Annotated in this window: 41 protein-coding genes (1 of these 41 running past the window's edge); 26 read left to right on the forward strand and 15 right to left on the reverse strand. The window is 72.7% G+C overall.

Translation table 11 applies throughout. The annotated features are described in order from the left end of the window. From ACFYXS_RS13195 to ACFYXS_RS13210, 4 genes are all read left to right on the forward strand, one after another. A protein-coding gene (locus ACFYXS_RS13195; protein WP_389247178.1) for an amino acid transporter crosses the window boundary here: on the forward strand, positions 1–1178 show its 3' portion. The gene continues 760 nt to the left of window position 1, outside the view; only the last 1178 of its 1938 coding nucleotides appear in the window; its start codon lies off the left edge, out of view; its stop codon occupies positions 1176–1178. A 120-nt stretch (positions 1179–1298) separates the two neighbouring features. Further along, the gene (locus ACFYXS_RS13200; protein WP_389247180.1) at positions 1299–1811 is read left to right on the forward strand and encodes a hypothetical protein; all 513 of its coding nucleotides are present in this window, start codon (positions 1299–1301) and stop codon (positions 1809–1811) included. A 628-nt stretch (positions 1812–2439) separates the two neighbouring features. Then, positions 2440–3249: an SDR family NAD(P)-dependent oxidoreductase gene (locus ACFYXS_RS13205; protein ID WP_389247182.1), complete on the forward strand. Its 810-nt coding sequence runs from the start codon at positions 2440–2442 to the stop codon at positions 3247–3249. A gap of 30 nt (positions 3250–3279) precedes the next feature. Then, the gene (locus ACFYXS_RS13210) at positions 3280–3357 is read left to right on the forward strand and encodes a 50S ribosomal protein bL37 (protein ID WP_389247962.1); all 78 of its coding nucleotides are present in this window, start codon (positions 3280–3282) and stop codon (positions 3355–3357) included. 79 nt (positions 3358–3436) lie between these two features. On the opposite strand, the gene ACFYXS_RS13215 is transcribed toward ACFYXS_RS13210, so the two are convergent. From ACFYXS_RS13215 to kdpF, 6 genes are all read right to left on the reverse strand, one after another. Next, a complete protein-coding gene (locus ACFYXS_RS13215) occupies positions 3437–4120 on the reverse strand; it encodes a response regulator (protein WP_389247184.1) in 684 nt (227 codons plus the stop codon). Then, a complete protein-coding gene (locus ACFYXS_RS13220) occupies positions 4117–6720 on the reverse strand; it encodes an ATP-binding protein (protein ID WP_389247186.1) in 2604 nt (867 codons plus the stop codon). The genes ACFYXS_RS13215 and ACFYXS_RS13220 overlap by 4 nt, the downstream gene beginning before the upstream one ends. A 97-nt stretch (positions 6721–6817) precedes the next feature. After that, positions 6818–7441: a potassium-transporting ATPase subunit KdpC gene (kdpC, locus tag ACFYXS_RS13225; RefSeq protein ID WP_389247189.1), complete on the reverse strand. Its 624-nt coding sequence runs from the start codon at positions 7439–7441 to the stop codon at positions 6818–6820. A 19-nt stretch (positions 7442–7460) separates the two neighbouring features. After that, positions 7461–9578: a potassium-transporting ATPase subunit KdpB gene (gene kdpB / locus ACFYXS_RS13230; protein ID WP_389247191.1), complete on the reverse strand. Its 2118-nt coding sequence runs from the start codon at positions 9576–9578 to the stop codon at positions 7461–7463. Beyond that, positions 9578–11242 (reverse strand): potassium-transporting ATPase subunit KdpA, encoded by a 1665-nt coding sequence (gene kdpA, locus ACFYXS_RS13235; protein WP_389247193.1) that lies wholly within the window; start codon positions 11240–11242, stop codon positions 9578–9580. Before kdpA ends, kdpB begins: the two co-directional genes overlap by 1 nt. Then, positions 11242–11331: a K(+)-transporting ATPase subunit F gene (gene kdpF, locus ACFYXS_RS13240; protein WP_360909391.1), complete on the reverse strand. Its 90-nt coding sequence runs from the start codon at positions 11329–11331 to the stop codon at positions 11242–11244. The genes kdpA and kdpF overlap by 1 nt, the downstream gene beginning before the upstream one ends. An 813-nt stretch (positions 11332–12144) precedes the next feature. Between kdpF and ACFYXS_RS13245 the strand changes: the two genes are divergently transcribed. Further along, positions 12145–13089: a MerR family transcriptional regulator gene (locus ACFYXS_RS13245; protein ID WP_389247197.1), complete on the forward strand. Its 945-nt coding sequence runs from the start codon at positions 12145–12147 to the stop codon at positions 13087–13089. On the opposite strand, the gene ACFYXS_RS13250 is transcribed toward ACFYXS_RS13245, so the two are convergent. Both ACFYXS_RS13250 and ACFYXS_RS13255 read right to left on the reverse strand, forming a co-directional pair. Beyond that, on the reverse strand, positions 13064–14026 hold the full coding sequence (locus tag ACFYXS_RS13250; protein ID WP_389247199.1) for an NAD-dependent epimerase/dehydratase family protein: 963 nt from the start codon (positions 14024–14026) through the stop codon (positions 13064–13066). The genes ACFYXS_RS13245 and ACFYXS_RS13250 overlap by 26 nt on opposite strands. Positions 14027–14207: 181 nt before the next feature. After that, on the reverse strand, positions 14208–15167 hold the full coding sequence (locus ACFYXS_RS13255; RefSeq protein ID WP_389247201.1) for a lytic polysaccharide monooxygenase: 960 nt from the start codon (positions 15165–15167) through the stop codon (positions 14208–14210). Positions 15168–15345: 178 nt separating this feature from the next. On the opposite strand from ACFYXS_RS13255, the gene ACFYXS_RS13260 reads away from it, so the two are divergent. The 11 genes from ACFYXS_RS13260 (at position 15346) to ACFYXS_RS13310 (ending at position 32970) form a co-directional block, all read left to right on the forward strand. Continuing rightward, positions 15346–16995 (forward strand): protein kinase, encoded by a 1650-nt coding sequence (locus ACFYXS_RS13260; protein WP_389247203.1) that lies wholly within the window; start codon positions 15346–15348, stop codon positions 16993–16995. Beyond that, positions 16992–17816 carry a hypothetical protein gene (locus tag ACFYXS_RS13265; RefSeq protein ID WP_389247205.1) on the forward strand — a complete coding sequence of 275 codons (825 nt, stop codon included), beginning with the start codon at positions 16992–16994 and terminating at the stop codon, positions 17814–17816. The genes ACFYXS_RS13260 and ACFYXS_RS13265 overlap by 4 nt, the downstream gene beginning before the upstream one ends. Positions 17817–18216: 400 nt before the next feature. Next, positions 18217–20835: a Pls/PosA family non-ribosomal peptide synthetase gene (locus ACFYXS_RS13270; RefSeq protein WP_389247964.1), complete on the forward strand. Its 2619-nt coding sequence runs from the start codon at positions 18217–18219 to the stop codon at positions 20833–20835. A 33-nt stretch (positions 20836–20868) separates the two neighbouring features. Beyond that, positions 20869–24141: an amino acid adenylation domain-containing protein gene (locus tag ACFYXS_RS13275; protein ID WP_389247207.1), complete on the forward strand. Its 3273-nt coding sequence runs from the start codon at positions 20869–20871 to the stop codon at positions 24139–24141. Next, complete coding sequence (locus ACFYXS_RS13280; RefSeq protein ID WP_389247209.1) at positions 24138–25172, forward strand: TauD/TfdA family dioxygenase; 1035 nt, start codon at positions 24138–24140, stop codon at positions 25170–25172. The genes ACFYXS_RS13275 and ACFYXS_RS13280 overlap by 4 nt, the downstream gene beginning before the upstream one ends. Beyond that, positions 25169–26248 carry a 2,3-diaminopropionate biosynthesis protein SbnB gene (gene sbnB / locus ACFYXS_RS13285; RefSeq protein WP_389247211.1) on the forward strand — a complete coding sequence of 360 codons (1080 nt, stop codon included), beginning with the start codon at positions 25169–25171 and terminating at the stop codon, positions 26246–26248. The genes ACFYXS_RS13280 and sbnB overlap by 4 nt, the downstream gene beginning before the upstream one ends. 74 nt (positions 26249–26322) lie before the next feature. After that, positions 26323–27420: a 2,3-diaminopropionate biosynthesis protein SbnA gene (gene sbnA, locus ACFYXS_RS13290; protein ID WP_389247213.1), complete on the forward strand. Its 1098-nt coding sequence runs from the start codon at positions 26323–26325 to the stop codon at positions 27418–27420. Positions 27421–28212: 792 nt separating this feature from the next. Further along, positions 28213–29538, forward strand: coding sequence for a PI-PLC domain-containing protein (locus tag ACFYXS_RS13295; RefSeq protein ID WP_389247215.1), 1326 nt, complete (start codon positions 28213–28215; stop codon positions 29536–29538). Positions 29539–29540: 2 nt separating this feature from the next. Then, positions 29541–31481 (forward strand): glycoside hydrolase family 5 protein, encoded by a 1941-nt coding sequence (locus ACFYXS_RS13300; RefSeq protein ID WP_389247217.1) that lies wholly within the window; start codon positions 29541–29543, stop codon positions 31479–31481. A 139-nt stretch (positions 31482–31620) separates the two neighbouring features. Then, complete coding sequence (locus tag ACFYXS_RS13305) at positions 31621–32235, forward strand: DUF4328 domain-containing protein (protein ID WP_389247219.1); 615 nt, start codon at positions 31621–31623, stop codon at positions 32233–32235. Between the two features lie 3 nt (positions 32236–32238). Further along, positions 32239–32970: a PhzF family phenazine biosynthesis protein gene (locus tag ACFYXS_RS13310; protein WP_389247221.1), complete on the forward strand. Its 732-nt coding sequence runs from the start codon at positions 32239–32241 to the stop codon at positions 32968–32970. Positions 32971–33010: 40 nt separating this feature from the next. On the opposite strand, the gene ACFYXS_RS13315 is transcribed toward ACFYXS_RS13310, so the two are convergent. Continuing rightward, positions 33011–33370 (reverse strand): nuclear transport factor 2 family protein, encoded by a 360-nt coding sequence (locus ACFYXS_RS13315; protein WP_389247223.1) that lies wholly within the window; start codon positions 33368–33370, stop codon positions 33011–33013. Positions 33371–33447: 77 nt separating this feature from the next. Next, positions 33448–35058: a M4 family metallopeptidase gene (locus ACFYXS_RS13320; RefSeq protein ID WP_389247225.1), complete on the reverse strand. Its 1611-nt coding sequence runs from the start codon at positions 35056–35058 to the stop codon at positions 33448–33450. Positions 35059–35366: 308 nt separating this feature from the next. Between ACFYXS_RS13320 and ACFYXS_RS13325 the strand changes: the two genes are divergently transcribed. Then, on the forward strand, positions 35367–35645 hold the full coding sequence (locus tag ACFYXS_RS13325; RefSeq protein WP_389247227.1) for a GNAT family N-acetyltransferase: 279 nt from the start codon (positions 35367–35369) through the stop codon (positions 35643–35645). Here ACFYXS_RS13325 and ACFYXS_RS13330 read toward each other — a convergent pair. From ACFYXS_RS13330 to ACFYXS_RS13345, 4 genes are all read right to left on the reverse strand, one after another. Then, a complete protein-coding gene (locus ACFYXS_RS13330; RefSeq protein WP_389247229.1) occupies positions 35632–36423 on the reverse strand; it encodes a crotonase/enoyl-CoA hydratase family protein in 792 nt (263 codons plus the stop codon). The two genes, ACFYXS_RS13325 and ACFYXS_RS13330, sit on opposite strands and share 14 nt — an antisense overlap. Before the next feature lie 46 nt (positions 36424–36469). Next, a complete protein-coding gene (locus ACFYXS_RS13335) occupies positions 36470–37666 on the reverse strand; it encodes an alginate lyase family protein (protein ID WP_389247231.1) in 1197 nt (398 codons plus the stop codon). 324 nt (positions 37667–37990) lie between these two features. Further along, complete coding sequence (locus ACFYXS_RS13340; protein ID WP_389247234.1) at positions 37991–38428, reverse strand: subtilase-type protease inhibitor; 438 nt, start codon at positions 38426–38428, stop codon at positions 37991–37993. Positions 38429–38750: 322 nt separating this feature from the next. Then, positions 38751–40322, reverse strand: coding sequence for a cellulose binding domain-containing protein (locus tag ACFYXS_RS13345; RefSeq protein WP_389247236.1), 1572 nt, complete (start codon positions 40320–40322; stop codon positions 38751–38753). 215 nt (positions 40323–40537) lie between these two features. Here ACFYXS_RS13345 and ACFYXS_RS13350 point away from each other — a divergent pair, with 215 nt between their 5' ends. After that, complete coding sequence (locus ACFYXS_RS13350) at positions 40538–42196, forward strand: hydrogenase maturation protein (protein WP_389247238.1); 1659 nt, start codon at positions 40538–40540, stop codon at positions 42194–42196. A 103-nt stretch (positions 42197–42299) separates the two neighbouring features. Here the strand turns inward: ACFYXS_RS13350 and ACFYXS_RS13355 are convergent, their stop codons facing one another. After that, entirely contained in the window at positions 42300–42569 is a 270-nt protein-coding gene (locus ACFYXS_RS13355) for a hypothetical protein (protein ID WP_389247240.1), read from the reverse strand. Positions 42570–43282: 713 nt separating this feature from the next. Between ACFYXS_RS13355 and ACFYXS_RS13360 the strand changes: the two genes are divergently transcribed. The 8 genes from ACFYXS_RS13360 (at position 43283) to ACFYXS_RS13395 (ending at position 50132) form a co-directional block, all read left to right on the forward strand. Beyond that, on the forward strand, positions 43283–44362 hold the full coding sequence (locus ACFYXS_RS13360; protein WP_389247242.1) for a hydrogenase expression protein HypE: 1080 nt from the start codon (positions 43283–43285) through the stop codon (positions 44360–44362). 90 nt (positions 44363–44452) lie between these two features. Continuing rightward, the gene (locus ACFYXS_RS13365) at positions 44453–46237 is read left to right on the forward strand and encodes a nickel-dependent hydrogenase large subunit (protein ID WP_389247244.1); all 1785 of its coding nucleotides are present in this window, start codon (positions 44453–44455) and stop codon (positions 46235–46237) included. After that, the gene (locus ACFYXS_RS13370) at positions 46234–46755 is read left to right on the forward strand and encodes a hypothetical protein (RefSeq protein WP_389247246.1); all 522 of its coding nucleotides are present in this window, start codon (positions 46234–46236) and stop codon (positions 46753–46755) included. The genes ACFYXS_RS13365 and ACFYXS_RS13370 overlap by 4 nt, the downstream gene beginning before the upstream one ends. Beyond that, on the forward strand, positions 46752–47393 hold the full coding sequence (locus ACFYXS_RS13375; RefSeq protein ID WP_389247248.1) for a DUF5947 family protein: 642 nt from the start codon (positions 46752–46754) through the stop codon (positions 47391–47393). Before ACFYXS_RS13370 ends, ACFYXS_RS13375 begins: the two co-directional genes overlap by 4 nt. Continuing rightward, positions 47390–48019 (forward strand): DUF6084 family protein, encoded by a 630-nt coding sequence (locus ACFYXS_RS13380; RefSeq protein WP_389247250.1) that lies wholly within the window; start codon positions 47390–47392, stop codon positions 48017–48019. Before ACFYXS_RS13375 ends, ACFYXS_RS13380 begins: the two co-directional genes overlap by 4 nt. Then, on the forward strand, positions 48016–49413 hold the full coding sequence (locus ACFYXS_RS13385) for a hypothetical protein (RefSeq protein ID WP_389247253.1): 1398 nt from the start codon (positions 48016–48018) through the stop codon (positions 49411–49413). The genes ACFYXS_RS13380 and ACFYXS_RS13385 overlap by 4 nt, the downstream gene beginning before the upstream one ends. Next, the gene (locus ACFYXS_RS13390) at positions 49410–49955 is read left to right on the forward strand and encodes a hydrogenase maturation protease (RefSeq protein WP_389247255.1); all 546 of its coding nucleotides are present in this window, start codon (positions 49410–49412) and stop codon (positions 49953–49955) included. The genes ACFYXS_RS13385 and ACFYXS_RS13390 overlap by 4 nt, the downstream gene beginning before the upstream one ends. Before the next feature lie 72 nt (positions 49956–50027). After that, the gene (locus ACFYXS_RS13395) at positions 50028–50132 is read left to right on the forward strand and encodes a DUF6893 family small protein (protein WP_384276552.1); all 105 of its coding nucleotides are present in this window, start codon (positions 50028–50030) and stop codon (positions 50130–50132) included. Positions 50133–50276 lie beyond the last annotated feature (144 nt).

Genomic DNA, 50276 nt, shown 5'->3' on the forward strand with positions numbered 1-50276 from the left:
TGATGCCCCATGTACAGGGCGACGCCAGCGACACCGAGGAGAACCCCGCCGGCCGGATCCGCGGGACGAAGAAGCTGCTCACCACGGCCGCGGTCATCATGAGCTGCTTCCTCATCGCCACCAGCTTCATCACCACGCTCCTCATCCCCGCCCAGGAGTTCGAGTCCGGCGGCCAGGCCAACGGCCGCGCCCTGGCCTACTTGGCGCACGAGTACCTGGGCAACGCCTTCGGCACCGTCTACGACGTGTCGACCATCTGCATCCTGTGGTTCGCCGGCGCCTCGGCCATGGCGGGTCTGCTCAACCTGATGCCGCGCTACCTGCCCCGCTACGGCATGGCCCCGCACTGGGCGCGCGCGGTGCGGCCGATGGTGCTGGTCTTCACGCTGGTGGCGTTCCTGGTCACCTGGATCTTCGACGCCGACGTCGACGCCCAGGGCGGCGCGTACGCCACCGGTGTGCTGGTGCTGATCAGCTCCGCGGCGATCGCCGTGACCATCGCCGCCCGCAAGGCCCGGCAGCGCGGCTGGACCGTGGGGTTCGCCGTGATCTCGGCGGTCTTCCTCTACACGACCGTCGTGAACGTCTTCGAGCGCCCGGACGGTGTGAAGATCGGTGCCTGCTTCATCGCCGGCATCATCCTGATCTCCCTGCTGTCCCGGCTGGCCCGCGCCTTCGAACTCCGGGTCACCAGCGTGACGCTGGACGACATGGCCCAGCGCTTCGTCCGCGACATGTCCCACCGCAGGATCCGCTTCATCGCCAACGAGCCGGACCGCCGGGACATCGCGGAGTACCGCGACAAGATCCAGCAGATCCGCGCCGACAACGACATCCCCGCCGAGGACGACTTCGTCTTCGTCGAGGTCACGGTCCTGGACCCCTCGGAGTTCGAGTCCGGCCTCACCGTGCGCGGTGCGGTGCTGCACGAGCGCTACCGGGTCCTGACGCTGGAGTCGTCCTCGATCCCCAACGCGCTGGCCGCCCTGCTCCTGCACGTGCGCGACGCCAGCGGGCAGCGGCCGCACATCTACTTCGAGTGGACCGAGGGCACCCCCTTCGCGAACTTCCTGCGCTTCTTCCTCTTCGGGCAGGGCGAGGTGGCTCCCGTCACCCGCGAGGTCCTGCGCGAGGCCGAGCCGGACCGCAACCGCCGCCCCCGCGTGCACGTCGGCTGATCCGGCCACCGGTCCAGCGGCCGGCCGGGTCGTCAGGGCCGCGGCAGGATCCCGCGGCCGGCCGTCAGGAGCGCGTCAACCCGGTCCACGCGGGCGGCGCACGCTCCTACCGTCGGCCGCATGAAGCGGACCACCACCGGGTACGCCGACCGCCGCTGGGCCGGGGACGCACGCTCCGCGGTGGGCTGGACGCTGGGCTTCCTGACCCTCGCCCTGGCCCTCGACGCGGCGGCGGGCACGCTCGACGCCGCGCGCGCCGGACTCTGGACGGGACTCGCGGCGCTGGTCCTGGCGGTGCTGCTGCCGCCGCGCGTGACGGCGGACGAGGGCACGCTCTCGGTACACGGTCTGCCGCGGACCCGCACGGTGCGCACGGACGCCCTGGTCGCGGTGCGCCGGCACCAGGGCCCCGGAGGGCACCTGCTGCTGTACGACGCCTTCGGCCGGCGCGTGGAGGTCGATCCGCGGACGCTGATCGCCAACCCCCTGCTGTGGCACCTGCTGGAGGCCGGCGCCCACCGCTCCCGCGAGCTCGGGGTCCTGCGCCACGGCTTCGAGGAGCTGGCGCACCTCGGCGAGCGCGTCGACGGCCCGCGGGCCCTGGCGGTGTTCCGCGTGTCGGGGTTGGCGTAGGACGCCGCAGGCCAGTCAGCCGAGGCCCGGCACGAACTGCCGCGCGGGTCGAGCTTGCGCAGTGCCTCCGGGAAGGCGGTCCACAGCTGCCGGGGGTCGAGCAGTCCCGCGGACACCTCGCGACGGCTGCCGGGCCTGCGCCGCAAGGGGGCGGGCGGGTGCGGGGCGGTGCGACCCGTCTCGGGGGCGGGGGCCAGGGGCTGCATGGAGGGGGCCTTCTGAGGGGTACGGGGGCGCAGATGCACAAGAGGTACGAAGGCCAGCAGACCGCGGCGGCGGGTGCCCGGCGGCCTTCCCTGACAGGACCCTTGCGCCCGTGGGCCGCCTTTCTGACGGCGCCTTGACACCCCGCCGGCCGCACCGTCAGGGCGGCGTCAGGAACGGGCGGCGGATCTTGCCGTCCGCTGCGGCGGGCGGTGGGATGGGGGTGTGAACAGCGGTCCGCGCCATGACGACCGGCCACCCCATCGGGTGCCGCCGGTTCCGCGCGCTGTTCTCCTGCCGGCTCCCTGACGCGCCGGTTTCCCGCGGCCTCGTCTGACGGCCGCACTCCTTCACGCACGGCGCGCGCCCCCACGACCTGTGGCCGGGGCGCGCGCCGGCGTGTCGTCCCCCGGAGGGATCACCCATGTCCGCATCCGCCCAGCCCGCCGTCCCCCCGAGGACCGCCCTCGTCACAGGGGCGACCTCCGGCATCGGGTGGGAGACCGCCCGTCTGCTCGCCGAACAGGGGCACACGGTCATCGTCCACGGCCCCGACACCGAGTCCGCCCACCACGCCGTGGAGCGGCTGGTGGCGGCCGGCGCCGACCGGGCCCGGCTGCGCCTGGCCGTCGCGGACTTCCGCCGGCTGGCGCAGGTCAAGTCGATGGCGGCGGAGCTGTCGGCCGCGCATCCCACCCTGGACGTGCTGGTCAACAACGCGGCCGTCGCGGCCCCGGAACAGCACACGCTCACCGAGGACGGCAACGAGGTCTCCCTCCAGGTCAACTTCCTGGCGGCGTACCTGCTCACCCGCGAGCTGACGGGCCCGCTGTCGGCACGGCCGGGCAGCCGGGTCGTCAACGTCTCGTCCACCACCCACCGGACGGCGTCCCTGGCCTGGACCGACCTCAACCGGGCGCGCCGTTACTCCCGGTTCGCCGCCTACGCGCAGTCGCAGCTGGCCCTGACCGTGTTCGCCGGGGCGACCGCGCCCGCCGGCTGCACGGTGGTCAGCGTCGACCCGGGCGTCTGCACGACCGCCCTGCTGTCGCCGTACGCGCACGAGGGCGAGCCGCCGGCCGAGGGCGCCGCCCGCGTGGTGCGGCTCTGCGACCCGCGGACCCCGCTGGTCCCCGGCGCGCACTACGACGCCGACGGCCCCTCCACCGACGGCCACGGGGAGCGCACCGCGCGCCGTCTGTGCAAGGCCGCCGATCTGCTCGTCGCCGTCTGACCATCCGTCACCACCGAGAGGAGAACAGCGATGTCCAAGCGCGCCCGCAAGAAGAGGGCCCGTCGCAAGAAGGGGTCCAACCACGGCGGAAAGCCCAACCAGGGCTGAACCCCTGACGTCCCGCGACGGTGCGGACCACCCGGAGGATCGGGTGGTCCGCACCGTCGTACCGCGTCACAGACCTTGCTCAGGGCTCGAAGCGGTAGCCCATTCCGGGAACGGTGATCAGGTGGCGGGGGTGGGCGGGGTCCGGCTCCAGCTTGTGCCGGAGGGTGGCCAGGTAGACGCGCAGGTAGTTGGTGCGCTTCTCGTTGCCCGGTCCCCATACCTCGCGCAGCAGTTGACGCCCGGTGACCAGCCGGCCCGGATTGCGCAGCAGCGGCATGAGCAGCCGCCACTCGGTGGGGGTCAGGTGCGGTGCCTCGCCCCGGCCGCGGCGGGTGCCGACGGTGAACGCGGCCAGGTCCAGGCGGTATCCGCCGAAGTCGACCGTCTGCGGCTCCTCCACGGCCGCGGGACGGCGGAACACGGCACGCAGCCGGGCCGCGAGTTCGTCCATCGAGAACGGCTTGGTGAGGTAGTCGTCGGCGCCCGCGTCCAGCGCCGGTACCTTGTCTGCCGGGTCCGAACGCCCGGACACCACGATGATCGGCAGCGGGCTCCACGCCCGGACGCCGAGGATGACGTCGATGCCCGCCATGTCCGGCAGCCCGAGGTCCAGGACGATCGCGTCGGGCGGGCTCAGCGAGACCAGCGTCAGCGCGGTGGCCCCGTCAGGTGCCGTGGACACGGTGTAGTGACGGGCGGTGAGGTCGATGTCGAGGGCCTTGCGGAAGCCCGACTCGTCGTCGACGACCAGAACGCGCCTCATGCCAGGGCCTCCTCGTCCCCCGGGGCGGGGGTGGCGACACCCTCGGAGGTGTCCGCCACGGGCAGCGACAGCACCATGGTCAGTCCGCCGCCGGGCGTGTCCTCGGGTGTGAGGGTGCCGCCCATGGCCTCGGTCAGACCGCGGGAGAGCGCGAGCCCCAGGCCGAGCCCGGTGGTGTTGTCGGTGTCGCCGAGCCGCTGGAACGGTGCGAAGACCCGTTCCCGGTCTGCGGGCGGCAGCCCGGGCCCCCGGTCGGCGACGCGCAGTTCGACGCGCCCGCCGAGCGCACTCGCACCGATCAGGATCTTGGTGCCCTCCGGGGCGTGCCGCTGCGCGTTCGTCACCAGGTTGGCGACGACCCGCTCGACCAGGGGTGGGTCGGCCAGCGCGAGCGGTGCCTCCTCCAGCCCCTGGGTCACCACCGGTGCGGTGGCGTCGCCGACGCTGTCCAGGGCCAGCGGCACCACCTCGGCGAACGCCGTCGGCCGCAGGGTCAGTCGGAGCGCGCCCGCCTGCAGCCTGCTCATGTCCAGCAGGTTGTCCACGAGGCGGCTGAGCCGGGCCAGCGACTCCTCCGCCGTCATGAGCAGTTCGTCGCGGTCCTCGGCCGAGAAGTCCACCTCGCGGCTGCGCAGGGAGCTGACCGCCGCCCAGGCGCCGGCCAGCGGCGTGCGCAGGTCGTGGCCGACCGCGGCCAGCAGTGCGGTGCGCATGCGGTCCGCGGCCTTGACGGGCTCCACTTCGGCTGCCGCCTCGGCGAGCCGGGCCCGTTCCAGCGCGGACGCGACGTGGCCCGCGAAGGCGACGAGGACCCGCCGCTCGGAGGCGGCCAGGCGGCGCCCGCGCAGGACGAGGGTGTCCTGCGGCCCGACGGCGACCGCGACGGTGTCGCCCGTCTCGCCGTCCCGCCCGGTGACCGCAGCGCGGCCGTGGTCGGGCGGCCCGTGCACGAGTTCCGCGGACTCCAGCCCGAAGGCCTCCCGCGTCCGTTGCAGCAGTACCTCCACGGCCTGGTCGCCGCGGAGGATGTTGCCGGCCAGTGAGGAGAGCGTCTCGGCCTCCGCCGTCGCTCCGGCCGCGCGCCGGGACAGCCGCACGGAGCGGTCCACGACCGTGGCGACCGTGACGGCGACGACCGCGAAGACGGCCAGGGCGAGCACGTTGTTGGTCTCGCCGATGGTGAACCGGCCGATGGGCGGGATGAAGTACCAGTTGAGCAGCAGCGAGGCCGTGACCGACGCGAGCAGCGCGGACACCACCCCGCCGATGCACGCCACGCCGACCACGGTGAGCAGGAAGAGCAGGGCCTCGCTGGTGAGGTTGAGGTGCCCGCGGGTGTTCGCGAGCACGACGGTCAGCAGCGCAGGCAGCACGAATCCCGCCACCGGACCCGAGACCTTGCGCACGAAGGGCAGGTCGCTGCTGGGGGCGGGCAGCAGCCGTCCGCGGCCCGCGCGTTCGTGGCTCACCATGTGGACGTCGATGTCCCCTGAGCGTTCCACGATGGTTTCGCCGACCCCGCGCCCGGTGACGAAGCGCGCCGTCCGGCCGCGGCGGCTGGTGCCGACCACCAGCTGGGTGGCGTTCTCGGCCCGGGCGAACTCCAGGAGCGCGGTGGGGACATGGTCGCCGACGACGGAGTGGAAGCTGCCGCCCAGGCTCTCCACCAGGGTGCGCTGCCGGGACAGGGCGGCGGGCGAGGCGTCCGCCAGGCCGTCGCTGCGGGCGATGTGGACGGCCAGCAGGTCGCGTGTGCCGCCCGCGCCGGACGCGCCTCCGCCGGAGGAGCGCTCGGCGATGCGCGCCGCCCGGCGGATGAGCGTCTCGCCCTCCGGGCCGCCGGTGAGCGCCACCACGACGCGCTCGCGGGTCTCCCAGACCCGTCCTATGCCGTGTTCGGTGCGGTACTTCTGCAGGGCCTCGTCGACCCGGCCGGCCACCCAGAGCAGGGCCAGTTCGCGCAGCGCGGTGAGGTTGCCGACCCGGAAGTAGTTCGACAGTGCGGCGTCGACCTTCTCCGGGGCGTAGACGTTGCCGTGCGCCATGCGCCGGCGCAGCGCCTCGGCGGGCATGTCCACGAGTTCGATCTCGTCGGCGCGGCGGACGACCTCGTCGGGCAGGGTCTCGCGCTGGGGCACGCCCGTGATCTTCTCGACGACGTCGTTGAGCGACTCCAGGTGCTGGATGTTGACGGCGGTGAGCACGTCGATCCCGGCGTCGAGCAGCACCTCGATGTCCTGCCAGCGCTTGGCGTGCGCCCCGCCGGGGATGTTGGTGTGGGCCATCTCGTCGACGAGGGCGACCTGCGGGGCGCGGGCGAGCACCGCGTCGAGGTCCATCTCGGTGAAATCGGCGCCGCGGTAGCTGCGTTCGGCGCGCGGGACGATCTCCAGGCCGTCGAGCTGGGCCTCGGTGCGCGGCCGCTTGTGGCACTCGACGTAGCCCACGACGACGTCCGTCCCGCGGGCGGCCCGCCGGCGGCCCTCGTCCAGCATCCGGTAGGTCTTGCCCACTCCGGGTGCGGCTCCGAGGAAGACCTTCAGTTTGCCGGGCCGCCCGTGGCGGGTGCCGGTCCCGGCTGTGACGACTGGCTGCGTCACCGGAGTTCCTTCCTTGCGGGATGTCACGCCGCCCGGCGTCGCAGGATACCTGCGGCGCCGGGCGGCGTGGACCGTGCGATACGGCGGGAACGCGACGTCACCCGAGCTGGGCGAGTGCGAGGTTGAGCTCGACCACGTTGACGCGCTCCGCGCCGAGGAAGCCGACGACGCGGCTCTGCACGTGGCCGTCGACGAGCTTGCGCACCTCGGCCGTGTCCAGGCCGCGGGCCTGGGCGACACGGTCGGCCTGCTCGTAGGCGTAGGCCGGCGAGATGTGCGGGTCGAGGCCGGAGCCGGACGCCGTGATGGCGTCGACCGGGACGTCACCGGGGGCCACGCCGTCGAACTCGGCCACGGCCGCGCGGCGCTCCTTGATCGTCTTGATCAGGTCCTCGTTGTTGGGGCCGAGGTTGGAGGCGCCGGTGGCGAGCGGGTCGTACCCGCCGGGCCGCGGCTGGAACCACTTCGGGTCCGGCTGGGCGACCTCGTCGGCGTCGTCCGGGTTCTTCTTCGGGAGGTTGAAGCTCTGGCCGATGAGGCTGGAGCCGACGGTCTTGCCGTCCTGGGTGACCTTGGAGCCGTTGGCCTGGTCGGAGAAGACCACCTGCGCCACACCGGTGACGGCCAGCGGGTACACGATGCCGGCGACGACCGTGAACACCAGCAGCATGCGCAGGGCGGCCAGATGGTTCCGGACCACGGCGGGAAGGGAGCTGAACATGTCGGATTGCCTTCTTCTGTCAGCTGAGTCCGGGGATGAACTGGATGATCAGGTCGATCACCTTGATGCCGGCGAACGGCAGCACCAGCCCTCCCAGACCGTAGATCCAGATGTTGCGGGTCAGCAGGGCGGACGCCGAGGACGGCCGGTAGCGCACGCCGCGCAGGGCCAGCGGGATCAGCACCACGATGATGAGGGCGTTGAAGATGATCGCCGAGACGATCGCCGACTGCGGGCTGTGCAGCTGCATGATGTTGAGCTTGTCCAGGCCCGGGTAGGCGATCGCGAACATCGCGGGGATGATCGCGAAGTACTTCGCCACGTCGTTGGCGATGGAGAAGGTCGTCAGCGCGCCCCGGGTGATCAGCAACTGCTTGCCGATCTCCACGATCTCGATCAGCTTGGTCGGGTTGGAGTCCAGGTCCACCATGTTCCCGGCCTCCTTGGCGGCCGAGGTACCGGTGTTCATGGCCACGCCGACATCGGCCTGCGCCAGCGCCGGGGCGTCGTTGGTGCCGTCACCGGTCATCGCGACGAGCTTGCCGCCCGCCTGCTCCCGCTTGATCAGCGCCATCTTGTCCTCGGGCGTCGCCTCCGCCAGGAAGTCGTCGACACCCGCCTCATCGGCGATCGCCTTCGCGGTCAACGGGTTGTCACCCGTGATCATCACCGTGCGGATACCCATCCGCCGCAACTCGTCGAACCGCTCCCGCATGCCCTCCTTGACGACATCCTTCAGGTGGATGACGCCCAGGACCCGGGCCGCGCCGCCGTCCTTGACCGCGACGACGAGCGGCGTACCGCCGGACTGCGAGATGCTGTCGACCCGCGACTGCACCTCCTCGCCGGCCTGGCCGCCGTTCTCGGCGACCCACGCGGTGACCGCGGACGCGGCGCCCTTACGGATCTGGCGGCCGTCGACGTCGACGCCGGACATGCGGGTCTGGGCGGTGAAGGGCACGAACTCGGCGTGACCGAGCTCGCCCTCGTGCCGGGCCCGCAGGCCGTACTTCTCCTTCGCCAGGATCACGACGGAGCGGCCCTCGGGCGTCTCGTCGGCGAGCGACGACAGCTGCGCGGCGTCCGCCAGTTCCTCGGCGGTGACAGTGCCGACCGGCAGGAACTCGGCGGCCTGGCGGTTGCCGAGGGTGATGGTGCCGGTCTTGTCCAGCAGCAGGGTGTTGACGTCACCGGCGGCCTCGACGGCACGACCGGACATGGCCAGCACATTGCGCTGCACCAGACGGTCCATGCCCGCGATGCCGATCGCCGACAGCAGGCCGCCGATCGTCGTCGGGATGAGCGCGACGACCAGGGCCACGAGGATGACGATGCTCTGCTCGGCGCCCGCGTAGATCGCGAACGGCTGCAGGGTGACGACCGCCAGCAGGAAGACGAGCGTCAGCGACGCCAGCAGGATGTTGAGCGCGATCTCGTTCGGCGTCTTCTGCCGGGAGGCGCCCTCGACCAGGGCGATCATCCGGTCGATGAAGGTCTCCCCCGGCTTGGACGTGATGCGGACGACGATGCGGTCCGACAGCACCTTGGTGCCGCCGGTGACCGCGGAGCGGTCGCCGCCGGACTCCCGGATGACCGGGGCCGACTCACCGGTGATCGCCGACTCGTCCACCGAGGCCACGCCCTCGACGACGTCACCGTCACCGGGGATGATCTGCCCGGCCTCGACGACCACGTGGTCGCCGAGCCGCAGCGCGGAGGCGGCCACCTCCTCCTCACGGAGTCCGGTGGCGCCCGGGCGCCAGTCGGCCACGCGGCGCGCGACCGTGTCGGTCTTGGTGCGCCGCAGGGTCTCGGCCTGCGCCTTGCCCCGGCCCTCGGCGACGGCCTCGGACAGGTTGGCGAAGACGACGGTCAGCCACAGCCAGACGGTGATGACCCAGGCGAAGATGCTCGGGTCCTTGATCGCCGACAGGGTGGTCAGCACGGCGCCGACCTCGACCACGAACATGACCGGGTTCTTGACCATCACCCGGGGGTCGAGCTTCTTCAGCGCGTCGGGAAGCGAGGTGAGCATCTGCTTCGGGTCCAGCATGCCGCCGGAGACGCGGTGCGGTTGCTGGGGCCCGGGCGATGCGGCCCCCGGCGCGGTCGGGGGTTCGAGGGTGGTCAGGGACATCAGGACAGACCTTCCGCGAGCGGACCCAGCGCGAGGGCGGGGAAGTAGGTGAGGCCGACGACGATGAGGATCACTGCCGTCAGCAGGCCGACGAACTGCGGCCGGTGGGTGGGTAGCGTGCCCGCCGTGGCCGGGACCGGCTGCTGCTGGGCCAGGGAGCCGGCCAGCGCGAGGACGAACACCATCGGCAGGAAGCGGCCCAGGAGCATGGCCAGACCGAGCGCGGTGTTGTACCAGTCGGTGTTGACCGTGATGCCGGCGAACGCGGAGCCGTTGTTGTTGGCGGCCGAGGTGAAGGCGTACAGCACCTCGGAGAAGCCGTGCGCACCGCTGTTCAGCATGCCCGCCCGCTCACCCGGCAGCGCCATGGCGAGGCCGGCGCCGATCAGGACGATCGCCGGGGTGGTGAGGATGTAGAGCGAGGCGAACTTCATCTCGCGGCCACCGAGCTTCTTGCCCAGGTACTCCGGGGTGCGGCCGACCATCAGGCCGGCGATGAAGACGGTGATGATCGCGAGGATGAGGATGCCGTAGAGGCCGGATCCGGTACCACCGGGGGCGATCTCGCCGAGCATCATGTTGAAGATCGTCATGCCGCCGCCGATGGGCGAGAACGAGTCGTGGAAGGAGTTGACCGCGCCCGTGGAGGTGAGCGTGGTGGACGCCGCGAAGAGCGCCGAACCCCACACCCCGAACCGCTGCTCCTTGCCCTCCATCATGCCGCCCGCCAAGTGACCGGCCTGGCTGCTCACGCTGTGCAGCTCGTTCACGGTGATGATGGCGACCGAGGCGGCCCAGATCACGCCCATGACGGCGATGATCGCGTAGCCCTGGCGGTTGTCGCCGACCATGCGGCCGAAGGTGCGCGGCAGAGAGGTGGCGATCATCAGCAGGAGGTAGATCTCCAGCCAGTTGGTGAAGGCGTTGGGGCTCTCGAAGGGGTGCGCGGAGTTGGCGTTGTAGAAGCCACCTCCGTTGGTCCCGAGCTCCTTGATGACTTCCTGGGAGGCGACCGGACCGCCGGTCAGGCTCTGGTGGTCCCCGACGAGCGTGGAGATCGACTCGACACCGTGGAAGTTCTGCACGACGCCGGCGGCGACCAGCACGATCGCGAAGACGAACGCGATCGGCACCAGCACGCGGACGGTGATGCGGGTGAGGTCCACCCAGAAGTTGCCGACGCGGTCGGTCTTCCGGCGCGTGAAGCCCCGGATCAGGGCCGCGACGATGGCGATGCCGACGGCCGCGGACACGAAGTTCTGCACCGCGAGGCCGGACATCTGCACCAGGTGGCCCATAGCGGACTCACCCGAGTACGCCTGCCAGTTGGTGTTGGAGACGAAGGACGCGGCCGTGTTGAAGGACAGCGCCGGCGGCACGGCGGGCATGTCCAGGGAGAGCAGCAGGTGGTTCTGCAGCCTCAGGAAGCCGTAGAGGAAGAGCACGGAGACGGCCGAGAAGGCCAGGACGCTCCGCAGGTAGACGGACCACTTCTGGTCCGCGTCCCCGTCGACCCCGCCCAGCCGGTAGGCGAAGCGCTCGACGCGCAGGTGCTTGACGGAGGTCAGGGTGTGGGCAATGTAGTCGCCCAGCGGTCGGTAGGTGAGGGCCAGCGCGCCGACCAGCGCGAGAATCTGGAGCCAGCCCGCGAGGGTGTCGTTCACTAGAACTTCTCCGGGTGAATCAGCGCCAGGACCAGGTATCCGACCAGGGCCACGGCGACGACGAGGCCGACGATGTTGTCAACGCTCACAGCCGCTCCGCCCCCTTGGCCACGAGGCCGATGACGGCGAAGACGACAACGGTGAGGACGATGAACCAGAGGTCTGGCATGCGAGAGCACCCCGGGGGACGAATGACACGGTGACCGCCCACCCTCGGGGCAAGCGGTGCCGGCGAGAACCGGCCTTCCGTAGAGAAGCGCCCCCAGATGCCCCCGACCAGGTTTGTTGGCGCCTTCCATACGGGCCCTCGCGGCGGCTTAACGCAGCTTTGACGCCTTCGGCCCCCCCGCCCCGCCGCGGCGTGATCCCCGTCTCCCGCCCCCACGGCGCCCGGCGCCGGGGGGCCGTCACGGCGGCGGCACCCCCGGTCCCCTTGGCGCCGCCCCCCTCGGGCCCGTCAAGGCCGTCAAGATCGCGCCACGGCACGCCACGCGCGCACCACCGCGGGGAAGGCCCGCCGCTGTGCGCCGGGGGCCGGCCCGGCAGCGACATCGGCATCCCGCACCGCCGGGGAGGCGCGACGCTGCAGCGGCCCTACATGGGCAGCGCTCGCGCCGAACCCCCTCACCCCGGCGTGGCCCCCTGGCAGCGGGGCCCGGCCCACGCCGGAACGCTCCCGCCGACCTTGACGCACCCGCTTCACCCGCCCATCAAGCGGCGTCGCGCCCCGCGCAGAAGGCAGCCCCACTGATCCCGCCCGAAACCTTCCCGGCACCAGCGCCCCCTGCGGCACCGGGCGTGCGCCGGGAGCATGCCGGGCCACGAGGGGCGATGCGTGGCAGGCTCGGGATCGCAGGCAGGGGCTTGAGTCTCCCCCGGCGGGAGACCCCACGATGGCGGACATGGACGACGACACCACCCTTCACACCATCGGCGACCTGGCCCGGCTGACCGGTCTGACGGTCAAGACCATCCGGTACTGGTCGGACGCGGGAGTGGTGCCGCCGACCGACCGCACGCCCGCCGGATACCGGCTCTACGACCGTGCCGCGCTGGACCGCCTCGGCCTCGTCCGCACGCTGCGCGACCTCGGCATCGAGCTCGCCGCGATCCATCGCATCCTGCGCCGCGAGACCACCGTCGCCGAGGTCGCCGCGGCCCATGCGGAGGCGCTGGAGGTGCAGATCCGCACCCTGCGCATGCGCCAGGCGGTGCTGCGGACGGTCGCGGGGCGCGGGTCCTCACCCCAGGAGACCGCACTGATGCACAGGCTCGCCACCCTCTCGGACCGCGAACGCCGCCGCCTCGTCGAGGAGTTCATCGACCACACGGTCGAGGGCCTCGACGCCGACCCCGCCTTCGTCGCCATGATGCGCGACGCCGTACCCGTGCTGCCGGAGGACTCCACCGCCGCGCAGGTGGACGCCTGGGTGGAGCTGGCCGAACTGGTGCAGGACGCGGGCTTCCGCGCCGCGATGCGCCGGGCCGTCGCCGACCAGAGCCGTACGGCCGGTGACTCCGCGACCCCGCCGGCCGCCGACGACGAACTGCGCTCCCTCGCCGCGCTCCTGCGCGAACGTGCCGGGGGCGCCGCGGAGGCCGGGCTCGACCCCGGTTCCGCCGAGGCCCGCCCGGTGGTGGACGAGCTCGTCGCCGCGTACGCGAGGGTGACGGGCCGCGGGGACGACGCGGAGTTCCGCGCCTGGCTGCTGGAGCGGCTGGAGCTCGGCCACGACGCGCGCTACGAGCGCTACTGGCGGCTCGTCGCGGCGGTCGGCGGCCGGCCCGCGCCGCCCGCCCTGACTCCGGCCGTCACGTGGTTCAGCTCCGCTCTGCGGGCCGACTGAGCACCTCGCGGTAGAAGGCAAGGGTGGCGTCCAGGGACTCGCCCAGCGGCGTCGGGCGGACGCCGAAGGCGTTCTCGAAGGCCGACGAGTCCATGATCTGCGGCTCGGTGTGCTGGTAGAACATCTCGGCGTACTCGCCCACGAAGACCTCGTCGAACGGCCCGACGGGCCGCAGCTCGTCCACCACGAGGACCTTCAGCGGCTGCCCGAGCCGCTCCTCGACCATGCGGTGGACCTCGCGCGTCGAGACGGCGGGCGCGGTCGGCAGGTGCCAGACCCGCCCGTCGCCCTCGGGTCGCTCGCCCAGCGTGGCGAGGCCCACCGCCAGGTCGCCGATGAAGGTGTAGCTGTGCGGCAGGTCGATGTCGCCGAGGCCGAGCGCCTCGCCGCCGGTGAGGGCGGCGGGGAAGAACGCGCCGCCGAGGGAGGAGTTGAACACTCCGGGGCCGACGAAGTCGGCGGACCGCGCGAGCACGACGCGGGCCCGGCCCTCCCGGTGCGCCGCCAGGTAGCGCGCGTCCAGTTCCGCGCGCATGCGGCCCTTGCGGGACGTGGCGCGCCACGGCGTCTCCTCGGTCATGACCTCGCCGTGGGTCTCGCCGTAGGGGTAGAGCGTGTCCAGTACGACCAGCCGGGCGCCGGTGGCCTCGACGGCGCCGAGGACCGCCTCCTGGATCCGGGGCATGGCCTCGACCTGGAGGTGATAGCCGACGTTGACCGCGTGGTGGACCACCGCGGCCCCCTCGATCGCGGCGAGCGCGCCCTCCGGAGTGCTGACGTCCGCCGCCCGGCGCTCCACGCCCTCGTACGCGGGGCCCTCGCCCTTGCGGTCGACCAGGCGGACGGCGTGTCCCCGTCGCGCGAGCTCCAGCGCGACAGCGGTGCCCGCAGGGCCGGACCCGAGGACGGTGTGCAGGGTGTGTGCGGTGCTGGACATGGCGTTTCCCTTCGTGGATGCGATGGCCGATACATTACGTGACCGGGCGTCGCTTACGTTAGAGACTATAACTATCGGGATCGGCGGTAGCAAGACCCGTACGGGAAGGGACGTAGGGCGGACACGCGGCAGCCCGGGGCCACGCCACCGGACGGCGGCGTGACCCCGGGCTGCGGGGGGATCAGCCCGAGCGCGTACCCGGGGAGCGCCTGCGGCGCAGGGCGAGGGCGAGCAGGCCGGTGAGGGCGAGGCCCGCGGCGCTCCCGATCGCGAGGGCCGTGGGACCGGAGCCGCGGCCCTGGGCGGCGACGGGCTGCGCGTCGGGCGACTCGACCACCGGGACGGCCGCTGACGGCGACGCGGGGGACGGGGCGGTGGACGCCTTGGTGGGCGCGGCGGAGACAGGCCGCTCGGCCGGGGTGCTCGTGCGGCTGGGCCGCGGTGTCGGCTTCACGGACGCGGCGGGCTTCGCGGGCGCCTTGCCGGCCGGTTTCGCCGGGGCCGGGAAGACCACGTCGGAGCAGGAGTAATAGGTGTCCGGGGTCGAGGAGTTCTGCCAGATTGTGAAGAGCACGTGCCTGCCCGTGCGGTCGGCGGGCAGCCGGCCGCCGATCCGGTAGGAACCGCCCTCGATCGCCGGGTCGGTGGCGGTCGCGAAGGGGCTCGAGGCCAGCTCCGACCAGGTGAGCGAGCGGGTCGGGTCGTAGCCCTGCTTCGTCAAGTACAGGCGGAACGTGCCCTGGTGGGGGATGGTCGTGCCGTACCGCATCGTGAAGGCGGCGCCGGGTGTGAGCCGCGTGGCGGGCCAGTCGGCGCGCGCGAGGTCCAGGCCCCGGTAGGCGGGAAGGCCGCCGCTGCACAACTTCCCGTCCGGGATGACCTGTCGGTCGCGTCCGGCCACGCCGGCGACCCGCAGGTTGTCCCAGTCGGCGAAGGCGGCGCCGCCCCCGTTGGCCGCCGCGGCCGCACGGCAGGCCGCCGTGCCGGTGAACCGCCCGCTGCCGGCCGCGCACGCCGCGGCCCGGCTCACGGGGTCGACGGGCGCTCCGTGCGCGGCGGCCGGGCCTGCCGACGCCGGCAGCGCGAGCAGCGCGGCGGTCCCCGCGACGACGGTTCTGAGCACGTGGCGCGATGGGGCCATGCCGGGCGCCTCCCCTTTGCCGGTTCGGAGTCGGGTACGCGGATCGCCCCGTACTACGGACGCCGCGCGCCCGGCGTTCAGCGGCCGGGCCCGGGAACCGGCGGTGGGGGAAATGTGTCTGTGTGGGGGACAGCGGGTGCGGGCGGGGGTACCGTGCGTCGCTGAGGGGGGCGAGGGGATGAGCGGCTGGAACGCTCCGGGCTACACGGAGTCCGCGGAACTGGGTTCGGGCGGCAGCGGGCGGGTCGTCCTGGCCCACCATGACGCCACGTCGACTCCCGTGGCGATCAAGTACCTCAGCGACGAACTCCGGGCCGACGCGGGGTTCCTGCGGGAGTTCCGCGCCGAGGCGCAGTTGCTCGGCGGCCTGGACACGCCGTACGTGGTGCGTCTGTACGAGTACGTCGAGAGCCCGCGCGGCGCGGCCATCGTCATGGAACTCGTGGACGGCATCGCGCTGCGCGCGCTGCTCCGCCAGGAGGGCGTGACGGGGCCGGAGGCGGCCCTGGTGGTCCTGAAGGGCTCGCTGCTGGGTCTGGCCGCCGCGCACCGCACGGGTGTCGTGCACCGCGACTACAAGCCGGAGAACGTGCTCGTCGCGGCGGACGGCTCGTCCAAGCTGGTCGACTTCGGCATCGCGGCCCGCAGCGGCGAGACCCCGGACGTGGCGGGCACGCCCGCCTACATGGCACCGGAGCAGTGGACCGGGCTTTCCGCCTCGCCCGCCACCGACGTCTACGCGGCGACGGCCACCTTCTACGAGTGCCTGACCGGCACCAGGCCCTTCCCGGGCCAGAACTTCGCCGAACTCGCCGTACAGCACATCGAGGGCCCGGTGCCCGAGGAGGGCACGCCGGAGGAGTTACGCCCCCTGCTGCGCCGGGGGATGGCCAAGAACGCGGCGGACCGGCCCGCCGACGCCGCGGCCTTCGTCGCGGAACTGGAAGCCGTCGCGGGAGGCGCGTACGGGCCGGACTGGGAGGAACGCGGTCAGCGCAGGCTGGCCGCCCTGGCGGCGCTGCTGCCGCTGCTGTTCCCCTCGGCGAGGGCGCAGGGTTCGCAGACCGCGCTCGCCACCACCGTGGTCGGGCCGGGCGCCCGGCGGCTCGGCCGGCAGGGACTCCTGGCGGCCGTCGGGGGCCTCGCCCTGGCGGGTCTGCTGACCTTCGCCGCGGTCGCCTCCGGCGAGGGCCCCCGGCAGACCACCGCCAACTGGTCCGGGACGACCACCACCGCCACCGCGGACGACGGCTCGGGCGCACCCGGCGGCACGGTCGCGCCGTCGGGCAGTCCGTCCGCGAGTTCCTCGGCGTCCGCGTCGGCCTCCGTGTCGGCGTCCGCGAGCGCGTCCGCCACGGCGGGTGCCACCACCGCGGCGCCGCCGACCGCCGGCGCCACGACCACCGCCCCCACCGGCGGGACGGCCACCACGACACCGCCCGCGTCGCCGACGACCACCCCGCCGCCCACGTCGACGTCGCCCACGCCGCCCGTGACGGTCGACTCGGTGTCCGTCGCATCGCTGTCCCAGACGGGCACGTTCGACGTGTCGGCGAGCGTCCGGGTCACCACGAGCGACCCGCGAGCGGTGACGCTGACCGTCGCCTGGTTCCAGGGCACCGCCAAGGGCGAGCTCGGCACACCCGACGGCACGTCGCTCTTCACCCTGAGCGGGCAGACCTCGTACACGATCACGGCACCGCACTCGTTCCCGCGCACGTCGGGCTGCTGGTTCGGGGCCGTCGCGTCGACCTCCCCGGACGCGGGCAACGGGCAGTCCACGCAGCAGATCTACTCCACCGCGCGGCAGTGCGAGGTGATCTCGTGAGCGAGCCGCGTGACCTGACTCCGGAGGACACGAAGCGCACCTGGCGGCTCGGCCAGGAGCCGCGGGACGCCGTGCCGCCCGTCGAGGACGCCGTTCCTCCGGCGTACGTGCCACCGGCCGACGAGCGCCCCGAACCCGGCGCGGACTACAGCGCGACCGTCCTCGCGGAGCACTGGGCCCCCGCCACCACGACGCCCGTGACCCCCGTGACACCCACGCTGCGCGAACCCGTGCCCGCGGGGCCGGCGCGCCCCTCGACCCGCACCGAGCCGTCGCTCACCCTCCCGGACCGGGTGGACGGCGAGGTCATGCGGTTCGGTCCCGGCGTGACCCCGGCAGCCGCCGCCCGCGCCGCGAGCGTCGCGGCCGAGGTGTGGCACGGCACCCTGCGTCCGCCCGCCGTGCCCGGCACGGAGGCCGCGCGCCGGCGCCGCGGGCCGCGCCGGTACGTCCTGGCGGGTGTCGTCCTGCTCGCCGTGCTGGCCTACCTGGCGTGGCAGCGGTTCGGGCCGGAGCTCTCGGTGCGGGCGGTGACGGTGACCGCGGTGCCCTCGGCGCCGTCCTGCGACACCAGGGTGGACGTGATCGCCACCGTCCGCACCAACGGCCGCGCCGGGACGATCACTTACCGTTGGCTGCGCAATGACGGAACGTCGTCGGGCCCGCTGTACGAAAAGGTGCCGCGCGGTCGCGGCACGACCCGGCTGCACCTCCTGTGGACCTTCCACGGCCACGGCACCTACGACGCACGGGCCGAATTGCGGGTGAGCGCGCCCGGCAGCCGAACGGCGACGACCGCGTTCACCTACACATGCGCCTGACACGCACGGTGACGGCACTTCGGCCCCCGGTGTTCCCCGCCTCACAACCGGACCCGGCAAGAACACGTTGAGTGACGGTTGTCGGCGCACCCTTCCACCTGCCCACAGATCGTGAATCCGTGGCCTTTGGCGTCCACGGGAACGGTATCGGTGGCTGCCCCCGGTTTCACTGCGGACCTCCGCGGCCGGATCCGGCCTGCGGCGCGGCGGTCAGGTCCGAGTGGCAGCCCGGAGAAGATCAGCGGAGACTACAAGGAGCGACATATGGTTGTATGGCTTAAGAAGAGCTCATTAACCGAAGCATTTGGGATTTTTTGCCCCGCCATTAACCGGGGCACGAGGACACCGGCGGTCGGCGGCACCGACAGCCGGCGGGGCGACACCTCCTCAAGGAGCTCAGATCGTGGACGAATCCGTCGAACTCCTGGCGCACGATTCGGGTGAACCTTCAACCACCCAGCGCGAAAGTACCGTCACGGCGGCCGGTACCGAGGAGATCCTCGCCGACCTGCTGGCCGGCCTGCTGGGGGTCGAGCGGGTGCCCGCCGACGGCCACTTCTTCGAGGAACTGGGCGCCGACTCCTTGGTGATGGCGCACTTCTGCGCACGGGTCAGGAAGCACGCCGACCTGCCCGCCGTCTCGATGCGCGAGATCTACCGGTACCCCACGGTGCGCGCCCTCGCGGCGGCCCTCGCGGAGACGGACGGCCCGTCCCCCGCCGCCGAGGCCCCGGCCCCGGCCCCGGCGGCGACCCCGGCCCTGCCCGAGCCCGTCGGCACCCCGCACCATGTGCTGTGCGGAACCCTGCAGGTGCTGTTCTTCCTCGGCTACGCGTACGTGGTGGCACTGATCGCGACCACCGGCGCGGAATGGACGGCCGCCGGGCACGGCCTGCTCGCGACCTACCTTCGCTCGGTGGTCTTCGGCGGTGGCGCCTTCCTGTCCCTGTGCGTCCTGCCCGTGCTCGGCAAGTGGCTGCTCGTGGGCCGCTGGAAGCCGCAGCAGATCCGCATCTGGAGCCTGGCGTACTTCCGCTTCTGGTGCGCCAAGACGCTCATCCGCGTCAATCCGCTGATGCTCTTCGTGGGTTCGCCGCTCTACTCCTTCTACCTGCGGGCCCTGGGGGCGCGGATCGGCCGCGGTGTCACCGTCCTGTCCCGCCATCTGCCCGTCTGCACCGACCTGCTGACCATCGGCGACGGCTCGGTGATCCGCAAGGACTCCTATCTGAGCTGCTACCGGGCGCGGGCCGGGGTGATCCAGACCGGCCCGGTCACCCTCGGGAAGGGCGTCTTCGTCGGCGAGGTCACGGTGCTCGACATCGGCGTCTCCATGGGCGACAGGGCGCAGCTCGCCCACGCGTCCTCCCTGCACCGGGGCCAGTGCGTGCCGGCCGGCGAGCGCTGGCACGGCTCACCGGCGCAGCCCGGGGCGGGTGCGGACTTCATGACGTTGCCCGCGGCGGACTGCGGCGGGGCGCGCAAGACCGGGTACAGCCTGTCCCAGCTGCTGATGGCGGTGACGCTGTACGTGCCCGCCGCGGTCGGCGGCGTGTCCCTGCTGCTGGCCGTGGTCCCGCAGTTCGCCACGCTGATCGACCCCGGGCCCGTGGCGCTGAGTTCGTGGACGTTCTACGCCGACGCCATGGTCGCGTCCCTCATCTTCTTCTTCGGGGCCGTGCTGCTCGGCCTGCTCCTCGTCGTCACCCTGCCGCGGCTGCTGAACCCGCTGGTCCGGCCGGACACCGTGTACGCGCTCTACGGATTCCGCTACGGCGTCCACCGGGCCATCGGCCTGCTCACCAACCGGCGGTTCTACCGCACGCTGTTCGGCGACAGCTCGGCCGTCGTCCACTACCTGCGCCACCTCGGGTACGACCTGTCGAAGGTCGAGCAGACCGGTTCCAACTTCGGGACCGAGGTCAAGCACGAGAACCCGTACCTGAGTTCCGTCGGCAGCGGAACGATGGTCGCCGACGGGCTGTCGATCATGAACGCCGAGTACTCCGGCACCTCCTTCCGCGTGACGCGGGTGTCCATCGGCGCCCACAACTTCCTCGGCAACCACATCGCCTATCCCGCGTGGGGCAGGACCGGCGAGAACTGCCTGCTCGCCACGAAGGTCATGGTGCCGCTCGACGGCGAGGTCCGGGAGAACGTCGGGCTGCTGGGCTCGCCGAGCTTCGAGATCCCGCGCACGGTTCTGCGCGACAGCCGCTTCGACGACCTCAAGAGCGGCGAGGAGTTCCACGCCCGCCTGACGGCGAAGAACCGGCACAACGCCGTCACCATGGGCCTGCACCTGCTGATGCGGTGGCTGTACTTCTTCGGCGTCGCCCTGATCGCGTCCTTCGCCGCCGACCTGTACGACCTGTACCCGGCGTACGGCGTCGCCGTGGTCGCCCTGGCCAACGTGGTGACGCTGGCGTTCACCGCCGCCTACCTCGTCCTCGCCGAGCGCGCGGCCACCGGCTTCCGCGGGCTGCAGCCGCTCTACTGCTCGATCTACGACCGGGCCTTCTGGCGGCACGAGCGCTACTGGAAGGTGACCGCGGCCTCACTGTTCGTCATGTTCTTCAACGGCACGCCGCTGAAGAGCGTGATCTGGCGGCTGATGGGCGTGCGCATCGGCAAGCGGGTCTTCGACGACGGCTGCTTCCTGCCGGAACGCTCCCTGACCACCATCGGCGACGACTGCACGCTCAACGAGGGCACCGTCGTCCAGTGCCACTCCCAGGAGGACGGCACCTTCAAGTCCGACCGCATCACGCTCGGGGCCGGCTGCACACTCGGCATCGGTGCCCTCGTCCACTACGGCGTGACGATGCACGACGGTGCGGAACTCGCCCCCGACTCCTTCCTCATGAAGGGCGAGGAAATGCCCCCGCACGCCCGGTGGGGCGGCAACCCCGCGCGGGAGATGCCGGAGGACGCGCCCGCCGCCCCGCGGACCGCCGCCCCGGGCGGCCCCCACGACGGCGTCCCCGCCTGCGGCAGCACCCTGATCGGCCGAGAGTAGCGCCGCGTCAGCGGTGAGTGGAGGAACGCTCCGATGAACACAGCAGCGGACACCGGCCGGGAGTTCTGGCGCGGTGTGCTCACAGCAGGCGGCTTCACCGCGATCCCCCGCTGGACCGCGGACCCGTCGCCGGGCCTCGGCGAGCACGCCGCGGCCCTCCCCGCCGACCTCGTCGCCGCCCTGGACCGGCTGACCGGCGAACTGGGCGTGCCGTTCGGCTCGGTACTGCTGGCCGCGCACGCCAAGGTGCTGGCCGCGCTCGCGGGCGAGGCGGACGTGACGACCGGCTTCGTCGCCGCCGCGGACACCCCGCCGCTGCCCTGCCGGCTGACCACCCGGCCCACGACCTGGCGGACGCTGGCGCGGGACGCGCACCGCGCCGCTTCGGCGGTGTCGGCGCACAAGGACGTCCCGCTCGACGCCCTGCTCCGCGAACTCGGGCGTACGGAGCCCGCGTTCGAGACCGTCCTGGACCCCACCGGCGACGGCGCCGGGGGCGACCCCGCCGGGACCACCGTGCTGTGGGTCGGTGTCACCGGGCAGGGTTCGCCGCCCGGGTTGCGACTGCGCTACCGCACCGATGTGCTGGACGCGGACGGCGCCGCCCGGATCGTCGGTTACCACCTGGCCGCGCTACGGCTGATGGCCGACGGGCCCGGCGACGAGCACGCCCGGCAGAGCCTGCTCTCCCCCGCCGAACTCCACCTGCAACTGGAGGAGATGACCGGACCGCGCCGGGAGCTGCCCCGCCGTCCCTTCCACGAGCTCTTCGAGGAGCGGGTGCGCGCGCACCCGGACGCCGTCGCCGCCGTCCACGGCGACCGGCAGTGGACGTACCGGGAGCTCAACGCCCGGGCCAACCGGCTGGGCCGGGCCCTGCTGGCGCGCGGGCTGCGGCGCGAGGGCGTCGTCGCGGTGGTGACGACACGCAGCCTTGACTGGATGGCCACGGTGCTCGCCGTCCTCAAGACCGGCGGTGTCTACCTCCCCGTCGAGCCGCACTTTCCGGCCGACCGCATCGCCACCGTGCTGTCCCGCGCGGGTTGCACGCTCGTGGTCACGGAGCCCGGCAGCACCGGCACGCTGGACCAGGCGCTGCCGGACCTGCCCGGGGTCCGCAAGATGCTCGTCGGCACCGCGTACGAGGAGGACCACTCGGGCGCCGACCTCGGCATCCCGGTCACGCCCGACCAGCTCGCGTACATCTACTTCACCTCCGGCTCCACGGGAGAGCCCAAGGGCGCGATGTGCGAGCACGCGGGCTTCCTGAACCACCTGCTCGCCAAGATCGAGGACCTGGGGATCGCCGAGGGGCAGGTGGTCGCGCAGACCGCGCCGCAGTGCTTCGACATCTCACTGTGGCAACTGGTCTCCGCGCTGCTGACGGGCGGGCGCACGCTCATCGTCGAGCAGGACGTGATCCTGGACGTGGACCGGTTCCTGGACCGGGTCGCCGAGGGCCGGGTCGCGGTGCTCCAGGTCGTGCCGTCGTACCTGGAGGTCGTGCTGTCCGCCCTCGAACGCCGGCCGCGCGACCTCCCCGACCTGCGGTGCGTGTCGGTCACCGGCGAGGCCCTGAAGAAGGGGCTGACGCAGCGCTGGTTCGCGGCCCGGCCCGGGGTCACGCTGGTCAACGCGTACGGCCTGACCGAGACCTCGGACGACACCAACCACGCGGTCATGCACCGGCCGCCGGACACCGACTGGGTCCCGCTCGGCCCGCCCGTGCGGAACGTGAGTGTGTACGTCGTCGACGAGCACCTGTCCCCCGTGCCGCTCGGCGCCCCCGGCCTGATCGTCTTCTCCGGCGTCTGCGTCGGCCGCGGCTACGTCAACGACCCCGAGCGCACCCGGCAGGCGTTCGGGGAGGACCCGCACCACCCGGGCCGCCGGCTCTACCGGGCGGGCGACTACGGCCGCTGGCACCCCGGCGGCACCCTGGAGTTCCTGGGCCGCCAGGACAGCCAGGTGAAGGTGCGCGGCTTCCGCATCGAGATCGGCGAGATCGAGAACGCCCTGGTGCGGGTGGACGGCGTCCGCGACGGCGCGGTGGTGGTCGTGGACGGGGCGGACGGCGGGGCGCGGCTCGTCGCCTTCCACTCCGGTCCGCAGCCCGTCGAACCGGCCATCCTGCGGGAGCGGATGGGCCGTTCCCTGCCCGCGTACATGATCCCCTCGGCCTTCCACTGGCGGGAGATCCTGCCGCTGACGGCCAACAGCAAGATCGACCGGAAGGCGCTCACCGCGCTCGCCGGGGAACTGGACGTCACCGAGGACGAGCGCCAGGCGCCCCGCACCCCGGCCGAACGGCGGCTGGCGGCCGCCTGGGCGCAGGTGCTCGGCATTCCCGAGGACCGCGTCGACCGGCGCGACGACTTCTTCGAGCGCGGCGGCACCTCGCTGGCCGCGGTGCGGATGGCGATCCTGCTGGACCGCGCCGTCTCACTGAAGGACGTCACCCGCCACCCCGTGCTCGCCGACCTGGCCGGGCTCCTGGGCGCCGGGGCCACCGGCGGCTCGGCCCGGCGCTCCGGCCTGCTGCAGCAGCTGAGTCCGGGCGACCCGGCGCGCGCCGGTGTGCTGGTCTGCTTCCCGTACGCCGGTGGCAACGCGGTCAACTTCCAGCCGATGGCCAAGGCCCTGGGGAACGCCGGGCCCGCCGTCCTCGCGGTGGAGCTGCCCGGCCACGACCCGGCCGCCGACGGCGAGCCGTTCGCCCCGATGACGCAGGTCGTCGAGCAGGTGGCCGCGGAGGTCGCCGGGCGCGGCGCGGGCCCGGTCATGCTGTGGGGCCACTCCTCCGGCGCCGCCTACGCGCTGGAGACCGCTCGGCGGTTGCGCGAGCGCGGCGTGGAGGTCCGACGGGTCTTCCTCGCCGCGCAGTTGCTGGGCGACGCCGCCGGCCGCCGCGCCGAGGTCGCCGAGCTGACGGCGCTGGGCGACGCCGAGCTGACCATCGGGCTCAACGCGTCCGGCGGCCACCCCGAGCTCGGCGAGCTGGACACCGCGCGCGCCGGGCACGTCGCCGCCGCCTACCGCCACGACTGCGTGTCGGCGCACCGCTACCTCGCCCACGCCCTGGAGAAGCCGTGGGCCGCCCGGCTCGCGGTGCCGGTCACGGTGGTCGTCGCCGCGGACGATCCGCGCACGGCGGACCACCGGCGCCGCTACCCCGAATGGCGCCTGCTGGCCGAGCACGTGGACCTCCACGAGATCCCGGGCGGAGGCCACTACTTCCTGCGCACCTGTCCCGAGGCGGCCGCGGCCGCCGTCCTGCGCGCCGTCCCCCTGCCGGCCACGTCATGACCGGCATCCGAGAGGAGACCGACTTGTCGACCTCACCGTCCCCGCCCTCCTTGCTCGACCTGGAGCTGCGCCCGACGGCGCCGCCCCTGCTCCAGGCCCGTTCCGCCGACGACGCCGCCGCCTGGGCGGCCGCGCACCGCGACGCGCTGCGCGGCGTCCTCGCCGAGCACGGCTCGGTCCTCGTCCGGGGCCTCGGGCTCCACGACGCGGCCGGGACCGGCGCGGTGTTCGCCCGGCTCTCCGGCGGCCTGATGACCGAACGGGAGTCCTTCGCCCCCCGGCAGTCCCACCCGGGCGGCGTGTACTCCTCGACGAAGTGGCCGCAGAACCAGCCGATGTGCATGCACCACGAACTCAGCTACGCGCTGGAGTTCCCCGGCCTGATGATGTTCGCCTGCCTCCAGGCGCCGGACGAGGGCGGCGCCACCGCGGTCGCCGACGCCACGGCCGTACTGGACGCGCTGCCGGACGAGCTGGTCCAGCGGTTCGAACGCGAGGGCTGGCTGCTCACCCGCAGCTACAACGACGAGATCGGCGCGACGGTCGCCGAGGCGTTCGGCACCGACGACCGCGCCACTGTGGAGGACTACTGCCGCGCCCACGCGATCGCGTTCGACTGGCAGCCCGACGGCACGCTCCGCACCCGCCAGCGCCGCAGCGCGGTGGTCGAGCACCCGCTCAGCGGGCGGCGCTGCTGGTTCAACCAGATCGCGTTCCTCAACGAGTGGACGCTCGACCCCGAGGTGCGCGAGTACCTGGTGGACGTCTACGGCCCCGACGGCCTGCCGTTCAACACCCGCTTCGGCGGCGGCGACCCGGTCGGCGAGGACGTGGTGCGGCTGCTGAACGGCGTGTACGAGACCCACACCGTCCGCGAGCCCTGGCAGTCCGGCGATCTGCTGCTCGTCGACAACATCCGTACCGCGCACAGCAGGGAGCCCTTCGCCGGGCCGCGCGAGGTGCTGGTCGGCATGGCCGACGCGGTGCGCCTGACCGACTGCGCGCCGACGGTGGAGGTGGGTTCCGGATGACCGCCCTCGACTCCGTCACCCCGGCGCCGGGACCGGCCGTGCCCCACGGACCGGCCGCGGTGCCGTCGTTCGCGGTGATCCCCGGCGGCCAGGTCCAGCGGGCCCTCCAGGGCCGCGAGAACGAGATCACCGAACTGGTCGGCGCCGCCTACCGGCTGCACAGTGCCGGCGACTCGGTGAACCCGCCCTCGTACTTCCTGCGCTTCCCGGACCGGCCGAGCTCCCGGATCATCGCGCTGCCCGCCTCCATCGGCGGCGACCTGCGGGTGGACGGCCTGAAGTGGATCTCCAGCTTCCCGGAGAACGTGGCGGCGGGCATCCCCCGTGCCTCGGCCGTGCTGATCCTCAACGACCACGGCACCGGCTACCCGTTCGCCTGCCTGGAGAGCTCGATCATCAGCGCCACCCGGACGGCCGCGCTGGCGGCCCTCGCCGCCGACCGGCTCAGCCGGGGCCGTACCCGCCCGGCGCGCGTGGGCTTCATCGGCACCGGGCTGATCGCCCGTTACGTCCACACCTATCTGACCGGCACCGGCTGGACGTTCGACGAGGTCGGCGTGCACGACCTGTCCGCCGACAGCGCGGCGGGCTTCCAGGGCTACCTGGAGCAGTCGGGCGCGGCCGGACGCGTCACCCGGTACGACAGCGCGGAGCAGGTGATCCGCTCCAGCGACCTGGTGGTGTTCGCCACCGTCGCGGGCCGGCCGCACGTGTCCGAGCGGTCCTGGTTCGCGCACCACCCGCTGGTGCTGCACGTGTCGCTGCGCGACCTCGCGCCGGAGATCGTGCTCGACTCCTTCAACGTCGTCGACGACGTCGAGCACTGCCTGAAGGCCGACACCTCGCCGCACCTGGCCGAACAGCTCACCGGCAGGCGGGACTTCCTGCACGGCACCCTGTTCGACGTCATGACCGGACGGGCCGCGGTGCCCGCGGACGAGACGATCGTCTTCTCGCCCTTCGGCCTCGGCGTGCTCGACCTCGCGGTCGGCAAGTTCGTCTACGACGAGGTGGTCCGCTCCGGGGAACTGACGGTCGTCGACGACTTCTTCCATGAACTCAGGCGGTACGGATGAGGCGACTCGTCCCTTGAGGAGGTCTATGCGTCACGCCCAGCAGAAAAGATCGTCGTGCAGATGAGGAGGCCGTCGTGCCAATCATTTCCGCCCCCCACGCCTTCAACGAGGCGGAACTCTATGTCGACCTGCGGTCGATCTTCGGGCACTCGCTGTACCTGAAGTGCGAGGGATTCAACTTCGCCGGCTCGATCAAGCTCAAAGCGGCCATCGAGATGGTGGACACAGCGGAGCGGGAGGGGCTTCTCACCCCGGAATCGATCCTGGTCGAGTCGTCGTCCGGCAATCTGGGCGTGGCGCTGAGCATGATCGCGGCGAGCAAGGGCTACCGGTTCCTGTGCGTCACCGACTCCCGCTGCAACCTCTCCACCAGGCTGCTGATGGAGGCGCTGGGCAGCCAGGTGCACGTGATCGCCGGGCTGGACGCCAACGGCGGCTTCCTCGGGGCGCGGCTGGACTACGTGCGCGCGCTGTGCGCTTCCGACGACCGGTACGTCTGGCTCAGCCAGTACACCAATCCGGGCAACTGGAGGGCCCACTACCGCACGACGGCCCCGCAGATCGCCCGGCAGTTCCCCGAGCTGGACGTGCTCTTCGTCGGGGCCGGCACCACGGGCACCCTGATGGGCTGCGCGCGCTGGTTCCGGGAGTGGCAGCGCCCGGTGCGCGTCGTCGCGGTGGACAGCATCGGTTCGGTCACCTTCGGCGGTCCCCCGGGCCGCCGCATGATCCCCGGTCTGGGGATGGGGGTGCGGCCGCCGCTGCTGGACGAGTCCTTCGTCGACGAGGTCGTGCTCGTCGAGGAGGCCGACACGATTCGCACCTGCCACCGCATGGCCAAAAGCGGTTTCCTGTTCGGCGGCTCGACCGGGACCGTGGTCAGCGGCGCGATGGAGTGGTTCGCCCGGCAGGACGCGCCCGAGGACCTCACCGCCGTCGCCATCGCACCCGACCTCGGGGAGCGCTACCTCGACACCGTTTACCACACCAACTGGCTCCAGGCCCTCTACGGCGAGGACGTGCTCGACTCCGAGGAGTCCGCCGCCGGTGCCTGGATGGCCCCCCAACCACCGCCGCTGTCCCCCGCCCCGGACCGACGCCGCTACAACCGGGCCGGCCGCCGCAGCACCGACCAGCAACACCAGCCCGAGAACAACGAGGCCGAAGCGTAGGCACGCCGGCGGCCGTCCGTACCCCCAGCCTGCGGCTGGGGGCGTTGGTACAGGCTCCCGCGGGTGGCCCGCAGGCCCTCGCGGAGGCGTACCGCGCGGGAACCGCTTCCGTCCGGCCGGCGCCGCGCCACGCTCGCCGCGCCGGCCGACCGGGCAGGCACCGAGGCAGCCGGGCCCGGGCGGACCGTACAAGACCCCGCGTCCTTCCGCGCGAAACCGCGCCGGCCTGCGCGCGGGTGGCGGTGGCGCGCCCCCCCCAAGGCCCCCTGCCCCCGCCGGAGACCTTCCGGGGCTGACCGTCATGATGCCCGCGTCCCGGCGGCCCGGACGCACGGCGACGGACGTGCGGGAGCCGGACCGGCAGCCCCCGAGGCAAGCGGCGTCGGCACTTTGCCCCAGCGACACGGCCGAAGCGCGACCCATCGCGCAGGCGCACCGCGCAAGACCTCGCCTGCGCGCGGGTGACGGTGGCGCGCCACCCCCAAGGCCCCCCGTCCCCGCCGGAGACCTTCCGGGGCTGACCGTCGTGACGCCGCTGACTCGGCGGCCCGGACGCACGGCGACGGACGGCCGGACGCGCAGGAGCCGGACCGACCGCACCACGCTCGTGCCCCGGCCAACGCGCGGGCACCATCGCGAGGGCCGACCGCACGCCGCTGCCCGGCCGGAACGGCGGCGCCGGTGAATCCCCCCTGACTCCCGGACGAATCCGCACCGTCGTGCCGCGGGCGGTCCGATGGCGGCTGCCCGGCATGCTTTCCGGGCGGGCGCGCCTGATGGTATGTCATGCGCATGACTTACCCTCGGAGAGACCGTCTCCGCTCCCCCCACCTCGCCCGCGCCTGCGCCGTGGCCGCCGCCGTCGCGGCGATCTCCCTCCCCGCCCTGCCCCCGGCGTCCGGCGGCTCCGTGGCCCTGCACCGCCCCAAGGGCGACGAGGACCACCAGCAGTGGACGGCCGCGGCCGTGCCCGGCGGTCATGAACTGCGCAGCACCGACGACGCGACCCACTGCCTCGGCCGGTCCGGCACCGAGGCCGCGGTCGTGGCGTGCGGCGGGGCGAGCGCCGTGTGGCAGGTGACCGCGGCGGACCCGGGCACCTACGCCCTGGGCGTCCCCGGCAGCACCGACCGCCTCGCCCTCGGCGCCGCGCCCGCCGGCGGGGTGTACCCCGAGCGTCCGCAGCTCGGCGCCGACGGCCCGCTCGCCCGCTGGTACCTGACCCCCGCGCCGCTCCCCCAGGCCACGATGCCGCCCGCGGACCAGCGCACCCTCGACCAGGTCACCTTCCTGACCGCGCACAACGCGTACGCCAACGGCGTCGACGGCGGGTTCGCCCCGCCGTTCGTGAACTTCTTCCCCAACCAGTCGCGCGGCATCGCGCAGCAACTCGACGACGGCGTGCGCGGCTTCATGATGGACATCCACCAGACCCCGGACGGTGCCATCCTCTGCCACGACAGCTGCACGCTGGTCAGCCGCCCCGTCGCGCTGTGGGTGGACGTCCAGCGCATGGTGGACTTCCTCGAGCGGCACCCCGGTCAGTTCGTCACCGTCTTCCTGGAGGACTACGTCTCCGCCGACGTGCTGCGCGCCGAACTCGCCCGCGTCGACGGCCTCCAGGACGTCCTGTACCGCCCCGACCAGGACGGCGTGCGCGAGCACGGCTGGCCGACGACGGCCGACCTGGCCGCCCGCGGCAAACAGTTGATGATCTTCACCGACCGCACCCGCGCCGCGGACTCCGGGGGCCTGACCCGCGACAGCTTCGGCGTGATGTACCAGCAGGAGTGGACGGTCGAGAACTACTGGTCGATGGGCTCGGGCGCGGGAAGCTCGGACTGGTCCTGCTACAGCCGCTGGTACGGCTCCGGGGTCAACGTCCCCCTCACCCGCGAGGAGACCGGCTTCCACCCGCTCTTCGTCATGAACCACTTCCGGGACACGACCCTCTCCGGCACCGCCGCCACGGACAACGGCAAGCTCCTCAACCGCATCCAGAACTTCTGCGAGCCCGCAGCCCGCAAGAAGCCCACCTACGTCGCGGTGGACCGCTACGACCTGGGCAACCCGCAGTCGGCGGTGGACCGCCTCAACGGCTACACCGTGGTGCCGTAGCCATGGGAAGGACGCTCGTGCGCAATCCCGTCGCGGCCGCGGCCGCCGCCCTGGCGACCCTCCTCGGCCTGCTGACCCCGGTCGCCGCGGCGACCCCCGCGGCGCAGGCACCGACGCCGGCCCCGGCCGCCGCGTCCACCCCGCTCGCCGCCTCGTGGACCCCGCCGCTCAGCACCCGGGGCCGCTGGATCGTCGACGCCGACGGCAACCGCTTCAAACTCAAGTCCGGCAACTGGCACGGCGCCAGCGGCACCTGGAACGGCTCCGGCGACACCGCGGACCCCGCCGATCACCACGCGGGCGAGGACTCGGGCCGCATGCCGCTGGGCCTGGACCGCGCCCCGATCGCCGAGATCCTGGCCGGATTCGGCGAACTGGGGATCAACAGCGTCCGGCTGCCGTTCTCCAACGAGATGATCCACGACACCGTCCCCGTCACCGACGCCTCCGTCGCGGCCAATCCGCAGTTGCGCGGCAGGACGCCGCTCCAGGTGTACGACACCGTCGTGCGGGCGCTCACCGACGCCGGCTTCGCGGTCATCCTCAACAACCACACGAACACGACCCGTTGGTGCTGCGGCGTCGACGGCAACGAACGCTGGAACGCGTCGCAGTCCACCGCGGCCTGGGAGACCGACTGGCTGTTCATGGTGCGCCGCTACCAGGACAACCCCCGCGTCGTCGGCGCCGACCTGTACAACGAGGTCCGCCGATCCGTCCTGGACGACCCCAACTGGGGGTCGGGCGACGACCACGACTGGTTCGCCGCCTCCCAGCACCTGGGAGACCGCATCCTCCAGGAGGCGAACCCCGACCTGCTGATCATCGTCGAGGGCATCAACTGGACCGGTCTGCCCATCGACGGCTTCCCCCACGACCGCCCCACCCTTGAGCCCGTCCAGCGGCTCTCCCACACCCTCGTGCGGTCCGGGAAGCTGGTGTACTCCGCGCACTTCTACGGCTACACCGGCCCCCGGCACAGCGGCGCCACCGGGATCGGCGAGACCCACGACCCGCGCTACCGCGACCTCTCGCGCGACGACCTGTACGCGGAGCTGCGCCGCCAGGCCTTCTACGTCCCCTCCACCCCCGACCAGCACTTCACCGCACCGCTGTGGATCAGCGAGTTCGGCGTCGGTGGCCGCGACGAGACGGATGCGAAAACCCGCGCCTGGTTCGTGAACTTCACCGACTTCCTGATCCGGACGGACGCCGACTTCGCCTACTGGCCGCTCGTCGGCTGGCACGAGAACCGCCGGGGCAACGGCTGGGCCCTGCTCCACTGGGACGCGGCCGGGCACCGCATGGGCCTGTACGACGGCGACGACTGGCGCGCCGACGCCTGGACCCGGCTGATCGACGCGCCTTCCCTGACGGGTCACGTCGACCCGGTCCCCCGCTGGTCGATGCTCAGTCCCGACCACGGAGACTTCGTGCAGAGCCTGCGCCTGCGCGCCCGCCCCGACTGGGACTCCGGCGCCCGCAAGGCGGCGTGCCCCGACGGCCAGCGGCTGGTGGGGGTGGCCCACACCGGCAACCGCGGGCTGTGCACCGACATCGGCGCGGGCGATCTGTGGGCCGCCTCCGGGGCGTACGAGGTGGTGACCGACGAACGGTACGTCGCGTCCGGCGGCGACTGGGCCTCGGGGTACACCAAGTACCAGTGCCCGCAGGGCGACTTCGTGGTCGGCTACGCCGTCCGCGGCGCCTCCGTCTCCAGCGTCCTGTGCGCCGTCGCCCGCACCTCCCTCGGCTCGGGCGGCCGCACGGTCTGGTTCGACCGCGGCGACAACCGCCCCGCCTCCGGCAAGGGCGGCGACTTCGCCTACGGCAACTACAAGGGCCAGTGCGCCGACGGTGAGTACGCGGCCGGCGTCGCCTTCACCGGCCGCGTCGGCTCGTCCCGTACACCCGACGCACTGTATTGCCGGCCCTTGACATAGCCCTGACCAGGAAGGGTCCCGGACCGTGCGCGGTCCGGGACCCCCAACTCGTCGGCGCACAGGGCGATCACACCCTATGATCACTCCGCCCCGTGTCCGCTGCCCCCGCGCACGCCCTTGAGAAGCAGGCCCCCCGACGATGACGTCACCACCACGCAAAGCCCCCCGGCTGCTCGTCCGAGCCGCACAGACCGCGATAGCCGCGGCCGCCGCCGCGGACTTCTTCCGCGCTCTGGAATTCCGGGAACACACCGTGCCCCAGCTGGTGTCCCAGCAGGACGAGGCGCCGCAGGACTCGGTCCTCGGCACTCAGATCTTCATCTGGCTGATGACGTTGTCGACCGTGCTCTTCCTCGTCTGGCTCAGCCGGACCCGGCGCAACGCGCAGGAGCTGTCCCCCGAGGCGCAGGTACCCACCGGCGGCCGGCTGATCGGCGCGTGGTTCGTCCCCGTGGTCAACCTCTTCGTCCCGTTGCGGCACGTCCTCGCCATCGGGCGCGCGAGTTCCGCGGCGTGGGACCGCAAGCGCGACACCGCGCTGGTGAGCCTCTGGTGGGCGGCCTGGGTGGGACACGGGCTCGCACTCACCACGACCTTCAAGGTCGCCCCGGAGTCCATGGCCGGCCTCGTGGTCGCCGAAGGGCTCATGGCGGCCGCGGCCCTGCTGCTGATCGTGGTGATCGAGCGCATCACGGCACTCCAGTCCGCCGCGCTCGACCGCCTGGCCGTCGCCCCGTCGCCCGTCGAGGTCTGAGCCATGTACTCCGGATATGACATAGTCCGCGTCTTCTGCGCACCCGACGGCGGCCTCGGCAACCGCGTCGCCGTCGTCCGCGACGAGGACGCCACCGCCACCGAGGCCGAACGGGCCACCTTCGCCCGGCAGTCGGGCCTGCCCGAGACGGTCTTCGTGAACGACGCCGAGCGCGGCGTCGTCGACATCCGCATCCCGGGGCGGCAGCTGCCCTTCGCCGGCTCGGCGTCGCTCGCCTCCGCCTGGCTGCTGGACGCCCCCGAGCTGATCACGCCCGCCGGTGTGCTGGGCGTGCGGCTCGACGGCGAGTTCAACTGGGTGGAGGCCAGCCCCGAGTGGGCCAGGAAGCGCACCCTGCGCCAGTACGCCTCGCCGCGCGAGGTCGACACCCTCCCCGTGCCGGCCCCCGGCGAATGGCTCTACGCCTGGGCCTGGGAGGACGAGGCGGCCGGCCGCGTCCGCGCCCGCGGCTTCCCCGGCCGCCCCGCCGGTCCCGCCGAGGTCGAGGCCTCCGGCTCCGCGGCGCTGCTGCTCACCGAGCGCCTGGACCGGGCCCTCAACATCACCCAGGGCCGGGGCTCCCAGATCCTCACCGCCACGGCGCCGCACGGAATGGTGGAACTCGGCGGCCGTGTCCGCCTCGACCGCGCCGTCCCCGGCACCCGCCCCCGCCCGGCCATCACCCTGGGCACCCCGTCGTCCTCCCGGCGCCGCATCCACCTGCTCGACCTGTGAACCGGGCCCCCGCCCGCGCGGGCGGGCGGGGGCCACGTCCTCAGACGACGTCGGCGCTGCCCTCGCGGTAGACCTTCGCGGAGGCGATGCGCCCGTCCCGGAGCGCGTAGAAGGCGGCGATCGGGTACGACCGCGCCTCGCCGCCATGGGTCAGGGTCTCGGTCATCTGGCAGGCGGCGCGGGCGCCCTCGGCGATCACGTCCCGCAGCTCCAGAGTGGGTAGGAGACCGCGCATCGCCGCGGCGGAGAACCCGGTCAGCGCGGCGCGACCGCGTACGGTCGTGCCGCCGGTGATCCACACGGCGTCCTCGGTGAAACCGGCCAGGAGCGCTTCCAGGTCACGGGCGTTGAAGGCCCGTACGTGCTCGCGCACGGCCGCCGCCGCGTCGGTCGTCGTCACGCGGCCAGTGTGCCAGGACCCCGCCGGGCCGGCCCTGGGGAGGCCCGGTCCGGCGGGGTCCGGTGACGGTGCCGCGGTCAATTGACGTTGACGGCGGACCAGGCCGCGGCCACGGCCGCGTAGTCGGCGCCGGACGCGCCGTACAGGTCGGCGGCGGCCTTGAGGGTGGCGGTGCGGGCGGCCGCGTAGTTGGTGGAGGAGGTCATGTAGACGGTCAGGGCCCGGTACCAGATCTTGCCGAGCTTGTCGTGCCCGATACCCCCCACCGTGGAGCCGTTGCAGGTGGGGCTGTTGTAGCTGACGCCGTTGATGGTCTTGGCGCCGCTGCCCTCGGCGAGCAGGTAGGCGAAGTGGTTGGCGACGCCCGAGGAGTAGTGGACGTCGAGGCTGCCGACACCGGAGCTCCAGCAGTCGGCGGAACTGCCGTCCTTGGAGGGCTTGTCCATGAAACGCAGCGCGGCCTTGCCGAAGCCGGGCTTCACGATGCGTTCGCCGATGAGGTAGTCGCCGGTGTCGGAGGCGTTGCCCGCGTACCACTCCACCAGCGTGCCGAAGATGTCCGAGGTGGCCTCGTTGAGGCCGCCGGACTCGCCGGAGTAGGTGAGGCCCGCGGTGCGCGAGGTGACGCCGTGCGACATCTCGTGGCCGGCGACGTCGAGGGCGACCAGTGGCCCGAAGGTGGTGCCGTCGCCGTCACCGTAGGTCATGCAGAAGCAGCTGTCGTCCCAGAAGGCGTTGTTGTAGCTGCTGCCGTAGTGGACGCGGTTGTACGAGCCCTTGCCGTCCCCGGCTATGCCGCTGCGGCCGTGGACGGTCCTGTAGTAGTCCCAGGTCTCGTCGGTGCCGTACTGCGCGTCGACGGCGGCCGTCGCACGGTCGGCGGTGGTGCCGGTTCCCCAGTGGTTGTCGGTGTCGGTGAAGAGCACCGCGGGGGCGCGGGAGAAGCAGATCCCGAAGAGGCACAGGTCCGTCTTGTTCTGCGCGTCGCCGGTGTAGGTGTTGCCCCGGGTCGGGTCCTTCAGCTGGTAGCTGCTGCCGCTGGGCGTGGTCTCCAGGGGGACGGTGCCGCCGTAGAGGGACGCGCCGTCGCCGGCGGCGGTCTCCAGGGCGTCCCAGGCGTCGATGCGCGCACCGGTGCGGGCGTCGGTGACGAGCACGCGCGCGGCGGGGTTGCCGAGGCTGTCCAGGCCGACGGCGGTGGTGCGCCAGGCCAGCCGCGGCGTCCCGTGCAGGGCGTCGACGACCAGCTGGGGCTTGGCCTTGGCCTGCCGGAAGGCCGTGCCGCGGTGGGCGGAGCGCAGGGCCGCGAGGCCCTTGTCGGCGGCTGCGCCGGCCCGGACGGCGGGCGTGACGCCGGGCACGGCGAGGTCGGCGCCGGTGGCCCGCTGCGTGCCCTCGACGGACCCGTCGCGGGCCAGGTGCACGATCATGTCGCCGCCGAGGACCGGGAGTCCGCGGTAGGTGCGGTCGTAGCGGACGTGCTGAGCGCCGTCGGGGTCGACGACGACGTCGCGGACGGTGCGCCCCTGCCCGGCCGGCAGGCTCACCGCGGCGTCGGCGCGGGCCACGGCGGTGGCGCGCGAGGGGAGGTTCCCGTGGTCCGCCGACGCGGCCGACGGCACCAGAAGGGCCGCGGTCAGCGCGGCGGTGCCGAGTACGGCGGCGGTCGCGGTGACGGCGCGTCTCATTGAGTGCTGCATCCTGCTCCTCGGGTCGCGGGGACGTGCGCGGAGGCGCATGCGCGGTGGGGAGGTGAAACGGAGCCAGATTTAAGTGCCCATGACATTCCGCTGTCCAGAGGGCACACACAGCCCACACACGGGAACCAGCCACCCCGCACGCCCCGGTCACGGATGCCGATGTCCGGTGGCCTCCGGCAGCGTCCAGGCGCGGGCGTTGAACGCCCCACCCGGCATCGGGGCCACAGCCGGCCCCCGGGTCCGTCGCCGCGCGCCCCGACGGCCGGGGTCCCGTCGGCTGAACCGATCCGGCCGATGTGCGCGGCTGGTGCGTGGCGGCGGGCGGCGACCTCCTCGTCGCCGAACCGCGCGTCCGCGTGCATCCGGCGGAGCGGCGCCACGGCGTCGGACGGGCAGTGATCACCCCGCTCGAACAACGCGCGGCGGATACGGCCATCCGCCGGCCTTACCTGGACCCGGCCACCCCTCAGCAGGAGGCCATGGCCTTCCACCTGAGCCCGGACTCCCAGGAGAGCGGCCGGGAGCACCGCCGGGGCCGGCCCTGGACGTCGGTGTCCCGCGTCAAGGCGTCGTGACCGGCCCGTCCTCCCCGAACGACCCGTGCCGACCCGCGCCCGCGGCGAAGCGGGCCGTGCCCTCGGCCGCCTCGGCGAGCGAGATCCGGCCGTGCCGCAGCTCCGCGGCGAGGGCCGCGCCCTCCTGGAGACCCTCGGCCTCCAGCACGGCCAGCCGGTCGTGCCGCACGCAGGTCTGCGGGAACGCCGCGATCTCCGCCGCCAGCCGCTCGGCCGCCTCACGCGCGCCGCCCGCCGGGACGACCCGGTTGACCAGGCCCATGGCGTACGCTTCCGCTGCCTCGACCGGACGCCCCGTCAGGATGAGGTCCATGGCCCGCGACGTCCCGATGAGCCGTGGCAGCCGCACCGTGCCGCCGTCGATCAGCGGCACCCCCCAGCGCCGGCAGAACACCCCGAGCACCGCGTCCTCCTCGGCGACCCGCAGGTCGCACCAGAGGGCGAGTTCCAGGCCGCCGGCCACCGCGTGACCGGAGATCGCCGCGACGACCGGCTTGCCCAGCCGCATCCGGGTCGGGCCCATCGGGCCGTCCCCCTCGTCCCTCACCTCGGTCACCTCGTTGCCCCGCGAGGTGCCGATGGCCTTGAGGTCGGCACCCGCGCAGAAGGTGCCGCCCTCGCCCCACAGCACGGCGACCGAGGCCTCGGGATCGGCGTCGAACTCACGGAAGGCGGCGGCCAGTTCACGTGCGGTCGGACCGTCGACGGCGTTGCGCGCCTCAGGGCGCGAGAGCACCACCGTCGTGACGGGCCCGCTGCGCTCCACACGTACGGCCATGGCCGCTCACCTCCGCTTTCCTCCGCCGCAGATCACCTCTGCCGGTTCACGAGAGGTTATCCCCGTGGGTGAGCGTCTCCCAGGCCACGAACAGGTTGTTGCTGCCGGCCGGCCGCTGCGACTCGGTCAGCGCCTGCGTGTTGGTCATGGCGTAGCCGAGGCGGTTGTGGATCGCGTTGTAGCCGACCTCGGTCACCGGTCCGAGCCCGAGGTTGAGGTGCCCGCCGCACAGCCAGGACGGCACGGCCTCACCGCGCTGGTACTTGGACTGGAAGCCGAGCGCCTGCCGCAGTCGCTCGCCGACCTGCGGGTACAGGTCCTGGCCCTGGATGCGGCTGGTCTCGGCGACGTGCGAGATCGCGGAGATGCCGTAGCCGGTGTGGGTGAAGTCCCGGCAGGTCTCCTGGGTCAGGCCGGTCACGAAGGTGGACTGGCCCTGCCAGTAGCCGACGATCTCGTCCCGCGTGTCGAGCCCGCTGCCGGGCACGGTCTTCGGCAGCGCGCCGTCGGTGTCGAGGTAGACGTAGGCCGCGACGCGGTTGAGGTAGCGGGTGACGGCCTTGTCGTAGGAGGTGCGGTCGTCGAGGAAGACGGAGATGCCGATGGCGGCCTCCATCATGCTCAGCTCCCAGTTGCCGTTGCTCTTGGAGCCGTTGATGACCTCGGGGAGGTAGACGGTGCGCAGCATGGTGGCGAACCGGTTCACGTTCGGCCAGTTGCCGTACGAGTAGCGGATGATCTCCGCGGCCCTCGGCCACACCGAGCCGGCCCAGCCGGTCTGCAGCGGGGCATTGCTGTTGGTGTGGTCGGTGATGGTGGCCGACCAGGCGTCCATGAGCTGGATCGCCTTCTGCGCGTACCTGCTGTCGCGGGTGATGTACCACGCCAGCGCGTTGGTGTAGGCCGCGATCGCGTCCTCGCGCTCGTCGGTGCACCCGTAGTTGGGGTTGGAGTACGAGCCGCACTCGACCACCGCGCGCGGCTTGGGGGTTCGCGACTGCGAGGCGTAGGGCGACGCCATCATCTGGTCGTACGCGGCCTTCCACGGCTGCGCGCCGGCCTGGACCTTGCCGCGGACGAAGTCGAGTTGGGACTGGCTGACCAGGACGCCGGGGTGCGTGAAGGTGGCAGGGGCCGCCGAGGCGCGACCGGTGCCGGGGACCGCCGACAGCAGGGCGGCGACGAGGGCCGCGCCGAGGGCGAGGACGGACGTGGACAGGAGGCTGCGTGATCTTGGGGACATGTGGGGGACGCCTTCCCAGGAGACGACACACACGTTCACAAGGGTGAACAGGGGACTCACCCGTGAACGTTGCGATTGACGGATGACGGTAGGACTAGACCAATACCGCGTCAACCCCCCTTGAACTAAGGGGGATTGCTGTGCCACTCCTGGATGCGCACACATCCCCGTGCGCACTCACAAAAATCTGGGTGCGCACCGAAAAAAATCAGGGGCGGCCGACTCCGTCCCACGAGTCGGCCGCCCCTCACAGGGTTCTCCCCCACGGTGAACCCCGTGGCTTTCGGGTCACGCCTTCGCCGTCACCGTCTTCCCGACGGCGCGTCAGAAGGCGAAGACGCCGTGCGTGTCACTGCCACGCAACATGCACGCGTTGCCGAACGCACGGCTGAAGGTGACGCGCCGGCCTTCCCAGACCCCGTCCGCGGTCACGACGACCGGGTCCCAGATGCGGGTGCAGCTCGCACCGGGGGCCTCGGCGGTCAGCGCCGCGAAGTCACCTTGCACCGCCCTGAGTTCCGCGCAGGCGGACACCGGGTCCGGGTGGTCGCCGTACGGGGTCGGGCTGCACCGCAGGACCACCGTGCGCTGCATCGTCGCCGTGGCCGGATCCCCGCCCTTGCCCACGGACAGCACCACGGCGGAAGGTGCGTACAGACTCGTCGCACCGGCCGGCCGCGCCTCTGCGGTGCCGGCCGCCATGCCGGCCGAACTCACCGCCGCCACCAGGGCCAGACAGGCACTCACCGCACTGAACCGCATAGCGAACACTCCTTCGGCTCTCGCTCCGGTAATCGGACGTCCCGGAGTCTTGTGCATCGGACACGTCCGCGTCACATCGCTCCGCGACTTTCAGTCACCGATTGTTCACACTGTGCACTATCCGTTGTGTCGCACTTGGGGCGGGGCTGGGCGTCCGGTGAAAGGACTCAGCGGAGTCGCGGACTCCGTGAAAGCGCCTTCACGGCCCGACACATCATCTCCACATCGGCCGGAAAGCAGTGGGCCGCCACCGCGTTTCGTACGCGATGACGGCCCGATGGAGCAGCGAACGGTGCGGCGCGCAGCGGCCGCCGGCGCGGCGTCAGCCGCTGTAGCCCGCGAAGATCCTGGAGAACTCGTACGGCGACTGCGCGATGTTCGTACACATGTAGAGCGCGCCGTTGCAGGCGTTGCGGTCCCGCGTCATCTCCCAGAAGGCCAGCATCCCCAGATGCTTGCCCTGGGCGAAGCCGACCAGCTGCCGCGCGTCGGCCTGGTCGTAGATGTGGCCGTCGTCGTTCTGGCCGAGCATCGGCGTGACCCCGGTCATGGCCCACACCTGGGCGTCGCTCTTGCCCGGGTAGAGGGTCTTGAGCTGGGCGAAGGTGCTGTTGGCGGCCTGGACGGCGGCGTCGCCGTAGTCGGTGGAGCGGTAGTAGTCCATCGCCATGATGTTGACGACGTCCAGGGTGACGCCCGCGTCCCGGGCGGAGCGCACGACGGACAGTCCGTCGTCCGTCAGCCCCTCGGGCAGCGCGGGCAGGGTCAGCGAGATCCGCAGCCCGGGGTGGGCCTGCTGAAGCCGGGCCAGCGCCTGGGAGCGGCGGGCGACGGAGGCGGGGTCGGCGGTGGCCGCGCCCTCGATGTCGAAGTCCGCGTAGGTCAGGTCGTAGGCGTTCACCACGGCGTTGTACTCGTTGTAGAGCGCGTCGACCGTCCCGCACGCCTGGGCCAGTTCGATGCCGGAGGCACCGCCGAAGGAGATCTTGACGTCACCGCCGGCCGCCCGGATGGCGTCGATCTGGTCCTTGCCCCACGCCGCGCGCGGGTCGTAGGCGTTGAACCACATCGCCTTGCAGGAGGAGGCGGTGATGAAGGCCATGGTGAAGCTCTTCAGCCCGCTCGCCGAGGACATGGCGGTCAGGCTGGGCGTCGGCCACGCGCCCATGTCGACGTAGGGGGCGGTCCGAACGCCGCCGGGCGGCGGGTTGGTGCCCCCGCCGGAGGCGGTCGTCCCGCTGACGGCGGTGCTGTACGCGGAGGTGTTGCCGGCCGCGTCCTTGGCCCGCACCCGGAAGGCGTAGGCGGTGCTCGCCGACAGGCCGGTGGCGGTGTACGAGGTGCCGGTCACGGCGACGGCCGTGCCGCCGTCCCGCGAGACCTCGTAGCCCGCGACGCTGCCGGAGTTGTCCGTGGAGGCGGTCCAGCGCACGGTGAGGGACGAACTCGTCGCCGAGCCGACGGTCACACCGGACGGGACGCTGGGCGCGGTGGTGTCGTTGCCCCCGCCGCCGCCCGTGCAGGAGCCGCCGTTGAGCTTGCAGCCGGTGGGCGCGCCGGTGCCGGTGGAGACCCAGCCGAAGGCGGCGGTGGCACCGGGGGCCAGAGTGCCGTTGTAGTCGCGGTTCTTGAAGGTGTAGTGGCTGCCGCTCTGGGTGAGCAGCGCGTCCCAGTAGGAGCCGACGGAGGTCCCGGAGGGCAGGTCGAACTCGACGGTCCACCCGCTGAGCGTGGCGGTGCCGCCGTTGGTGATCGTGTACTGCCCCTGGTATCCGGTGTCCCAGGTCGACGTCTTCACGAAGGCCGCGGTCGGGGTGGCCGCGGCGGCGGGCGGGGCGAGGAGCAGGACGAGCGCTCCGACGAGCGCGGTGACCAGGGCCAGAGTTCTTCGCATCCATGCCTCCACAGGCGGGAACAGGCGCAGAGTTGGTCTGTACCAAAGCATCTGGTATAGACCTATCGACTTGATGCGTCCGCGTCAATAGTCGGTTCTGGCCGATCGGGTGACGCCCCGGCCGGGCCGCACGGGGCGAGGGCCGCCCGCCGGGCATCATCTGCTGCGAAGAGTCCTGGCGCTCCCCGACCGTGCCGGGTGGCCGGGAGGTACAGATGCACATCCTGTTGGTGGCTTCGGCGTTCAACAGCCTGACCCAGCGCGCCCTGGTGGAACTGACCGAGCTGGGCCACAGCGTCGCCGTCGAGGTGACCCCGGACGGCGCCGCGGTGCGCGCGGCCGTGGCCCGGTACGAGCCGGAGCTCGTCATCGCGCCGATGCTCAGGGCGGCGATCCCGCCGGACGTCTGGTCCGCCCGCACCTGCCTGGTCGTCCACCCCGGGCCGCCCGGCGACCGGGGCCCGGCCTCGCTGGACCGGGCGATCCAGGAAGGCGCCGCCGAGTGGGGCGTGACGGTCCTCCAGGCGGAGGCCGCGATGGACGCCGGTGCGATCTGGGCCTCCGTGGGCTGCGCCGTGCCGCCGGTCGGCAAGAGCGACCTGTACCGCGGCGAGATCTCCGACGCCGCCATGGAGGCCGTCCTCCTGGCGGTCGACCGTGTCGCCTCCGGCGCGTACCTCCCGAGGCGGCAGACCGACCCGGCGGTGCGCCCGCACGTCCGCGCCCGGCCGGCCGTCACCCAGGACGAGCGGCGGATCGACTGGGCCCGCGACACCACCGGGACCGTCCTGCGCAAGCTCCGCGCCGCCGACTCCCGGCCCGGCGTGCTGGACGAACTGCTCGGCGCCCGCTGGTTCCTGCACGGCGGCCACCCCGAGCAGCGGCTGCGCGGCGAGCCCGGACAGCTGCTGGCCACCCGGGCGGGCGCGGTGTGCCGGGCGACCTCGGACGGCGCGGTGTGGATCCCGCGACTGCGCGCCCGCCGCTCCCCCGGCGGCCCCGGGACCTTCGCCCTGCCCGCGGTCACCGCGCTCGGCGCACTGCTGCCGGACCTCCCCGAGGTCCCCGCCCGGGACGCGGACGAGGACGACTGGGCCGACATCCGCTACCGGGAGCAGGGGGCCGCGGGCGTGCTCTCGTTCTCGGTCCCGGGCGGCGCCCTGTCCACCGACGTCTGCCGCCGCCTCCTGACGGCGTACCGGCACGCCTGCGCGCGGCCCACCTCCGTGCTGGTGCTGGGCGGTGGCCGGGACGTGTTCTCCAACGGCATCGACCTCAAGACGATCGAGGCCGCCGCGGACCCCGCCGCGGAGTCCTGGGCCAACATCACGGCCATGAACGAGCTGGTCGAGGCGGTCCTCACCACCACCGGCCGACTCGTCGTCGCCGCGTTGGGCGGCAACGCGGGCGCCGGCGGCGTCATGCTCGCCCTCGCCGCGGACGAGGTCTGGTGCCGCCAGGGCGTCGTGCTCAACCCGCACTACCGCCTGATGGGCCTGTACGGCTCGGAGTACTGGACGTACTCCCTGCCCCGCCGCGTCGGCCCCGGCACGGCGCGACGGCTCACCGAGCGGGCCCTGCCGGTCGGCGCCACGGAGGCGATGCGGCTCGGCCTGGTGGACCGGCTGCTGATGTGCGGACCGCAGGACTTCGCCGCCGACGTGCGCCGGCTGGCCGCCCGCCTCGCCGGCACCTCCGCCGCCCAGGCCCGCGTCGCCGCCAAGAAGGCCGACCTCGAACGCCGCGAAGCGGTCAAACCCCTGTCCGCCTACCGCGACGCCGAGCTCACCCGCATGCGCGCCGCCTTCTCCGACCCCGATGCCCCCTACCACGCCCTCCGCACCGCCTTCGTCCGCGGCACCACCGCTCCCTGACCCCGCGGCGTCCGGTGTGCGTCACGTCCCGTCCGCGAGTCGTGCCGCCGGATGCGCGACCGGTGCCGCCATGCCGGGAGCCGACGGAGAGGGAAGTAGTGGTCTACGCCGAGGCGTGAGTGACCTCGACGACCACAACGGTGGGGTGCTCAGGGATCACGGCGCCGTCGTACTCGTCGTGCGCGGAGTACACGCCGTCGCTGACGCCGCCGGGTTCCAGGACGTCGGTCCGCAGATCGAGCAGCGCGTTGTATCCCCAGGGGCCGGTCAGGCGGATGACGGCGTTGACTCTGGCCGGCTCGGATGCTGTGTTGGTGATTTTCACGCCCACCCAGAACGCGTCACCGTTCTCCTTGAGGACCGGTCGGTGCACCGTGACACCGTCTTTGGAGGCGGCGATCGGTGCGCCGCCTTTTTCGCTCCCTGTGTCCGGGCTTGAACTCCGCGATGACGAGCCGGACGGTGAGGAGCTCGGTTTGTTCCTCGCCGGGGCGGAGGGCGACGCTTCCGCGTGCACCGTGGACGGCGCCCCGTCAGACATGCTGCAGCCTGTTGCGAGCACGGCTCCGGCCACTACAGCCACGGCCACGCTCACGCCACGGCTGGGATGACGCGGCACCGTGAAAGCGAAGTTCAACGCGCTGTCCTCATCGGGGAAACCGTTCCGCACCGGTTGACGTACATGCCGCCGGTGTCTGCGGGCGATCAAGGCCGGATCCCCCGTGATCAACAGACAGGAAGCTACGGGAACGTTCGTTCGGGCGGGAAGGGTGCAGGCCACAGGAGTCCCGGATCGGCCGGATCTCAGCGATCGGTGACCGAAAGGCAGGGCCACGGGCTTCTCACGGGTCGCTTCGAGAAGCCTGCCCCGCTCGGGCAGGGCAGGGCAGGGCAGGGCAGGGCAGGGCAGGGCAGGGCAGGGCAGGGCAGGGCCGCACAAGTGTTCCCAGGAGCGGATCAGGATCCGGGATGAAAAGCAGATCACCGGATTGGCCCCCTTCAACATCCCGCTCCGGCGAGCCAGTCGCTATCAAGGGGAGGAGATGCCGTTATGTGGCATTTGCCGCTCTCTGAGGAGGCATCCCCATGGATGCGACTGCTTCGACCACGAACGCCGCCGCCCCCACCCCGGCCGACGACGAGGCGCCGATCCACATTCTCTGGATCAACGCCGGGCTCAGCTGCGACGGCGACTCCGTGTCGCTCACCGCCGCGACGCTGCCCAGCATCGAGGAGATCGCCCTCGGCGGGCTCCCCGGCCTGCCGAAGATCGCCGTGCACTGGCCGCTGATCGACTTCGAATGCGGTCCGGTCCAGGGCGCAGACACTTTCATCGAGTGGTTCTTCAAGGCCGAGCGCGGTGAGATCGAGCCCTTCGTGCTGGTCGTCGAGGGGTCCATCCCCAATGAGTCGATCAAGGCCGAGGGCTACTGGTGCGGCTTCGGCGACGACCCGGCCACCGGACAGCCGATCACCACCAGCGAGTGGATCGACCGCCTGGCGCCCAAGGCGCTGGCCGTCGTCGCCATCGGCACCTGCGCCACGTACGGCGGCATCCACGCGATGGAGGGCAACCCGACCGGCGCCATGGGCGTGCCCGACTACCTGGGCTGGGAGTGGAAGTCCAAGGCCGGCATCCCGATCGTCTGCGTGCCCGGGTGCCCGATCCAGCCGGACAACTTCGCGGAGACGCTGACGTACCTGCTCTACCAGGCGGTCGGCTCCGCGCCGATGATCCCGCTGGACGACAAGCTGCGCCCGGCCTGGCTGTTCGGCGCGACCGTCCACGAGGGCTGCGACCGGGCCGGCTACTACGAGCAGGGCCAGTTCGCCGACCGCTACGACTCCCCGCAGTGCCTGGTGAAGATCGGCTGCTGGGGCCCGGTGGTCAAGTGCAACGTCCCCAAGCGCGGCTGGATGGACGGCATCGGCGGCTGCCCCAACGTCGGCGGCATCTGCATCGCGTGCACGATGCCTGGCTTCCCCGACATGTTCATGCCGTTCATGGACGAACCGCCCGGCGCACGGCTGTCCAGCACCGCCAGCGGTGTGTACGGGGCGGCGATCCGCAGGCTGCGCTCCATGACGGCCAAGACCGTCGACCACGAGCCCAAGTGGCGCCACACCGGCCGCAAGCTCACCACCGGCTACAAGGCGCCCTGGTGACCCCACGGCACCGTACCGGCCACCGACCCCGGCACTGACCCCGGCCGCCGACCCCGGCCTCCCCCCGCTTGACGAAGGGCACGCAGAAACATGGCTCCGAAGACGAAGACGGCCGGAGACGGCAGTGGCCTGATGGAGATGTCCTGGGATCCGATCACCCGGATCGTGGGCAGCCTCGGCATCCACACGAAGATCGACTTCAAGCAGAAGCGGGTCGCCGAGTGCTACAGCACCTCGTCGGTGTTCCGCGGCTACAGCGTCTTCATGCGGGGCAAGGACCCGCGCGACGCGCACTTCATCACCAGCCGCATCTGCGGCATCTGCGGGGACAACCACGCGACCTGCTCGGTGTACGCGCAGAACATGGCGTACGGCGTCAAGCCTCCGCACCTCGGCGAGTGGATCATCAACCTCGGCGAGGCCGCGGAGTTCATGTTCGACCACAACATCTTCCAGGAGAACCTGGTCGGGGTCGACTACTGCGAGAAGATGGTCCGCGAGACCAACCCGGGCGTCCTGGAGCTCGCCGAGCGCACCGAGGCACCGCACGCCGCGGAGCACGGCTACCGCACCATCGCGGACATCATGCGCTCGCTCAACCCGCTGGAGGGCGAGTTCTACCGCGAGGCGCTCCAAGTGAGCCGCTACACGCGGGAGATGTTCTGCCTGATGGAGGGCCGGCACGTCCACCCCTCCACGCTCTACGCGGGCGGCGTCGGCACCATCGCGTCGGTGCAGCTGTTCACCGACTACCTCACCCGGCTGATGCGGTACGTGGAGTTCATGAAGCGGGTCGTACCGCTCCACGACGACCTCTTCGACTTCTTCTACGACGCCCTGCCCGGCTACGAGGAGGTCGGCCGCCGCCGCATCATGCTCGGCTGCTGGGGCGCGTTCAACGACCCGGAGTACTGCGACTTCACGTACGCCAACATGACCGACTGGGGCCGGCGGATGTTCGTCTCCCCCGGCATCGTCGTGGACGGCAAGCTGGTCACCAACGACCTGACGAACATCAACCTCGGCATCCGGATCCTCCTGGGCAGCTCGTACTACCAGGACTGGGAGGGCCAGGAGCAGTTCGTCACGCACGACCCGCTCGGCAACCCGGTCGACCCGCGCCACCCCTGGAACCAGCACACCATCCCGGCGCCGCAGAAGCGGGACTTCGACGACAAGTACAGCTGGGTCATGTCGCCGCGCTGGTTCGACGGCCAGGAGCACCTGGCCCTCGACACCGGCGGCGGCCCGCTGGCCCGCCTGTGGTCGACGGCGCTCAACGGGCTGGTCGACATCGGCTACGTGAAGGCCACCGGGCACAGCGTGGTCATCAACCTGCCCAAGACGCTCACCAAGCCGGAGACCACCTTCGAGTGGAAGATCCCGCAGTGGAGCAACGCCCTGGAGCGCAACCGGGCACGGACCTACTTCCAGGCCTACGCCGCCGCCTGCGCGCTGCACTTCACGGAGAAGGCGCTGGCGGAGGTCCGCGCGGGCCGCACCCAGACGTGGGAGAAGTTCGAGGTCCCCGAGGAGAGCATCGGCGTGGGCTTCACCGAGGCGGTGCGCGGTGTGCTCTCGCACCACATGGTGATCCGCGGCGGCAAGATCGCCAACTACCACCCGTACCCGCCGACCCCGTGGAACGCGAGCGTGCGCGACAGCTTCGGCACGCCCGGCCCGTACGAGGACGCGGTGCAGAACACGCCGATCTTCGAGGAGAACTCCCCGGAGAACTTCAAGGGCATCGACATCATGCGCGCCGTGCGCAGCTTCGACCCCTGTCTGCCCTGCGGTGTCCACATGTACGTCGGCGGCGGCCGCACCGTGGAGAAGCTGCACGTCCCCACCGGCCTGAGCGGCATGGCCGGATGAGCGCGGAGCGGACCGCGCGGCGGATCGAGGAGATCCTGGACGCGCTCGCCGCCTCCGGCGACGGCGAGGCGGCGGCCGCCGCCGAAGAACTGGTGCGCACGCTCATGGAGTTCTACGGGGCGGGCCTGGCCCGCGCCGTGGAACTCCTGGAGAAGCGCGGCGCCGACCCCATGGCCGCGCTGCTGGCGGACGAGGTCGTGGCGGGCCTGCTCGTCCTGCACGACCTGCACCCCGAGGACACCCTCACGCGGGCCGGCCGCGCGGTCCACGCCGCCCGGGCCGGCACCTCGGTGGACATCGAGCACTTCGACCCCGACAGCGGCACGCTGCGGCTGGCCGCCCGCGAGGGTGGCGGCTGCGGCTGCCCGAGCACCACGGACGCCACCCGGCAGCGCATCGAGGCCGCGCTGTCCTGCTGGGCGCCCGAGGTGACCGCGGTCGAGCTGCCGCAGGCCGGCCCCGCCGCGCGGGAGCCCGCGCTGCTGCAGATCGGCACGCGCCCGCCGGGGGCGCCGTGAGCCCGCAGTCCCCACCCGCGGCCGGGCTGCGCCGCTTCGTCGCCCCGCGCCCGCCCGCACCCGAACGGTGCGAGCTGTGCGGGGAGACGCTGACCGGACCCCACCGGCACCTCGTGGACGTCAACCAGCGCGCGCTGGCGTGCGCCTGCACGCCCTGCTCACTGCTCTTCGACCGGCAGGGCGCAGGCGGCGGCCGTTTCGCCGCCGTGCCCGACCGCTATCTCTCCGACCCCGGCTCGGTACCGGACGCCGTCGCCTGGCAGCGGCTTCGCATCCCGGTGTCGGTGGCCTTCTTCTTCCACAACGCCTCCCTCGACCGGCCCGTCGTGCTCTACCCGAGCCCGGCGGGCGCCACCGAGAGCGACGTGGACCCGGGGACCTGGGAGGCCGTCTTCGGCGACTCGCCGCTGGCCCGCGCGCTGCGGCCGGACGTGGAGACGCTGCTGGTGCGCCGCGAGGGCGACGGGGGCGAGTGCTACCTGGCGCCCGTCGACCGCGCGTACGAACTGGTCGGCCGGCTGCGGCTGACCTGGCAGGGCTTCGACGGCGGGCCCGGCGCGCGCGCCGAACTCGCCGCCTTCTTCGACGACCTACGACAGCGGGCGGCCGCGGTGCCGCGGGAAGGGAACCGGTCGTGACCGAGCTGGGCTTCACGTGCACGGGCGTACGGGCCGATCCGTACGCCGCCGGACCGACGCTCGTCCTCCGGCTGCGCATCACCGCCTCCGGCGGGGAGCGGGTGCACGCGATCGCGCTGCGCTGCCAGTTGCGCATCGAGCCGGCGCAGCGCGGCTACACACCGGCCGAGGCCGAGGGCCTGGACGACCTGTTCGGCGCGCCGGAACGCTGGGGCAGCACGCTGCAACCGCTCCAGTTCGCCCAGGTGTCGGTGATGGTGCCCGGCTTCACCGGCGAGGTCGAGGTCGATCTGCCGGTGCCGTGCACCTACGACATGGACATCGCCTCCGCCAAGTACTTCGACGCGCTGGAGGAGGGCGAGGCGCCGCTGCTGATGCTGTTCTCCGGCACCGCCTTCCTCGGACCGGGCGGATTCCAGGTGCTGCCCGTGCCGTGGCACAAGGAGGCCACGTGCCGCCTGCCGGTGGCGGTGTGGCGCGAGACGATCGACGCGCACTTCCCCGGCTGCGGCTGGATCCGGCTGCCGCGCGGCTCCATGGACGCCTTGCGGTCCTTCCGCAGCCGGCACGCCCTGCCGTCCTGGGAGGCCACCGTCGAGGCGCTGCTCGCCGGAGCGGCACGGTGACGGCGGGCGCCGCGGAGGCGGCGGGAGCGGCGAGGACGGCCGAACGCTTCGACACCGCCCGCAAGGTGGCCGACGCCGTGCTCTTCGAGGGCTACGTCCTCTACCCGTACCGGGCGTCGTCGGCGAAGAACCGCATGCGCTGGCAGTTCGGCGTGCTCGTGCCCCCGGCGTGGGCGGCCGCGTCGGGCGAACCCGCCGCGCAGCGCACCGAACTCCTCATGGAGCCGCGTGCGGACGCCGTGCTCCACGCCGAGCTGCGTTTCCTGCACGCCCAGCGGCGCACTGTCCGGCGTCTGCTGCCCGACGGGTCGTACGAGGCGGTGGAGGCGCTGGAGCTGCCCGACCGGGTGCTGGTGCCCTGGGACGAGGGGTTCGAGGAACGCGTCGAACTGAACGCCGCCATGGCCGAGTTGACTGACGGCGGCATCACTCTCCCGTTCACCCTGCCGGCGGCCGAGACCACCGAGCCGGTCGTGGGCGAGGACGGTGCGCCCGTCGGCGCGGTCGTACGGCGCCGCGAGGCGCTGGAGGGCGTGGTCAGGATCGCCGCGGAGGAACTGCCCGGCCCCTACCGGGTCCTGCGGCTGACCGCCGTCGTCGAGAACACCGGCGCGGGCACCGCGAGCCGGCGCGAGGACGCGCTCCCGCACTCGCTGGTCTCCGCACACCTGATGCTGGGGCTGACCGCGGGCTCGTTCGTCTCCATGACCGATCCGCCGCAGTGGGCGCGCGGAGCCGTCGCGGAGTGCCGCAACGAGCAGACGTGGCCGGTGCTGGCGGGCGACGACGGTGCCGCCGACGTGGTGCTGTCCTCCCCCATCATCCTGGAGGACCATCCGCGCATCGCCCCGGAGAGCGCCGGCACGATGTACGACGCCACCGAGATCGACGAGATCCTGGCGCTGCGCACCGCCGCCCTCACCGACGAGGAGAAGCGGCATGCCCGGGGCACCGACGACCGGGCCGCCGCCGTCATCGACCTGGCGGAGACCATGCCGCCGGAGGTGATGGAGCGTCTGCACGGTGCCGTACGGGCGCTGCGCGAGGTCACCGGGCCGGACCCGGTGCCGGCCGTGACCGCGCCGGACACGCCCTGGTGGGACCCGGGCGCCGACGCCTCGGTGGACCCGGCACGCGACCGCGTGGTGATCGAGGGCGCGTCCGTCGGCGCGGGCAGCCGGGTCGTGCTGCGCCCCGGCAAGCGGCGCACCGACGCCCAGGACCTGTTCCTGCACGGACGCGGCGCCCTGGTGGAGGCGGTGCTGCACGACGTGGACGGCGGGGTGCACCTCGCCGTCACCGTGGACGGCGACCCGGGCGCGGAACTCCGGCGCCAGCAGGGCCGGTTCCTGTACTTCCAGCCCGACGAGCTGGCCCCGGCGGAGGAGGCGTGAGCGCCGGAGGCGTGCTGGTCGCCGGCATCGGCAACATCTTCCTCGGCGACGACGGCTTCGGCGTCGAGGTCCTACGGCGGCTGGCCGGGCACCCGCTGCCCGAGGGCGCCGAGCTCACCGACACCGGCGTCCGCGGGGTGCACCTGGCGTACCAGCTGCTGGACGGCTACCGCTGCGTGGTCCTGGTCGACGCCGTGCCGGGGGGCGAGCCGCCCGGCACCCTGCGGCTGATCGAGGTGCCGCCGCGGCAGGCGGGCGACCTCGCGGAGCCACCGGTCGTCGACGGCCACCGCATGACGCCGGACGCCGTCCTGGCCCTGCTGGACACCCTGAGCGCCGGCACGAACGCGGGCAGCCGGCCCGCACGCGTGCTGGTCGTGGGCTGCGAACCGGCCTGTCTGGACGAGGGCATCGGCCTCAGCGCACCCGTCGCCGCCGCCGTGGACGAGGCCGTGGGCCTCGTGCTGCGGGTCGTCGGGGAGGAGTGCGCGCGGGCCGGGAGTCCGCACGCGGCGACCGGTCCTGCGGCCCGTCCGCGGTGAGCGGATCCGGCCGGGCGGACCGCACGACAGGCACCACGAAAACCACCGACACCACAGAAAGGAGCACCCGCCATGTGGAAGATCGCCCTCGGCGCGGTGGGGGCGGCCGCGGCCGTCCTCGCCATGTCCCGCGTCCTGCCCGACGTGAAGCGCTACATGCACATCCGGTCCATGTGAGGCCGAACGGGTACCCGCCGCCGGGCCGGCGGCGTGGGGGGGGGGGGGGGCGCCCCCCCCCCCCCCGGGGGGGGGGGGGCCGGGGGGGGGGGGGGGGCCCGCGGGCGGCGGGGGGCGGGCCGCGGCCCCCCCCCCCGCGCGGTC

Source organism: Streptomyces sp. NPDC002574, assembly GCF_042889545.1.
In the GTDB taxonomy this organism is placed as follows: domain Bacteria; phylum Actinomycetota; class Actinomycetes; order Streptomycetales; family Streptomycetaceae; genus Actinacidiphila.

Bases quoted from the DNA above. Each gene is read 5' to 3' on its own strand.
- ACFYXS_RS13200 (WP_389247180.1), top strand. From the start codon at position 1,299: ATGAAGCGGACCACCACCGGGTACGCCGACCGCCGCTGGGCCGGGGAC.
- ACFYXS_RS13205 (WP_389247182.1), top strand. From the start codon at position 2,440: ATGTCCGCATCCGCCCAGCCCGCCGTCCCCCCGAGGACCGCCCTCGTC.
- ACFYXS_RS13210 (WP_389247962.1), top strand. From the start codon at position 3,280: ATGTCCAAGCGCGCCCGCAAGAAGAGGGCCCGTCGCAAGAAGGGGTCC.
- ACFYXS_RS13215 (WP_389247184.1), bottom strand. From the start codon at position 4,120: ATGAGGCGCGTTCTGGTCGTCGACGACGAGTCGGGCTTCCGCAAGGCC.
- kdpC (WP_389247189.1), bottom strand. From the start codon at position 7,441: ATGTTCAGCTCCCTTCCCGCCGTGGTCCGGAACCATCTGGCCGCCCTG.
- kdpB (WP_389247191.1), bottom strand. From the start codon at position 9,578: ATGTCCCTGACCACCCTCGAACCCCCGACCGCGCCGGGGGCCGCATCG.
- ACFYXS_RS13245 (WP_389247197.1), top strand. From the start codon at position 12,145: ATGGACGACGACACCACCCTTCACACCATCGGCGACCTGGCCCGGCTG.
- ACFYXS_RS13250 (WP_389247199.1), bottom strand. From the start codon at position 14,026: ATGTCCAGCACCGCACACACCCTGCACACCGTCCTCGGGTCCGGCCCT.
- ACFYXS_RS13255 (WP_389247201.1), bottom strand. From the start codon at position 15,167: ATGGCCCCATCGCGCCACGTGCTCAGAACCGTCGTCGCGGGGACCGCC.
- ACFYXS_RS13260 (WP_389247203.1), top strand. From the start codon at position 15,346: ATGAGCGGCTGGAACGCTCCGGGCTACACGGAGTCCGCGGAACTGGGT.
- ACFYXS_RS13275 (WP_389247207.1), top strand. From the start codon at position 20,869: ATGAACACAGCAGCGGACACCGGCCGGGAGTTCTGGCGCGGTGTGCTC.
- ACFYXS_RS13280 (WP_389247209.1), top strand. From the start codon at position 24,138: ATGACCGGCATCCGAGAGGAGACCGACTTGTCGACCTCACCGTCCCCG.
- sbnB (WP_389247211.1), top strand. From the start codon at position 25,169: ATGACCGCCCTCGACTCCGTCACCCCGGCGCCGGGACCGGCCGTGCCC.
- ACFYXS_RS13295 (WP_389247215.1), top strand. From the start codon at position 28,213: ATGACTTACCCTCGGAGAGACCGTCTCCGCTCCCCCCACCTCGCCCGC.
- ACFYXS_RS13300 (WP_389247217.1), top strand. From the start codon at position 29,541: ATGGGAAGGACGCTCGTGCGCAATCCCGTCGCGGCCGCGGCCGCCGCC.
- ACFYXS_RS13305 (WP_389247219.1), top strand. From the start codon at position 31,621: ATGACGTCACCACCACGCAAAGCCCCCCGGCTGCTCGTCCGAGCCGCA.
- ACFYXS_RS13310 (WP_389247221.1), top strand. From the start codon at position 32,239: ATGTACTCCGGATATGACATAGTCCGCGTCTTCTGCGCACCCGACGGC.
- ACFYXS_RS13320 (WP_389247225.1), bottom strand. From the start codon at position 35,058: ATGAGACGCGCCGTCACCGCGACCGCCGCCGTACTCGGCACCGCCGCG.
- ACFYXS_RS13330 (WP_389247229.1), bottom strand. From the start codon at position 36,423: ATGGCCGTACGTGTGGAGCGCAGCGGGCCCGTCACGACGGTGGTGCTC.
- ACFYXS_RS13335 (WP_389247231.1), bottom strand. From the start codon at position 37,666: ATGTCCCCAAGATCACGCAGCCTCCTGTCCACGTCCGTCCTCGCCCTC.
- ACFYXS_RS13340 (WP_389247234.1), bottom strand. From the start codon at position 38,428: ATGCGGTTCAGTGCGGTGAGTGCCTGTCTGGCCCTGGTGGCGGCGGTG.
- ACFYXS_RS13345 (WP_389247236.1), bottom strand. From the start codon at position 40,322: ATGCGAAGAACTCTGGCCCTGGTCACCGCGCTCGTCGGAGCGCTCGTC.
- ACFYXS_RS13350 (WP_389247238.1), top strand. From the start codon at position 40,538: ATGCACATCCTGTTGGTGGCTTCGGCGTTCAACAGCCTGACCCAGCGC.
- ACFYXS_RS13360 (WP_389247242.1), top strand. From the start codon at position 43,283: ATGGATGCGACTGCTTCGACCACGAACGCCGCCGCCCCCACCCCGGCC.
- ACFYXS_RS13365 (WP_389247244.1), top strand. From the start codon at position 44,453: ATGGCTCCGAAGACGAAGACGGCCGGAGACGGCAGTGGCCTGATGGAG.
- ACFYXS_RS13370 (WP_389247246.1), top strand. From the start codon at position 46,234: ATGAGCGCGGAGCGGACCGCGCGGCGGATCGAGGAGATCCTGGACGCG.
- ACFYXS_RS13395 (WP_384276552.1), top strand. From the start codon at position 50,028: ATGTGGAAGATCGCCCTCGGCGCGGTGGGGGCGGCCGCGGCCGTCCTC.